Annotated in this window: 58 protein-coding genes (1 of these 58 running past the window's edge); 20 read left to right on the top strand and 38 right to left on the bottom strand. The window is 37.8% G+C overall.

Annotated elements, in window-relative coordinates:
- Positions 1 to 659, bottom strand: the 5' portion of a protein-coding gene (locus AB1444_02225; protein ID MEW6525470.1) for a 2-hydroxyacyl-CoA dehydratase family protein. The gene continues 409 nt to the left of window position 1, outside the view; only the first 659 of its 1,068 coding nucleotides appear in the window; the start codon lies at positions 657 to 659; the stop codon falls past the left edge of the window.
- Between the two features lie 132 nt (positions 660 to 791).
- On the opposite strand from AB1444_02225, the gene AB1444_02220 reads away from it, so the two are divergent.
- Positions 792 to 1,751 (top strand): glycosyltransferase family 2 protein, encoded by a 960-nt coding sequence (locus tag AB1444_02220; protein MEW6525469.1) that lies wholly within the window; start codon positions 792 to 794, stop codon positions 1,749 to 1,751.
- 37 nt (positions 1,752 to 1,788) lie between these two features.
- Here AB1444_02220 and groL read toward each other — a convergent pair whose 3' ends face one another.
- From groL to AB1444_02155, 13 genes are all read right to left on the bottom strand, one after another.
- Positions 1,789 to 3,417, bottom strand: coding sequence for a chaperonin GroEL (groL, locus tag AB1444_02215; protein ID MEW6525468.1), 1,629 nt, complete (start codon positions 3,415 to 3,417; stop codon positions 1,789 to 1,791).
- 32 nt (positions 3,418 to 3,449) lie between these two features.
- Positions 3,450 to 3,734 carry a co-chaperone GroES gene (gene groES / locus AB1444_02210; GenBank protein MEW6525467.1) on the bottom strand — a complete coding sequence of 95 codons (285 nt, stop codon included), beginning with the start codon at positions 3,732 to 3,734 and terminating at the stop codon, positions 3,450 to 3,452.
- A 568-nt stretch (positions 3,735 to 4,302) separates the two neighbouring features.
- Positions 4,303 to 4,773 (bottom strand): cyclic pyranopterin monophosphate synthase MoaC, encoded by a 471-nt coding sequence (moaC, locus tag AB1444_02205; protein ID MEW6525466.1) that lies wholly within the window; start codon positions 4,771 to 4,773, stop codon positions 4,303 to 4,305.
- Between the two features lie 7 nt (positions 4,774 to 4,780).
- Positions 4,781 to 5,494: a CDP-diacylglycerol--serine O-phosphatidyltransferase gene (gene pssA, locus AB1444_02200; GenBank protein ID MEW6525465.1), complete on the bottom strand. Its 714-nt coding sequence runs from the start codon at positions 5,492 to 5,494 to the stop codon at positions 4,781 to 4,783.
- A gap of 89 nt (positions 5,495 to 5,583) precedes the next feature.
- Complete coding sequence (locus AB1444_02195) at positions 5,584 to 6,264, bottom strand: HAD family phosphatase (GenBank protein MEW6525464.1); 681 nt, start codon at positions 6,262 to 6,264, stop codon at positions 5,584 to 5,586.
- Positions 6,265 to 6,283: 19 nt separating this feature from the next.
- Positions 6,284 to 7,441 carry a D-alanine--D-alanine ligase family protein gene (locus tag AB1444_02190; protein ID MEW6525463.1) on the bottom strand — a complete coding sequence of 386 codons (1,158 nt, stop codon included), beginning with the start codon at positions 7,439 to 7,441 and terminating at the stop codon, positions 6,284 to 6,286.
- Complete coding sequence (locus tag AB1444_02185) at positions 7,434 to 8,657, bottom strand: aspartate kinase (protein MEW6525462.1); 1,224 nt, start codon at positions 8,655 to 8,657, stop codon at positions 7,434 to 7,436. The genes AB1444_02190 and AB1444_02185 overlap by 8 nt, the downstream gene beginning before the upstream one ends.
- A gap of 516 nt (positions 8,658 to 9,173) precedes the next feature.
- Positions 9,174 to 9,983: a methyltransferase domain-containing protein gene (locus tag AB1444_02180; GenBank protein ID MEW6525461.1), complete on the bottom strand. Its 810-nt coding sequence runs from the start codon at positions 9,981 to 9,983 to the stop codon at positions 9,174 to 9,176.
- A 132-nt stretch (positions 9,984 to 10,115) separates the two neighbouring features.
- Positions 10,116 to 10,322 (bottom strand): hypothetical protein, encoded by a 207-nt coding sequence (locus AB1444_02175; protein ID MEW6525460.1) that lies wholly within the window; start codon positions 10,320 to 10,322, stop codon positions 10,116 to 10,118.
- A 161-nt stretch (positions 10,323 to 10,483) separates the two neighbouring features.
- Entirely contained in the window at positions 10,484 to 10,855 is a 372-nt protein-coding gene (locus AB1444_02170) for a hypothetical protein (GenBank protein ID MEW6525459.1), read from the bottom strand.
- A complete protein-coding gene (locus AB1444_02165) occupies positions 10,852 to 11,565 on the bottom strand; it encodes a uracil-DNA glycosylase family protein (GenBank protein MEW6525458.1) in 714 nt (237 codons plus the stop codon). The genes AB1444_02170 and AB1444_02165 overlap by 4 nt, the downstream gene beginning before the upstream one ends.
- A gap of 162 nt (positions 11,566 to 11,727) precedes the next feature.
- The gene (locus AB1444_02160) at positions 11,728 to 12,318 is read right to left on the bottom strand and encodes a plasmid pRiA4b ORF-3 family protein (GenBank protein MEW6525457.1); all 591 of its coding nucleotides are present in this window, start codon (positions 12,316 to 12,318) and stop codon (positions 11,728 to 11,730) included.
- Between the two features lie 22 nt (positions 12,319 to 12,340).
- On the bottom strand, positions 12,341 to 12,649 hold the full coding sequence (locus AB1444_02155) for a hypothetical protein (protein ID MEW6525456.1): 309 nt from the start codon (positions 12,647 to 12,649) through the stop codon (positions 12,341 to 12,343).
- Positions 12,650 to 13,179: 530 nt separating this feature from the next.
- On the opposite strand from AB1444_02155, the gene AB1444_02150 reads away from it, so the two are divergent.
- Entirely contained in the window at positions 13,180 to 14,055 is an 876-nt protein-coding gene (locus AB1444_02150) for a MaoC family dehydratase N-terminal domain-containing protein (GenBank protein MEW6525455.1), read from the top strand.
- 222 nt (positions 14,056 to 14,277) lie between these two features.
- The gene (locus tag AB1444_02145; protein MEW6525454.1) at positions 14,278 to 15,246 is read left to right on the top strand and encodes a hypothetical protein; all 969 of its coding nucleotides are present in this window, start codon (positions 14,278 to 14,280) and stop codon (positions 15,244 to 15,246) included.
- 37 nt (positions 15,247 to 15,283) lie between these two features.
- Here AB1444_02145 and AB1444_02140 read toward each other — a convergent pair whose 3' ends face one another.
- On the bottom strand, positions 15,284 to 15,886 hold the full coding sequence (locus tag AB1444_02140; GenBank protein ID MEW6525453.1) for a TetR/AcrR family transcriptional regulator: 603 nt from the start codon (positions 15,884 to 15,886) through the stop codon (positions 15,284 to 15,286).
- Positions 15,887 to 16,053: 167 nt separating this feature from the next.
- Here AB1444_02140 and AB1444_02135 point away from each other — a divergent pair, with 167 nt between their 5' ends.
- The 6 genes from AB1444_02135 (at position 16,054) to AB1444_02110 (ending at position 24,219) form a co-directional block, all read left to right on the top strand.
- Positions 16,054 to 17,466 carry an aminotransferase class III-fold pyridoxal phosphate-dependent enzyme gene (locus AB1444_02135; GenBank protein ID MEW6525452.1) on the top strand — a complete coding sequence of 471 codons (1,413 nt, stop codon included), beginning with the start codon at positions 16,054 to 16,056 and terminating at the stop codon, positions 17,464 to 17,466.
- Position 17,467: 1 nt separating this feature from the next.
- Complete coding sequence (locus AB1444_02130) at positions 17,468 to 18,622, top strand: aspartate aminotransferase family protein (protein MEW6525451.1); 1,155 nt, start codon at positions 17,468 to 17,470, stop codon at positions 18,620 to 18,622.
- Positions 18,623 to 19,173: 551 nt separating this feature from the next.
- The gene (gene rho, locus AB1444_02125) at positions 19,174 to 20,535 is read left to right on the top strand and encodes a transcription termination factor Rho (protein MEW6525450.1); all 1,362 of its coding nucleotides are present in this window, start codon (positions 19,174 to 19,176) and stop codon (positions 20,533 to 20,535) included.
- A gap of 39 nt (positions 20,536 to 20,574) precedes the next feature.
- A complete protein-coding gene (gene rpmE, locus AB1444_02120; GenBank protein ID MEW6525449.1) occupies positions 20,575 to 20,775 on the top strand; it encodes a 50S ribosomal protein L31 in 201 nt (66 codons plus the stop codon).
- Positions 20,776 to 21,295: 520 nt separating this feature from the next.
- The gene (locus AB1444_02115) at positions 21,296 to 22,132 is read left to right on the top strand and encodes an RNA polymerase sigma factor RpoD/SigA (protein MEW6525448.1); all 837 of its coding nucleotides are present in this window, start codon (positions 21,296 to 21,298) and stop codon (positions 22,130 to 22,132) included.
- A 392-nt stretch (positions 22,133 to 22,524) separates the two neighbouring features.
- Positions 22,525 to 24,219, top strand: coding sequence for an amidohydrolase (locus tag AB1444_02110; protein MEW6525447.1), 1,695 nt, complete (start codon positions 22,525 to 22,527; stop codon positions 24,217 to 24,219).
- A gap of 56 nt (positions 24,220 to 24,275) precedes the next feature.
- Here AB1444_02110 and AB1444_02105 read toward each other — a convergent pair whose 3' ends face one another.
- From AB1444_02105 to AB1444_02090, 4 genes are all read right to left on the bottom strand, one after another.
- Positions 24,276 to 24,455 carry a hypothetical protein gene (locus AB1444_02105; protein ID MEW6525446.1) on the bottom strand — a complete coding sequence of 60 codons (180 nt, stop codon included), beginning with the start codon at positions 24,453 to 24,455 and terminating at the stop codon, positions 24,276 to 24,278.
- 309 nt (positions 24,456 to 24,764) lie between these two features.
- Entirely contained in the window at positions 24,765 to 26,135 is a 1,371-nt protein-coding gene (flgE, locus tag AB1444_02100) for a flagellar hook protein FlgE (protein ID MEW6525445.1), read from the bottom strand.
- A gap of 20 nt (positions 26,136 to 26,155) precedes the next feature.
- Entirely contained in the window at positions 26,156 to 26,770 is a 615-nt protein-coding gene (locus AB1444_02095) for a flagellar hook capping FlgD N-terminal domain-containing protein (GenBank protein ID MEW6525444.1), read from the bottom strand.
- Positions 26,771 to 26,780: 10 nt separating this feature from the next.
- Positions 26,781 to 28,100, bottom strand: coding sequence for a flagellar hook-length control protein FliK (locus tag AB1444_02090; protein ID MEW6525443.1), 1,320 nt, complete (start codon positions 28,098 to 28,100; stop codon positions 26,781 to 26,783).
- Positions 28,101 to 28,776: 676 nt separating this feature from the next.
- On the opposite strand from AB1444_02090, the gene AB1444_02085 reads away from it, so the two are divergent.
- The 8 genes from AB1444_02085 (at position 28,777) to AB1444_02050 (ending at position 36,318) form a co-directional block, all read left to right on the top strand.
- Positions 28,777 to 30,045 carry a KamA family radical SAM protein gene (locus AB1444_02085; GenBank protein ID MEW6525442.1) on the top strand — a complete coding sequence of 423 codons (1,269 nt, stop codon included), beginning with the start codon at positions 28,777 to 28,779 and terminating at the stop codon, positions 30,043 to 30,045.
- The gene (locus AB1444_02080) at positions 30,042 to 31,076 is read left to right on the top strand and encodes a D-alanine--D-alanine ligase (GenBank protein MEW6525441.1); all 1,035 of its coding nucleotides are present in this window, start codon (positions 30,042 to 30,044) and stop codon (positions 31,074 to 31,076) included. The genes AB1444_02085 and AB1444_02080 overlap by 4 nt, the downstream gene beginning before the upstream one ends.
- A gap of 108 nt (positions 31,077 to 31,184) precedes the next feature.
- The gene (locus AB1444_02075) at positions 31,185 to 32,192 is read left to right on the top strand and encodes an ATP-grasp domain-containing protein (protein ID MEW6525440.1); all 1,008 of its coding nucleotides are present in this window, start codon (positions 31,185 to 31,187) and stop codon (positions 32,190 to 32,192) included.
- Positions 32,176 to 32,688: a GNAT family N-acetyltransferase gene (locus tag AB1444_02070; protein ID MEW6525439.1), complete on the top strand. Its 513-nt coding sequence runs from the start codon at positions 32,176 to 32,178 to the stop codon at positions 32,686 to 32,688. Before AB1444_02075 ends, AB1444_02070 begins: the two co-directional genes overlap by 17 nt.
- Before the next feature lie 283 nt (positions 32,689 to 32,971).
- On the top strand, positions 32,972 to 33,205 hold the full coding sequence (locus tag AB1444_02065; protein ID MEW6525438.1) for a YgiT-type zinc finger protein: 234 nt from the start codon (positions 32,972 to 32,974) through the stop codon (positions 33,203 to 33,205).
- Between the two features lie 28 nt (positions 33,206 to 33,233).
- Positions 33,234 to 34,670: a glutamate--tRNA ligase gene (gene gltX, locus AB1444_02060; GenBank protein MEW6525437.1), complete on the top strand. Its 1,437-nt coding sequence runs from the start codon at positions 33,234 to 33,236 to the stop codon at positions 34,668 to 34,670.
- Positions 34,671 to 34,846: 176 nt separating this feature from the next.
- Positions 34,847 to 35,536: a hypothetical protein gene (locus AB1444_02055; protein ID MEW6525436.1), complete on the top strand. Its 690-nt coding sequence runs from the start codon at positions 34,847 to 34,849 to the stop codon at positions 35,534 to 35,536.
- 2 nt (positions 35,537 to 35,538) lie between these two features.
- Positions 35,539 to 36,318 (top strand): transglutaminase domain-containing protein, encoded by a 780-nt coding sequence (locus tag AB1444_02050; GenBank protein MEW6525435.1) that lies wholly within the window; start codon positions 35,539 to 35,541, stop codon positions 36,316 to 36,318.
- Here AB1444_02050 and murJ read toward each other — a convergent pair.
- Positions 36,299 to 37,807, bottom strand: coding sequence for a murein biosynthesis integral membrane protein MurJ (gene murJ / locus AB1444_02045; protein MEW6525434.1), 1,509 nt, complete (start codon positions 37,805 to 37,807; stop codon positions 36,299 to 36,301). The two genes, AB1444_02050 and murJ, sit on opposite strands and share 20 nt — an antisense overlap.
- Positions 37,808 to 37,974: 167 nt before the next feature.
- On the opposite strand from murJ, the gene AB1444_02040 reads away from it, so the two are divergent.
- Genes AB1444_02040 through AB1444_02030 form a run of 3 tightly spaced genes read left to right on the top strand, consistent with a single transcriptional unit; the run spans position 37,975 to position 41,085 of the window.
- Positions 37,975 to 39,513 carry a tetratricopeptide repeat protein gene (locus AB1444_02040; GenBank protein MEW6525433.1) on the top strand — a complete coding sequence of 513 codons (1,539 nt, stop codon included), beginning with the start codon at positions 37,975 to 37,977 and terminating at the stop codon, positions 39,511 to 39,513.
- The gene (locus AB1444_02035; protein MEW6525432.1) at positions 39,479 to 40,324 is read left to right on the top strand and encodes a hypothetical protein; all 846 of its coding nucleotides are present in this window, start codon (positions 39,479 to 39,481) and stop codon (positions 40,322 to 40,324) included. Before AB1444_02040 ends, AB1444_02035 begins: the two co-directional genes overlap by 35 nt.
- Positions 40,312 to 41,085, top strand: coding sequence for an ABC transporter ATP-binding protein (locus tag AB1444_02030; protein ID MEW6525431.1), 774 nt, complete (start codon positions 40,312 to 40,314; stop codon positions 41,083 to 41,085). The genes AB1444_02035 and AB1444_02030 overlap by 13 nt, the downstream gene beginning before the upstream one ends.
- Before the next feature lie 45 nt (positions 41,086 to 41,130).
- On the opposite strand, the gene AB1444_02025 is transcribed toward AB1444_02030, so the two are convergent.
- The 18 genes from AB1444_02025 to AB1444_01940 all read right to left on the bottom strand — a co-directional run bounded on the left by AB1444_02025 (position 41,131) and on the right by AB1444_01940 (position 57,401).
- Positions 41,131 to 41,478 (bottom strand): STAS domain-containing protein, encoded by a 348-nt coding sequence (locus AB1444_02025; protein MEW6525430.1) that lies wholly within the window; start codon positions 41,476 to 41,478, stop codon positions 41,131 to 41,133.
- Positions 41,478 to 42,572: a 3-dehydroquinate synthase gene (gene aroB / locus AB1444_02020; GenBank protein MEW6525429.1), complete on the bottom strand. Its 1,095-nt coding sequence runs from the start codon at positions 42,570 to 42,572 to the stop codon at positions 41,478 to 41,480. The genes AB1444_02025 and aroB overlap by 1 nt, the downstream gene beginning before the upstream one ends.
- Complete coding sequence (locus AB1444_02015) at positions 42,560 to 43,015, bottom strand: NUDIX hydrolase (GenBank protein MEW6525428.1); 456 nt, start codon at positions 43,013 to 43,015, stop codon at positions 42,560 to 42,562. The genes aroB and AB1444_02015 overlap by 13 nt, the downstream gene beginning before the upstream one ends.
- Positions 43,012 to 43,755: a ribonuclease III gene (rnc, locus tag AB1444_02010; GenBank protein ID MEW6525427.1), complete on the bottom strand. Its 744-nt coding sequence runs from the start codon at positions 43,753 to 43,755 to the stop codon at positions 43,012 to 43,014. The genes AB1444_02015 and rnc overlap by 4 nt, the downstream gene beginning before the upstream one ends.
- Before the next feature lie 28 nt (positions 43,756 to 43,783).
- A complete protein-coding gene (locus AB1444_02005; GenBank protein MEW6525426.1) occupies positions 43,784 to 44,020 on the bottom strand; it encodes an acyl carrier protein in 237 nt (78 codons plus the stop codon).
- Positions 44,021 to 44,166: 146 nt separating this feature from the next.
- Positions 44,167 to 44,361, bottom strand: a complete 195-nt coding sequence (rpmF, locus tag AB1444_02000) for a 50S ribosomal protein L32 (protein ID MEW6525425.1) — start codon at positions 44,359 to 44,361, stop codon at positions 44,167 to 44,169.
- 92 nt (positions 44,362 to 44,453) lie between these two features.
- Entirely contained in the window at positions 44,454 to 45,158 is a 705-nt protein-coding gene (locus tag AB1444_01995; protein ID MEW6525424.1) for a tetratricopeptide repeat protein, read from the bottom strand.
- Between the two features lie 3 nt (positions 45,159 to 45,161).
- A complete protein-coding gene (locus AB1444_01990; protein ID MEW6525423.1) occupies positions 45,162 to 46,829 on the bottom strand; it encodes a S1 RNA-binding domain-containing protein in 1,668 nt (555 codons plus the stop codon).
- A gap of 131 nt (positions 46,830 to 46,960) precedes the next feature.
- Positions 46,961 to 47,638, bottom strand: a complete 678-nt coding sequence (gene cmk, locus AB1444_01985; GenBank protein ID MEW6525422.1) for a (d)CMP kinase — start codon at positions 47,636 to 47,638, stop codon at positions 46,961 to 46,963.
- The gene (locus tag AB1444_01980) at positions 47,631 to 48,509 is read right to left on the bottom strand and encodes a prephenate dehydrogenase (protein MEW6525421.1); all 879 of its coding nucleotides are present in this window, start codon (positions 48,507 to 48,509) and stop codon (positions 47,631 to 47,633) included. Before AB1444_01980 ends, cmk begins: the two co-directional genes overlap by 8 nt.
- The gene (aroF, locus tag AB1444_01975) at positions 48,509 to 49,525 is read right to left on the bottom strand and encodes a 3-deoxy-7-phosphoheptulonate synthase (GenBank protein MEW6525420.1); all 1,017 of its coding nucleotides are present in this window, start codon (positions 49,523 to 49,525) and stop codon (positions 48,509 to 48,511) included. The genes AB1444_01980 and aroF overlap by 1 nt, the downstream gene beginning before the upstream one ends.
- 31 nt (positions 49,526 to 49,556) lie before the next feature.
- Positions 49,557 to 50,603, bottom strand: a complete 1,047-nt coding sequence (gene pheA / locus AB1444_01970) for a prephenate dehydratase (protein MEW6525419.1) — start codon at positions 50,601 to 50,603, stop codon at positions 49,557 to 49,559.
- A 1-nt stretch (position 50,604) separates the two neighbouring features.
- On the bottom strand, positions 50,605 to 51,144 hold the full coding sequence (gene scpB, locus AB1444_01965) for an SMC-Scp complex subunit ScpB (GenBank protein MEW6525418.1): 540 nt from the start codon (positions 51,142 to 51,144) through the stop codon (positions 50,605 to 50,607).
- A gap of 117 nt (positions 51,145 to 51,261) precedes the next feature.
- Positions 51,262 to 52,011 carry a segregation/condensation protein A gene (locus AB1444_01960; protein MEW6525417.1) on the bottom strand — a complete coding sequence of 250 codons (750 nt, stop codon included), beginning with the start codon at positions 52,009 to 52,011 and terminating at the stop codon, positions 51,262 to 51,264.
- A 156-nt stretch (positions 52,012 to 52,167) separates the two neighbouring features.
- Entirely contained in the window at positions 52,168 to 52,527 is a 360-nt protein-coding gene (locus AB1444_01955) for a response regulator (GenBank protein MEW6525416.1), read from the bottom strand.
- Between the two features lie 234 nt (positions 52,528 to 52,761).
- Positions 52,762 to 53,808 (bottom strand): chemotaxis response regulator protein-glutamate methylesterase, encoded by a 1,047-nt coding sequence (locus AB1444_01950; GenBank protein MEW6525415.1) that lies wholly within the window; start codon positions 53,806 to 53,808, stop codon positions 52,762 to 52,764.
- 5 nt (positions 53,809 to 53,813) lie between these two features.
- A complete protein-coding gene (locus AB1444_01945) occupies positions 53,814 to 56,879 on the bottom strand; it encodes a chemotaxis protein CheW (GenBank protein MEW6525414.1) in 3,066 nt (1,021 codons plus the stop codon).
- Between the two features lie 24 nt (positions 56,880 to 56,903).
- On the bottom strand, positions 56,904 to 57,401 hold the full coding sequence (locus tag AB1444_01940) for a chemotaxis protein CheW (GenBank protein ID MEW6525413.1): 498 nt from the start codon (positions 57,399 to 57,401) through the stop codon (positions 56,904 to 56,906).
- Positions 57,402 to 57,671: the final 270 nt, after the last annotated feature.

Raw genomic sequence — 57,671 nt, 5'->3', positions numbered from 1 at the left:
TTGCCAAAGTCACTGTACACAAGGGTTTTTGGGGCTTGTTCATTGTTACTATGGGTTGATGACTCAACAGCGTGGTACAACTGCTGTAATAGCTCTAAGCTCCGTGTTGGCATAAGGGAAAATGCTGCATCACACAGTAACTGTAACTGACTCAGGGTGAATGCACCTGCATACATAGTGGTCAGCGCCCGCATTATTTTCCGTATTTCCTCATACATCAAAACTGCCTGCTGAAGACTGTCATCATTGGGGTATTCCTGCTCTACTCCCAAAGACTGCAACAGTGAATACAGTATTGTGTGAAGGTTAATCACTGCATCTTCAGCAAAGCCTTCATATTGCAAGATGGCATGTACAGTCAATTGCTGTAACACCTCATGGGGTATAATATTACAATACTGTGGCACAATGAGCGCATTGGCAAGACAGCAATACTCCTCTGCCTTTTTATACATCAAGCTTTGGGGATCACGTAATGCTGTCATTACCCATCGTGGTAATTTACTCACGACAAATCCATGTGCAGCAAACACTTCATATGGCACAATGTCGCACTGGGTAAAAATAATCTTTTTGCCACTTTGCTTTAATTCCACAATATGGGCAAAAAGGTTATCAAGCTCATGTTGTATTGTTTCAATCACGGTTGACTTATCCATAGTTACTATCGCCCCTTAAAAACCACAGTATTTTTATAATAATTTTCTTGTCAAAAGAATAATTTTGTTGCGATAGTTCATTATAATGGTATTCAGGTTAAAAATTACACTTTACATTTTGGAGAAACAAATATGAAAGCGCGCCGTTCAAATAATCCATATCTTTCTATTATATTGCCTGTTTACAATGAAGAAGAAAATATTGTTCCACAGTATCAGCATATTGTTGAAGCTATGAAAAAAACATCATACACCTATGAGATAATTTTTGTTGATGATGGCAGCACTGATAATTCCTTCAAGCTTCTTGAATCCATTGCCAAAAAAGACAAACGTGTGCATGTGGTACAGTTCAGGCGAAATTTTGGCCAGACAGCAGCCATGGCAGCAGGTATTGATTATTCAAAAGGTGATATTATCATCTTTATGGATTCTGATTTGCAGAATGATGCCAGTGACATTCCCTTACTGGTAGAGAAGATTGAAGAAGGCTATGATGTGGTCAGCGGCTGGCGCAAAAACCGTCAGGACAAACTTTTATCACGGAAAATCCCTTCACGTATTGCCAACTGGCTTATAGCAAAAGTAACCGGGGTGTATCTGCATGATTTAGGATGTTCACTCAAAGCATACCGTGGTGAGATAATACGGCAGGTCAATTTGTATGGTGAGATGCATCGGTTTATTCCGGTTCATGCATCATGGATTGGCGCAACTATTGTTGAGGTGCCCGTACATCACCATCCACGTAAATTTGGAAAATCAAAATATGGCATAAAGCGTACGTTTAAGGTATTAATAGACCTGGCCACTGTTAAGTTCATGGGTTCATATTCCACCAAACCTAACTATATATTTGGTGGTATTGGTTTGATACTGCTTTTTATAAGTTTCTTAAGCGGGATAACCGTCATTGGTATGAAATTATTTTTACATCATTCTATGATACGCAATCCCTTATTACTCTTAACGGTTATGCTCATTATACTGGGAATAATGTTTATATTGCTGGGTATATTAGCAGAAATTATGATTAGAATTTATCATGAATCACAGAAATTGCCACCATACCGGGTAAAACGATACTTATAAAAAAACGGCGGGATTAAACCCGCCGTTTTTTAATCTATTAGTACATTCCTCCGGGTGGCATGCCACCTGGCATTGCTGCTTTTTCTTCTTCCTTCTTTTCGGTGATAAGCACTTCAGTTGTTGCCAGCATGCCAGCTACCGATGCTGCATTCTGTAATGCTGAACGCACAACCTTTGCCGGGTCAATAATACCGGCTTTCATAAGGTCTTCCCATTCCATTGTTGCAGCATTGAATCCAACACCCTGTTTTTCCTGTTTTGCCTTTTCAACAATAACCGATCCTTCCACACCGGCATTGAATGCAATCATCTTCATGGGCTCTTCCATAGCTTTTGCAACAATTCGTGCACCTATCTTTTCATCGCCTTCCAGTTTCTTTTCTAATTCAGCAACGGCTTTCTGAGCATACAGCAATGTCAAACCACCACCAGGCACTATACCTTCTTCAACAGCTGCACGAGTTGCTGACAATGCATCCTCAACGCGGGCTTTCTTTTCTTTCAATTCAACTTCGGTTGCTGCACCAACATTGATAACTGCAACACCGCCAGCCAATTTAGCCAATCGCTCCTGTAATTTTTCACGGTCATAGTCTGATGTGGTTTCTTCAATTTGCTTCTTGATAACTTTGATACGTGCCTGCACATCAGCCTGGCTGCCAGCACCTTCAATTATTGTGGTATTTTCTTTGTCAACAATAACCTTTTTTGCACGACCAAGCATGTCAAGTGTTGCATTTTCAAGCTTGAGCCCAAGATCTTCTGAGATCACCTGACCCTTGGTTAAGATGGCAATGTCTTCAAGCATTGCTTTTCTTCTATCGCCAAAACCTGGGGCTTTCACTGCAACACACTGGATAACCTTCCGTAATGTGTTAACAACGATTGTAGCCAGTGCTTCGCCTTCAACATCTTCTGCAATGATGAGCAATGGTCTTCCTGCCTGAGCAACTTTCTCAAGGATTGGAAGCAGGTCTTTCATGGTTGAGATTTTCTTTTCGTTGATGAGGATAAATGCATCCTCAAGTACTGCTTCCATATTTTCTGGATCGGTTACCATGTAGGGAGAAATGTAACCGCGGTCAAACTGCATACCTTCAACAACTTCCAGGTGAGTTTCAATGGACTTGGCTTCTTCAACCGTGATAACACCGTCTTTGCCAACCTTATCCATTGCCTCAGCAATCAGTTCCCCAATTTCCATATCATTGTTAGCCGAAATAGCTGCTACCTGAGCTATCTCTTTTTTGTCTTTTATTTCACGTGCTGTATCACCAATAAACTTTACTGCTGCTTCAACTGCTTTGTCAATGCCACGTTTGAGGCTCATTGGATTTGCGCCAGCAGTTACATTCTTTAATGATTCATGATAGATAGCAGCAGCTAAAATGGTTGCAGTGGTTGTTCCATCACCGGCAACATCATTGGTCTTGGTGGCAACTTCCTTAACAAGCTGAGCACCCATATTTTCAAATGGGTCTTCAAGCTCAATTTCTTTTGCTACTGTAACACCGTCTTTAGTAATAGTTGGCGAGCCAAACTTCTTGTCTATAACAACATTTCTACCACGGGGACCAAGTGTTACCTTCACTGCATCTGATAACTTAATCACACCCTGATAGATTGATCGCCGTGCTTCATCATTATACTGTAAAATCTTTGCCATGTTCTTCACCTTCCTTTTCTACAATGTAATTTTTACTCAAAAATAGCCAGAATATCATTTTCGCGAACAATCAAGTACTCCTTGCCACCATACTTAACTTCTGTTCCGGCATATTTGCCAAACAGTACAGTATCACCAACCTTAACATCTAATGGAATCCATTTGCCATCCTCATAGCGGCCCTTACCAACAGCAAGTACCTTACCTTGCTGAGGTTTTTCTTTTGCCGTATCGGGGATGTAAAGGCTTCCCTGCTTTGGAAGTTCTTCTTCCATCACTTCAATCAGAACTCGATCTCCTAATGGTTTTATTCCCACGGTACTCCTCCTTAACCTTGATTTTAATTTTAATATGATAATTGTAATCAAAAAAAACTGAATTATGATTCTTTTTTAAGACAATTGTACTGAGAAAATAAGAAGTGTTGATAATAATTGTTAGCACTCTTTTTGGTGAGTGCTAACAATTATTAATATAGCAAAAAAAATTTTTATAACAATTTTAATTATAAGGAATTATTATGGATTATTGATTTTTATAAACTTTTATTTAAAAATATGATACTAAACCATCAGAAACAAAAAAATATTAGTTTAAATAAAAAAATTTTATAATAAATAAAGTATTCAGGGGTTGTCTCAAAAGACATCTTCTGCAATGACTTTTGCCTTCCTGTCATTGCGAGGAACGAAGTGACGAAGCAATCTTGCTTTTGAGGGGCATTGAGATTGCTTCACTTCGTTCGCAATGACATTGCGCTCACGCCATTGCATGCCCTACCGTTTCTTTTGGGACACCCCCGTGTATACTATTTTATATTTTGTCCAAATTTCCGCATTTTAGCAATAATTAATGCATTAGTAACTATTTCTGAAAACGGACTATTTATTTGCCTACATAATCGCTTTTACCGCCATGCTTTTCAACAAGCCGTATATCGCCAATAACCATCTGTTTATCCACAGCTTTACACATGTCATAGATAGTGAGGCACGCAACACTGACTGCAGTTAAGGCTTCCATCTCCACACCGGTTTTGCCATCACATCGTACCGTTGCTTCTATACTGACCCGTGAATTACTGTTATCACATACTATGGCAATATCCACATGGGTTATCATAAGTGGATGACACATGGGGATAAGTTCATGGGTCTTTTTTGCGGCCAGTATACCTGCTACTCTGGCCACATCAAAAGGATTGCCTTTGGGAATAAGGTTTTTCTGGATTTTTTCAATGGTTTCTTTTTGCATGAACACGCAACCGGCTGCGCGGGCAACGCGAGTCGTAACCTCCTTGCCCCCAACATCAACCATTACCGGTTTTCCATCTGTATAGTGGGAAAATTCAGACACGGTGTATTTAATACCTGTAATCCTGAATTACCTGTATAATAAAACTCAATATCCCCGAAAGTATGTACAGGGCAATAATTGCCAGTATAACCCATTGTTTAAATAGTACTATGAGGGCAATAAAAACAATAATGAATAGAAATAACTTAATGCCAGTAATTTTTTCAAGAAGGTATGACTGTGGTTTGGAATACCTCACTGTTGAAACCATAAGTAGCGCAACAACTACAAAGCTAATAATAAATACTATTTTGGGAATATGTATATTCAAAAAGCATAACGGAACTAGTGCAACAATAATACCCGCAATTGGCGACGGTAAACCATCAAATGCATTAGGAACATGCGTAACATTAAACCGTGCCAGGCGATATGCAGCACATACAGGGAATATTGCTGCAATAAAAACGCCAGCATCAATTGATTGCCCAAAAGCCTGTACCCATGTACCCTGTAAATAACCCTTATATGCTAAAAAGCCAGGCGCTACACCAAAGGTTACACAATCTGCCAGTGAATCCAGTTCCTTCCCCAGCTCACTTGCCACTCCCAGCATACGCGCAACCTGACCATCCAGGCCATCCAGAAGCGCAGCAGCTAAAATCAAAATGCCAGCTATTGTCAGATGATGCGGAATATTCATACTTGCAAAAATTATTGAAATAAAACCCAAAGTAAGATTACCTAATGTTAATGTGTTTGGAATCCATGCAACACTCATATCACACCTGTGCATTATAGTAGTTTTCAAAACCAGACAATGTTGCTATTATATGGTAATTTGCCTGCCTGTCAATGAAAAAACAGCTTTCATGACAGACAATGCTTGAAGTATGCAGCTAATTCATTATGATCCTGCATTATGACATCAGCTTCTGTAAGAAACCCCGCGTCCAGTGTAGTACGTATAGCAATACAGAACAAGCCCGCAGCTTTTGCAGCTTTTATGCCCATAGGTGCATTTTCCACCACAATGACATGTTCGGGATTTACCTGTAACTTTTTAACTGCCTCTATATATGGGTCAGGGTTGGGTTTTCCTTTTTTGACATCATCAACACTGATGACCACATCAACATAGTGCATTAGTTCCTGAGGAATAAGCTCAAAAACAAGATAGCGGAATGACCCGGTCACTATCCCAATCTTTTTCCCTTTTGACTTTACCAGGGGAAAAATAGAAAACATTTGCGGATACACTTCAATCTGATAGTTTGAAAACAATTGTAATTTTTTCTTTTGTAAATCTTTCAGTATATGTTCAGGTGGCATGACAAACCCTTTATCAAGGAAAATATCAGCTATTGATTCCAGCCCGGTCATGCCTTCACGCTTAAAAATATCTGTTTTATCCAGATGAACACCATGTTCTTTAAATACATCAATCCAGCACTGTGCATGTGCATGCATGGAATCAGCAACTACACCATCCATATCAAAAAGAATTGCCTCACAGCTTTTTACTGTTGTATTTTCCTGGCGATAGTTCATGGTATTAAATCACAGGCAATTATTTCTTCAATGCAAGGAAGGCCTTCACCATCTTCTTCTTTTCACGATGGCGCCTGAGTGCATACGAAATGAGTGTATCTATAAGTTTGGGGTATGATACTCCAGAATATTCCCATAGCTTTGGATACATGCTTATGCTGGTAAACCCGGGCAATGTATTGACTTCATTAAAGTAGATTGTCCCATCATGCTTATCGACAAAAAAATCCACGCGCGCCATTCCCTGGCATTCAAGCATTGTATACACAGAACATGCTGCCTGTCGTAACTTCAGTGCCAGTGCATCAGGAATGTTTGCTGGTATGGCAAGCTTTGCACCATCTTTGTCAACATATTTGGCCTCATACGAATAGTACTCATGCTGCGGGATAACCTCACCCACTGCTGAAGCAAGCGGTTTTTCATTACCCATAACTGCAACCTCAAATTCACGGCAGTCAACAGCTTTTTCCACTATTACCTTTGAGTCAAAGGCAAAAGCTTTCTGTAAGGCTTTTTGCAGGCCAGGTACAGTTGTCACCTTAGATATACCAACAGATGAACCAGCATTGGCAGGTTTTACAAACACAGGTGCCATGGCAGCAATCTTTTGCAGCAGTGTATCAGATGATTTTATATCATCGGTTCTAACTGTTTCAAAAGGAACTATCGCCACCAAACCTGAATTTTGTACCACCCGCTTGGCAATATCCTTATCCATACCCACAGCTGAGCCCAACACACCCGGGCCAACGTATGGCACATCAACCATGTCAAGCAACCCCTGCAAGGTGCCATCCTCGCCGTACGTGCCATGTACCAGTGGGAAGACAACATCAATGTTTACAGTTTTTCCGGTTTTTTTATTATAGAGTTGTAACGTATCAGTGGCACTGTGCATATTAATAAGCCACGTGCCTGTTTCTTTGAGCGATAGTACCTGACCAAATGCTGGATGTGTTTGTATATTAATGCCATCCTGAACATACCACTGACCCTGGCGCGTAATACCAATGCATACCACAGTGTATTTTTTTGATGCAACCAGTGCCACCGAAGCTGCTGAACAGCGCGAAACGTCATGCTCGCCGCTTTTGCCACCATAGATAATGCCTAAGCAAAGTTTTCTGCGTGCGGCTTTTTTTACGGAACTATCGCCACCACTCTTTTTATTCATTGCTTTCAATAAATTCCTTGTGAATGGCCTTAACTGCTAATTCAGTGTACATTGCATCAATAACACATGAGATACCTATTTCAGATGTTGAAATCATCTCTATGTTTATGTTATGCTTAGACAGTACGTCAAACATGCGGCCTGCAACACCCCATGAAGATAGCATACCAACGCCAACTGCCGAAACTATGGCAATATTTTCTTTATAATCAATGCCTGATGCACCTAACGTTTCTTTCAGTGATTCGCAAATTTTTAATGCTTTATCCAGATCATTCTTTAACACCGTAAAGGATATGGATGCTTTACCATCCTTCCCTGTTGACTGAACAATCATATTAACATAGACTTTCTGCTTCCCCAACTCACCAAACAGCAGCGAAGCAACACCCGGCCTGTCGGGTATATCACGTATGGTTATCTTAGCTTCATCATCTTTTGATGTTACGCCGCTTATTACAAATTTTTCCATCATCTCCTCCCGTGGCATTACTATTGTTCCTTCATTATCGTTAAAACTTGACCTAACATGCAATCTGATAGTATACTTTTTAGCAAACTCAACCGATCGTGAGTGCAATACACCCGCACCTAACCGTGCAAGCTCTAACATTTCTTCATAGCTAATTTCTTTAAGCTTTTTGGTATCAGGTACAATACGCGGATCTGCAGTAAAAACACCATCAACATCAGTATAGATTTCACAATCGCGGGTACCTAACACCGTTGCAAGTGCAACTGCGGAAGTATCCGAACCACCTCTTCCCAGTGTGGTAATATTCTCATCCTCATCAATACCTTGAAATCCAGCAACAATTACCACTTTGTTTTCTTCTAAGGACTTCTGTATCCTGTCAGTAGCTATGCTCTGAATACGGGCATTTGAAAAGTTGCCATCAGTAATTACTTTGACCTGTGAACCTGTGTATGAAATGGCATTGATACCAATTTCATGCAGTGCCATGGCAAGCAGGGCAATGGAAACCTGTTCACCGGTGGAAAGGAGCATATCCATTTCACGCTTGTCGGGATTTTTGGTAATCTGTTTAGCCAGATCAATAAGCTGGTCAGTGGTTTTTCCCATAGCCGAAACAACCACAACAACAGAATAACCATTTTCAACATACCGTTTTATACGTGCAGCTACGGCCTTAATACGTTCAACAGTACCAACCGATGTTCCGCCATATTTCTGAACAATGAGTTTCATGGGCATTTAACCTTTCTATCAAGGATTTACATACTCAGTGCGCTATATAAAGAGTGCCAGTACAATTGCAACTAAAATTATATCAATTATTTAAAAATAATGTAAAATTTTTATGGGCGATAGTTACCAGGAAAAATTGAATTGTACCCTTATTACTAAAAACAAGGGAACTTCTTAAAAACTACCTTTCCCAACCTTCCTTTGTGAGCACACTATAGTAGGATAAACTGTTTTCTTTATTGCATTTATAATGATGGAAGCCCTTTTAGAGGTGCCCCTAATGATGAGAAATATTCTTCAATATTAAATTGCAATAAATATTTCTAAAAAAAAGCTGGCACCGATGCCCGCCCTCGATTGTGGCTGTTACACATAACGTTCCCGGGGTAGGCAACGTTTTTGCCGTAGCTGTTCCTTGAGCTTGTCGAAAGGTAGCGGAGGTGAAAATGTGGCGTAGCCCGAAGCGACCATCGGGAGCGGAGTATATATGCGCTGTTGTACGAAGTTTTCGATCTTTAAAAATTAAATTTTATATCCAATTCCTTTAAAAAAAGTATAACAAAAAACGCCATCTGCTTGAGATGTTCTATATAAATCTTTAATTCCTTGGTCAAAAGATACTTCATCAATTAAAAAACTATTTATTGCTTTTTCCTTAATACCTTCAATCATTGATATAAAAGTATTTCTTATGAAACCTTCTACTAAAACAGGTTTACTTGAGTCGACATAAACCATTCTTGGTGATACAATGCAATTTTTAAAATTCAATTCAATCAGAAGAGGATAGAGTTGTCTTCCTATTAAAGCATTGCCTCCACTTCTTGATTGTAATTCAACCTGTATATTTATTACTTTTTGAGCGAAAGAACTATTTGGATAGAAATATGCAGAACCGTGATCACCTTCGATTAATGTAATGGTACCACCCTTTTTCAAAACTCTTTTTAAAGATTTTAATGCCTCAATAGGATTTGGAAGATGTTCAAGAACAAAGCATACGAAAATATGATCAAAATATTCATCCGGAAAATGTAGATTAAATATATTTCCCATTTGAAATTCTACATTATTTATTTTTCGTTGTTTCATAAGCTCTTTGGCTTTTCTTATAGAATCTTCAGATATATCTATTGAAATAAATTTTGAATCCGGATTCATCGGTGCAACAATTTGCGTTTGAGCTCCCACACCACAACCAGCTTCAAGGATTATTGAGTTTTTTGGAAAAATTGTATCATGGTGAATGATTTCCTTTAAACAATTTGCTTGATCTTCCAGGCGATTTGATTCTCTTTCTGTATATCCATGTACATAATCAGTATTATTCACATAAATCTCCTTTTTTTGGAATAGACTTCATGCAAACAAGTCAAGTTCGAAAATTTCACATAACGTTTCCAGCATAAAAGAAGTTTTTTCGAAGCAAAAATTTGGGTGAGCCCGAAGGGCGAACCTTTTATGCTAATTCTGTGCTCGGTTAGAATCGGGGCCAGTATAACCCATTCCTCCAAAGTAGCTTAGAATTAATTCTATTCCATGAAAATCACGATTATTGATCATTCGTAATGATTCTTTGAAACAAGCGGACCAAAAATCTATGTGAAATTTATCAAGCAAATCAATTAATTTTTCAATTTTTAATATTAGTTCATCCACATTATCTTTCATTGTCTCCTCATGAATAGAACAATTTTCTTTAAAATAAATTTTTCCCGGCTTTTGCCTAACAACTTGGACATGCGAAGCGCAAGGCGCAGTTGAGCATTTGGGCGGAGCTAAACGTTGCCGTATGTCTGCTGTTAGGCGAAGGGTTTGAATTAATTCTCGTATTATTCATTTTTCTTCAACCCCAATAAATTGGCCAGCATTTTCCCGCGTTTAGAAATTTTCTTTGTTAAGAAGTTCCGTGGTTTTCCTATAGCGTAATCTATTGGCTCGTCAAATTGGTCTGCGGTCAGATCGATGATTCTACCCTCGGGATCCTTAATGAACCAATGTGTTTCATTTTCGCCAGTTTTCATGACATATGGGCGGCTTCCTTTTGGTGCCATATAGTGATAAACTACTTCAGCCACTACATAGCAGTAGCCTGTAGTAGGTCGCTCCTGTGTCCATTTGTCTCTGAACTGGGGCTTCAGGTATTTTCTACCCATCTGACGTAAAGCATCATTCAGTTTTTGTCTATCAATCAAATCAGTCATTCCAATACCTCTTTGATGAGTTTTATTAGCCCATCGTCCTCCATCATACTGCGGAAACGTGGATTAACCCCAGACGCATGCTGAATAGGTAACACACGTAGATTCAAATTGCCTACAGAAAATACAGGAATCTCCCCAGCCAGAATAATCTCTGAAATGTGTTCTGAGAGCGAAGGAGGATACTTAGCCTTCAAGACATAATCGAAGAAGCTATCACGGCTTGCTTTTCCCATAAGCAACAGTAATTTCGGTTTAATCATCGTGATTTCTTTAATTAGAAATCCTTTATCAATACAGTTACGTATTTCAATGCTGGTTGGTTTTCTATCGCCTTTGCCTCCTTTATTCTTGCCGGGAAAGCATTGCGCAATTTCTGTGTTGTATACTACTTTATACTTAGGGTTACAATTTGGAATTGTTACATTACCAGTAATTGTCACTTTTTGTTGGGGATAAACAGTCCGGTGGAATTTGTTGAGGAACGGTTCTAGAATAGTACCAGTTTTGCCCAGACGTCCATCTGCCTGAAAGAAATTCACTCCGCTTTTCCTGAGCTGGTTTGCCGCCAACGTCTGGGAAATAATAAAAACATCGGCTTCAGAATTTACACCACACACCAGACGTAATGATTTCTCTTTGTCCATTTGGGGACATATATGGCAGTTCTGAATATCCTTGTATAGTTCATCAAGTTCTTCTTGGTTGAACACTTAAATCACCACTACAATTTTCCCTATTCGCTCAAACCTTTCCGCTAACGTTCCCGGCGTATGCGACATTTTACCGTAGCGCAGCGGAGGTGAAAATGTGGCGTAGCCCGAGGAGCATAGCAACGATCGCTTACCCCGTGTTATCGGCTGTTGCAGGCGGTCTCAGTCAAAGGTGATTAAACCATAATTTTTTCTTTTCAACCGCTCATTTATTAGCTCTATGTCAAAGTGTTCAGGATCAAAATCGTTACCAAGCCATTCCATCATTTCATCATATTCGTCATTATTTGGATTAGAAATAATTTTAAGTAAATCTTGGTAGCCATACGGACCACCACAATCTTCAGGTGGACAACTCCTTTGACCATCTATGCATAATGGATGCTTATAAATGTTACCCTTAATAATTTTTTCTAAAACAATTTTATGTTCCCAACCATCTCCAAAATCATATTCGTATATAAATGATTGTTTTTCTTTTTGTAGTATTTGATTTAATTTTATTTTTCTATAATCAATACATTCAATGAATGATTCTTCGTCGGGTTCAGAATAAAATTTACCATCTTTAATAAATTGATGTAAATGAGAATTCGTCCAACCCATTACAGTTTGAATCACTTTATGTAAATCAGGAAGTTTAATTTGTGAATCAACAATGAATCTCCTCCATATTAAAGGTTTAATATCATTAAGACTAATTTTTAGTTGATACCACTCATTGTTTTTAAGCTTTGTTATTTTTGTTGTCATAATGGATGTTCCTTATATCAATTTAGCCTGCAATTGCATATAACGTGTTCATATACGACATTACTGTCGTGTATCCTACCATTTTGTCATTATATCTTACATTTACGTCGTCTATACCTTCTTTTGCCTGAACCTCATTTATCTTTACGTCTGGATTTAATATCGTATCCAACGGATTTTTTATTTTACCTAAAACACTATTGCTAACAAGAGTATATATCTCTGCTGTCTTAGTACTTTTATGACCCAACAACTTTTGTATGTATCTCAGATCTATTCCACTTTCTACATGTGTTGAATTATAATGAAAAGAAACACTAATCTCGTTCAAATTGGCCTTTGTAATACTGATTTGGTACATTAGTTCTCAATTCATTATCTTATTGAATTATATTATTTATAAAGAAAGCATTAAAAACGTCAATAACCTTTTTGTAACCAGTCAGCATTTTTTAAAAACAAAAAAAATGGTATTAATTTTTATAGACATGGTATATAGTATGTCCCATAAAACTCGATGAATTATGAAAACTCCACTAAGAGATTTCTGGTGCAGTATTGGATTTACTATAAGCACTATTTGCCTGCATTGAGGAACGTGAGCAACGGTTATACAAAAAATTTCGGTTGCTTCAGGAGTATGGATGGCAGCATATTCCATACCTCCCTGATGTCATTGCGAACGAAGTGCTTGCACTGAGTGCTTCGACGAGCTCAGCAACCACTTGTCGAAGTGAAGCAATCCCAAATAATGAAAGACGCGATTGCTTCGTAGCCAAAGAGGCTCCTCGCAATGACAGGAGGGAAAAAATCATTGCAAAGAGATACCTTTTAAGACACCTCACACAAGGGAGAATGAATATGAAAATTGATTCATCGTTTGTGGGAACACCGCTTAAGGATTACACCACAACCGTTACCTGGCGTGCAACAATGAATTATGCTGCAGCAGTCAATGATGCCAATCCTGTATATTTTGATGATGATGGGGGGAAAACTGTTATTGCGCCGCCCATGTTTGCAGTAGCGCTAACATGGCCAATCTCCGAGCGTATATGGGAGTACATTGAAGACAAAAACTTTCCTGTTGATATCATCAAGACCCAGGTTCATTATACCGAGCACCTTATCTTCCACAGGCCAATACGTGCCGGTGATAGACTTACCATAAAGGGGCGCATTGCAGCCATAATGCCGCATCGAGCGGGTACTGTAGTGGTTATCCGCTTTGATGCCATAGATCAGGATGGTAAGGCTGTCTTCACCGAGCATATTGGTGGCATGATGCGCGGTGTGGAGTGTATAGGCAATTCCCGTGGAAAAGAAGATTTACCCCTGGTGCCACCATTTAGTGGTGTAGCAAGTGCACAATGGGAGAAAGTTATACACATTGACCGTATGCAACCATTCATCTATGATGGGTGCACCAACATCCACTTCCCAATCCACACGTCTGTTGGCTTTGCTCGAATGGTTGGGCTGCCAGATATCATCCTCCAGGGCACAGCTACGCTTGCATTTGCTGCACGTGAACTTACCAATAATGAAGCTGCGGGCAATCCACAACTCTTGAAGGAACTTTCCTGTAGATTTACTGGCATGGTGATTCCACCAGCAGACATCCGTGTACTGCTTTTACACCGGGAAGATTATGGAAGTGGTGCTAACCTCTTTTTTGAGGTCCACGGCAACCAGGGGCGCGTTTTATCAAACGGCTATGCAAAAATATTCAATTGAATTTTTAAAAAATCTGACTATGAATGAAAAAATATTGAGATTTTTTTAGGAGCAAAAAGTGAGCACCTGTGAAAAGAGTTTTAAAAAATTATTTAATTGACTTTTACACAGGTTTTGGCCATTCACTTCCTTTCATAGAAAGAAGTTTGATTTTGGTAACTATCGCACATACTGTAAGGTTTTGCAATGAAACAATGGCTTTATAAACATAGCATGTATTGTATGCTGGCAATAATTATCTTTCCGGTAACTATCGAACAATCATATCCCAAAATTAGTGCATATATGCCGTATTATGCTCTCTATACTGAATTGCAAAACAAAACTACCCGTTATATAATTATACGAAGATTTAAATATAATTCCATACAGGCTTACCTGTATATACATCCATATACATTGCGCACGGGCATACTTAAAAACCCTAAAGGCATCATACAGCAAAATTCTTTTCACACTATTATTCAACAATGTGCTGATACACCATATGCACAATTGTATCAAAAAGCATTGCAAAAATCTAAACGTATGTTTAACGCAGGCATAACCCATGTTGATACACAGGGGATGATTTTAAGCTTTGACCTGTGTCCATCAAAACGCTCCATTGATGCTGAGTTCATTGAACAGCTGATTGCTCTGAACAAAATTTCCCCTTTACCCGTTACAATATGTATCAGCGGAAAATGGATACTCACCCATCCAGAAGATCTTAGGTGGTTACAAAGTTTAGCTTCAGATCATAAGCTTGACATCACCTGGGCAAATCACAGCTTTACTCATTTTTATTCGCGAAAACTTCCGCTGCGGAAAAACTTTATGCTGAAAGAAGATACCAGTGTGGCACGCGAAGTTTTCCAGAACGAGATCTGCATGCTGGAACACGATATTATCCCTTCTGTATTTTTTAGATTTCCGGGACTTATCTCCAACCAAACAATATATGAAAAGGTAATGGGATACGGGCTTATTCCGTTAGGTTCAGATGCATGGCTTGCAAAGGGCAAAAAGCCTGTGGCTGGCAGTATTATGTTAGTACATCTCAATGGCAATGAAAAGAAAGGTACTCAAATTTTATTACAACTTGCCCGAAGAGGGGCAATCAATATAACGAATATTGTATCATTGACGGCTGCATATGCAAATAGCTTGCAAACAGCTTCGGTACACAAAAAACAGGTTAAGCTTTAACACTACAAAACTTTGTGGCAAGAAACATTTGCCACCACTACTGTATGTTTCTGTTGTTTATTACCCCTTCAATCTTCTTTTCAAATGAGTTCAGTATATCCTTAACGGGATATATATCGGACAGCATTATATGAAACAAAGAAATGCCTTCAAGAAAAGCTATGGTTGCAACTGAGAGCGTTGTTGCATTTTTTTTAGTTGTTTCTTTCCCTATGATAGCAACAAGTTGCTCAATCCACTCTTTATATACATACTGTAGTTTGATACGCACTTTTTTATGATACAGGGCTATTTCCCACACTTCAATGAATATTTTTGCCAATTCTTCATTCAATGTAATTTTATTCTTTGCATAATCAAGCGCCAGTGACAGCGCTTCATTGAAATTTCGTGCTCCAAGTTTTTGCTTTTGTGCCCATTTTTTGAAATCATCTAAATGCAAGGCAACAATCCAATCTAAAAAATACAGCAATATCTCTTCTTTATTTTTAAAATAGTAATGCAGCATCCCGTGGTTAAGTTTGGCTTCGTGTGCTATATCCTTTATTGTTGTTCGTGCAAACGGCTTTTTAAGCAGGCAGCGATATAACGCCTGTGCTATCTCTTCTCTGCGTGTGTCTTTTAAAATGCGTCTGCCCATTATACCATGATTCCCATGTCATATTTTTTAGTTACTATCATAGAGTGTACACGTTTTTATCAGTATACTATTGTTTTAGAAATTTTCAGTGAGTCAATATTAATTTATTGACAAAATAAATATTTTATGTTAGTCAACCAACTAATATATATTACAAGGAGGTTCGTATGGCTTTATGGAAAGATACTCTCACCGATAATGATAAAAAACTCATCTTTTCCCTATTTTCACGGCACATTTCTAAAGGGCAAACCAAAACAATGCGTGCGGCACATTTAGATTTTATTGAAACTCGCCGTAAAGGTATTGGTTTTACTGACGGACTATTTGGGCGAAAGATCATTGACTGCTTCACATCAGCCGGCTGCTTCAATGTGGGAAGAGGAAATCCTGAGATTATCAAAGCATTACGGGAAGCACTCCAAATATATGATATTGGCACAAACCTTTTACCATCAAACGTTAAAAAAGAATTTATAAAAAAATTAGCTTCAATTGCTCCAGGCGATTGCAATCAGGTTATTTTTGCTTCTGGTGGAGGTGATGCAATCGATTGTGCAATAAAGTTAGCTCGTGGTGCAACGGGAAGAAAGAAAATCATTGCAATGAAAAAAGCATATCATGGCCATACCGGATATTCACTGTCAGCCAATGGTAAAGATTACTATCGCCACCTTTTTGAACCATTAGAGCCCAATTTTGTCTTTGTCCAGTTTGGTGACTTAGAGCAGGTCAAACAGGTTGCTGGTATTGATACTGCTGCTATTATCCTTGAACCCGTTCAGGGTGAAGGTGGTATCTTTGTGGGTGATGATTATTATTTGAAAGGCTTACGAACTATATGCAACCATTTTGGCATCATGCTCATCTTTGATGAAATTCAAACAGGTTTTGGGCGTACCGGCAGGATGTTTGCAAGCCAGCATAGTGGCGTGGTACCCGATATCATGACGCTTGCCAAATCAATTAGCGGCGGGCTTTTTCCTAATGCTGTGGTAATGTATCGCAACATTCCGCTTCTTACACAGTATGTCAAAAGCAATCCGGAATTTCACCAGTCAATAACCGGCGGAAGTGATATTGGGTGTGCTGTTGGTATTGCAGTGATTGACTATGTTGTTAAAAACCGCCTGTGGGAAAACGCAGCATCAATGGGTAAAATTATTATGGAAGGACTGCTTTCCATTCAGCATGAAAATCCTGACATCATAAAAGAAATTCGTGGCAGGGGCCTTATGATTGGCGTTGAATATACTCATGAATACATGGGGGCACTTATGGCCGATTCACTGGCACGGCATGGCATCTTTGCCGTATACTCAGGCAATCAACCGCAGGTAATGCGCTTCATGGTTCCCATCACCATAAATGAAGAGGAAGTAAAAAAGATGTTACATATTATACGCAAAGCGATAGTTACCATGAGAATGTACATGCCACTTACCAAACCATTATCAAAGATTCCTTTGCTTAAAAAACTGTTAGATGATATCCATGTGCAGATAGCTGTGTTTGATAGTATACGCTACTTTGAGGATATCTTAGGTATAACAAAAAGAAATTACAGTAAGGAGGCATAACATGGATTTGCAATCATTATATACAATTGTTGAAGGAAAACGCAATAATGACTTTTTCTATGATATAAAAGGCAAGCGTTATATTGACTGCTACTGTGGTGCGGGTATGTTCAACCTGGGTCGACATGTTCGGGAACTATCGAACACATTACAGGAGCAGGCAGATAAAAGCGATCAGGGCAATTTTGTGTTAATATCACAGGAAAAGGCGCTTTTAGCTGCAAAGCTTATTTCATTTATTCCAGCCAAACTCAACGGTGTATTCTTTTCAGCAGGCCGTGGTGAGGCCATGGATTTTGCCTGTAAACTGGCTCGTGGGTTTACTGGACGTACACAGCTTGTAACTGTGGATGGTGCCTATTACGGTGAAACTGGTTTTTCTGTTTCACTGTCGGATGGCGATAAAAAGAAAACCTTTGGACAGATACCTGATATTGCCACTATCCCGTTTGGCAACATACAGGCACTGGAAGAAAGAATAACAACAAAAACCGCCGCCGTTATCACCGAGACAATACAGGTAGAAAATGCATGCCGCAGTGCCAGTGAAGGCTTTTTTAAGATTATGCGTACCGTGTGCAACAAAACAGGCGCACTCATGATACTTGATGAAACACAAACCGGTATGGGCCGCACCGGTAAAAAATTTGCCTTTGAACATTATGGTGTTGAACCTGATATTCTGGTTATTGGTGAAGCACTGGGTGCTGGCATATTCCCCATTGCAGCAACAGCATTTACAAAGAAAGTTCAGAAGTTTATGAATCAGCATCCACTTATCCATCTTTCAACGTTTGGCGGACATGATTTAGGATGCAGGGTTGCCTATGAAGCACTTGAGTTATACGAAAAAACAAAACCATGGGAAAATGCTGGCAATATTGGTCAAAAGCTTCTGGTAGAACTTACTGCCTTGCAAAAACAATATCCGGGAAAAATCCTATCGGTTCACGGAATGGGACTTGCTATTGCTGTTACATTGCGCAGTAGCCAGGTGGCACAGAAAGCTGTTACAAAACTTATGAAAGAAGGAATTTTTACAACAACCGGAAAAGTAGCCCGCGATACAATCATTATACGACCGGCATTAACAATAACCGAATCAATAGCGTTGCAAATTGTAAAAGGGATAGTGAAAGTTATAAAAACTCTATAACAGTACAATCTGATAATGTACAGCAATCATCTTTGGAAGATGATGTAATTGTATATTGTTTTATATTTACACATTTTTAATAGTGTTGCAGTCACGCCACGAAAGTATATGTTGAATTATATTATTTTTACATTTTTTCTTGACGAAATATGAGTATGATGTACTCTTGTAAAAAATAAAGAAAAGATAGTATTTTTTTGTGACATACATGATTTTTTATAGTATATTTTATGAAAAGAACATATGTTAAACGAGTTGCCTTCCTGCTGAAAGAGTTTGTTAAATAACATTTTTTAGATTATGATATATGTATTAAATAATTACAGCAAAAACAAATCATCATGGAAAAATCCTCTTAATAAAGTAATAAGGAACTGTACAATATCGTTAACATAAAGTTATTTGTTATTTTAAACCATTGATATTCATTTTCGTGTAAATTTTACACAATCCATACGATTTAATCAATTATTGTATAGCAAAGACAATTCTTGTTTTTAAAGAAGCTTTTTTAAAATAAATTCCAAACTTAAATATTCTAAAGGTGTGTTATGACAAAAGTATCAAATGAAACCGTTGAAAAGAACAACAATAATAACAGAAAAAACGGGAACGGAAATGGAGATTATGCAAAAAAAGGCAACGGGACCATTCAGGAAGGCCGTTTGGATTTAGCTGAACTTAAATCAAAAACTATCAGCTCCCTTATGGAAATTGCCCGTTCCATGGGAATTGAGGGAGTTTCAGGACTAAAAAAACAAGACCTTATATTTGAAATATTAAAAGCTCAAACTGAACGCAGCGGTTTAATCTTCTCAAGCGGTGTACTGGAAGTACTTAACGATGGATACGGTTTCCTGCGTTCACCTAACTACAGCTACCTGCCCGGCCCTGACGATATCTATGTATCACCTTCACAGATACGGCTTTTTGGCTTACGAACAGGAGATACTGTTGCAGGTCAAATTAGGCCACCCAAGGATAATGAACGCTTTTTTGCTCTGCTCCGTATTGAAGCAGTCAATTACGAAAACCCTGAAAAGTTGCAAAACCGTGTATTATTTGATAACCTCACACCACTGTATCCTGAAACACGCATAAACTTAGAAACATCACCTGATGAAATAGATATGCGCATTCTTAATATTATTGCTCCCATTGGTATGGGACAGCGTGCATTGATTGTTGCTCCTCCCCGTACCGGTAAAACCATAATCTTACAGAAGATAGCAAATGCTATCACCACAAATCATCCTGATATTATACTGATAGTATTGCTCATTGATGAGCGGCCTGAAGAAGTAACCGACATGGAGCGTTCGGTTAAGGGTGAGGTTATTTCATCAACATTTGATGAACCTGCTTCTCGCCACGTTCAGGTAAGTGAGATGGTACTTGAAAAAGCAAAAAGGCTTGTTGAGCATAAAAAAGATGTGGTTATACTTCTTGATTCAATCACCCGTCTGGCACGCGCATATAACCAGGTGGTGCCAACAAGCGGTAAGATTTTATCTGGTGGTGTTGACTCAAACGCATTGCATAAACCAAAACGTTTCTTTGGGGCAGCCCGTAACATTGAAGGTGGTGGCAGCCTGACCATTATAGCAACCGCTCTCATTGAAACAGGAAGCCGCATGGATGAGGTTATCTTTGAAGAGTTCAAAGGCACTGGAAATTGTGAAATCGTACTTGACAGAAAATTAGCCGATAGAAGAATATTCCCCGCAATTGATATCAACAAGTCCGGCACCCGAAAAGAAGAGCTTCTGGTTGATGCCGAAGAACTCAACAAGATATGGATTTTGCGAAAAGTCCTTTCCTCAATGAGTTCAACTGAGGCAATGGAATTTTTAATTGAAAAAATGCGCGGCACAAAGAATAACAGGGCATTTTTCAAAGCAATGCAGGGATAATTGTGATATATTTATTTCTATAAGGATAAGGAGATAGTTATGAAAAAGGGAATACATCCTGAATATTACGATACTGTGATAAAGTGCGCATGCGGTAATGAAATACCAACACGTTCAACGGTAAAAGATCTTCATGTTGAAATATGTTCAAACTGTCATCCGTTTTATACCAAAAAGCAGAAGATTGTAGACACAACTGGACGTGTAGAAAAATTTAAGAAGAAATACAATATCAAATAATTTTTAGTAACATTTAGTACTGATTATTTACGATATAGTATGAGTACGTAAACATGCGTCACCTTGAAAAAGGTGGCGAAGTTTTTTATACAGTTTGCCGTATTTCTTCATAAATACGATATACTAACGTGCTTTTAATGCATTATATTCTTTTTATCTAACCCATAAAAAGCAAGTTTAATTGTATAAAATTTACACACTCATATGTTGTGCTGTATAAATTTTATACAACTGTTACTTTTTTTAAAAATTTGATGGGTAAAATATTGACGATTTGAGATAATATCTGTATATTTGGCTAAGTATTTTAGCAACTAATTATTTTATTTTTTACTATTTTAGCCATACATTCTGATTTTTCAAATTATTTTAATAAATATTTTAAAAAAATTACTCAGGAATAGCTGTTTTTATAGTATTTATAACGAATTATCTCGCATAATTATAACTTTATGAAAATTTTGGCACATATATTGCTAACTACTATAGGTAAAGCGAAATTCATGGAGAGGAGGCAGCCATGAAAAAATACAATGACTTTGAAGATTTGTCAATCAATCAGTACTTTAATGCAATCAATCAGGTAGAACTTCTTACACCTGAAGAAGAGATTGAACTTGCAAAGAAAAAATGCAAAGGTGATGAAAAGGCAAAAGAAGCCCTGATTAATGCCAATTTGCGACTTGTGGTAAAGATTGCAAAAAATTATACTAATTTGGAATCTTCATTGATTGACCTTATCCAGGAAGGTAATCTGGGATTAATCAGAGCAGCAGAGAAGTTTGATTACAAGATGGGCTGCCGATTCTCAACGTATGCTTCATACTGGATTAAACACTATATTACACGATTTATTGCAAAGCGAAGCCGTACCATTCGTGTTCCTATACGGAAAGGTGACCTTTTCAAGAAGATTAAAAGGGCTCAGGATGAGCTTACCAACGAATTAGGTAAAGAACCTTCGTATAAAGATATTGCAGATATGTTAGGTATTGATGAGCGTAGCGTAAGCGATATATTAGAGGTATTCCAACCAACAGTGTCATTAGAGTATCCACTTAATGACGAAGAGTTCAACCTTTACGAAGTGGTAAGCGATGAAAAGTTTTTATCACCTGATACCAGCATTTCACGCCGCGATCTCAAGAAAGAGTTAGAGATAGCAATGGAATCGCTGATGGAAAACGAACGGCTGATATTAACAAAACGGTTTGGCCTTGATGGCAATGAACCCGTGACATTGAAAGACGTTGGTAACGAGTTTGGCATCTCTGCTGAAACTGTACGCCAGATAGAAGCCCGTGCAATGCAGAAGATAAAGCAGCGATTTGCATATTTAGCAGATTACATTGAATAGAATATATATTGCATCGCAAAAGGGGTGTCCCAAAAGACACCTCTTTTGGAATGAATTTTGCCTTCCTGTCATTACGAGGAACGAAGTGACGAAGCAATCCTTTCTTTCGTGGTATTGAGACTGCCACCCTTCGACAAACTCAGGGCAGGTGCTACGCTCACAGAAACGTACACTGTGGTCATTGCCCCCCACGGTTTCTTTTTAAGACGACCCCTTTTTTATTTTTTTATCCTTCTGTAATATAATATGGTTACGCAATCAGATAAATCATAAATGACAATACCTACGTTATTAGGTAAAATCCCTGGTTTTATCTAAATTTTTATTTACAAAATACCTGTTTTATTATATTAACATCCATAGTAGTATTATCATCCATTTTTGGGGGCTTTATGAAAAATCACAAAAAGCTGATTATACTTTTTATACTTATGGTAGTGTGCATTGCCATTATAGTGTATTTAACTGATGGGTATCAAGAAAAAGATAATACCAGCATGTTGTTCTTCAATGGCAATATCATAACCGTTGACAATACCACACTCAAACCTGAAGCGGTTTTTATAAAGGGAGGCAGAATCTATTTTACTGGTACAATACAGGATGCACTCACACTAACCGATGTCCATACCATAAAAATAAATCTTAAAGGACGCACGCTTATTCCTGGTTTTAACGATAATCATACACATACACTTGCTGCTGGTTCATTCTATTCTGAAGCAATATTATGGAACAAAACCTGTGAAGAGATAGTAGCTATTATAGAACAAGAAGCTAAAACAAAAAAACCCGGGGAACTTATTTCAGGTAACTCATGGGACTATACCACATGCCCCAAACCTCATAAATCACTACTTGATAAAGCAGCCCCCAATAATCCGGTATTTTTAACACAATATTCCGGGCATGCCGCATGGGTTAATTCACGGATGCTTGAAGAAATGGGAATAGATAAAAATACACCTGACCCTAAAGGTGGTCAGATTGTACGTGATGAAAAGGGAGAACCAACAGGGATACTGCGAGATACTGCTATGGGAACATCTGAATACGGCAAATTCATAAAACAGATACTATCGCCAAGCTTACATAAAAAACTCATTACTAAGGCTCTGACCCTTTACAAAGAGGCTGGCATCACATCAGTTCAGGACAACACGTGGGAACCATTCACGGTAAGGCTATTAAAAAAATATCGTAATTCACAGGAACTATCGACCAGATTCACGTGCTGGCCCATGGGCAACTCACCATTGTACTATGCCTTCAACTGGTTTACATCATTTGACAAAAACGATCACTGGGTTAGGAAAGGATTGGTTAAATACTTTGCAGATGGTGCATTTTCAACACGGACTGCATGGCTTTCACAGGAATATGCTGACGAACCGGGGAACTTTGGCTCACCACGGTATACAACCCAGGAATTAGAAACAATTGTTATGGAAGCTGCTAAAGAAAAACAACAGATCACCTTTCACGCCATTGGTGACAGAGCGGTAACTGAAGTGCTCAATGCCGTTGAAAAAGCACAGGCTGTATACCCATGGACAAAAACATTGCGATTTAGAATTGAACATATTCAAATTATCAATCCCAACGACATTAAGCGAATGAAAAACTTAGGTATTGTTGCCAGTGTTCAACCATTTACACTATGCAATCCCAAAAAAGATGAAACGCTATTAGGGAAAGCACGAGCAAAAAAAGCATACATGTTTTATTCAATATATAAAGCGGGAGTCCCTGTTTCATTTGGCTCAGATATACCCGCCGAAGTGGATTATCAGCCTCTTTTGGGCATCTATTACGCTGTAACACGTAAAAGTAAAGACGGCACTATGGGGCCTCTCAACAAAAATGAATGTTTTTCTCCATATGAAGCGCTGTATTGTTACACAATGGGTTCGGCGTATGCAGAATTTATGGAAAACGAGAAAGGCTCCATTACAAAAGGGAAACTGGCTGATTTTGTGGTTCTTTCGGATAATCTTTTGAATGTTCCAGTACACACTATCAAAGATATTAAAGTATTAATGACAGTAACCGGGGGAAGGATAGTGTATAAACATAATGATTTTTAAGTATTTGATAACAAGAAGGGGCATTGTTAAAAAAGCCCCTTCCCTTGCTATTTATATTACCATTTTAGATTGTCTAACTCCTGAAGCATCTTATAACAAGAAGGTTGTGTCCTCAAAAGACATCTCTTTGCAATGACTTTTGCCCTCCTGTCATTGTGAGGAACGAAGTGACGAAGCAATCCAATACAACCTGACTGCGCGTGCAATATGCACGTGGCAGCATCACTTTTTGTCATTGCCAGGATCCTCCTTGGGCAACGAAGCAATCACGTCTTTCATTATTAGGGATTGCTTCACTTCGACAAGTGGTTGCTGAGCTCGTCGAAGCACTCAGTGCAAGCACTTCGTTCGCAATGACATCAGGAAGGTATGGAATTGATTTGCTACGCTCGCAATGACTTTGCAACCGCGTCATTAAGATCCCCACTGTTTGTTTAGGGATACCCTCGTATTTCAATTTATATTACCGCTTCAGATTAATTAACTCCTGAAGCATCTGAACATAACAATGGGGTTTATAAAAACCCCATTTATTTTAATCTATATTACCGCTTCAGGTTTATCAATTCCTGAAGCATCTGGTCCGATGTGGTGATGGTTCGTGAATTTGCCTGAAATCCTCTCTGAGTTATAATCATATCGGTAAACTGCTCGGACAGGTCAACATTTGACATCTCAAGCGTACCGGCCACAATCTTTCCTCTGCCTGCCTCACCTGCTGGCCCTATTAACGGGAGTCCAGAGTTATTGGATACCTCAAACATATTATCGCCCGTTGCAATTAACCCCTGCGGATTGGTAAACACTGCAGTGGCCACCTGCCCTATCATCTGCTTGGTGCCATTAGAATATACAGCAGTGATGATGCCTGAGTTATCCACTGTAAAAGATTCCATATACCCCATTGCATAGCCATCCTGTTCAACAGCCTTGGTGGTAGATGGCGAAGAAAATTGCGTGATACCTTCAACAAGCCCTGAACTACCAAAATCAAGCCGTATATTGCGCAGTGTGGGATCACCAGCCACACGATAGCTTAAATTGACTTCAAGCTTACCCTGATTTATCTCATCGGGGCTGTTTGCATCAGCAACCGACACAATACGCCCTTCAGGGGAAAATTTTAGTACAACCCTGGTTGACCCATTTATCTGGTTTGGCTGATTGCCACCATTGGGCACGTCAAGAGTCACAAGCTCAGTATCGGTTATGGCGGCAGAAGCAGTCCATTCATTTACCCCACTTTTCCAGAAATTGAGAGTCAATCTATGGGGGTTACCCAACTTATCATATATATCAATGTTGGTAGTCACTCCAGCAGATGTTCTCATAATTGCGTTGGCATCATTGGGAACTATAGGCAGCTTTGAGTCTAAATTACATTTATATTTTACATAGTTGGTTTCTTTAGCAGGCACCTTTCCATAAATAGGAACAATAATATCCTCAACAGTACCGGATGTATTGATAACCTTTTCCCCGGCAGCATTTGTTGTAGCCATCCATCCCTGCACTTTAAGCCCATTTGCAGGATTTACCAGCGTCCCATCCTTATCAAGTGCAAATGTGCCGGCACGTGTATACAGGTGCTTTTGCCCATCAGCAACAATAAAGAATCCATCGCCGGATATTGCCATATCAGTATTAACACCGGTTGTCTGTAAGCTACCCTGAGTAAATATCTTGTCAATGGCTGCAATATTCATACCCAGGCCAACCTGTCGCGGATTAATACCACCACGGTTTTCCTCAGGCTTTGCAGCGCCTGAAATAGTTTGCGAGAGCATATCCTGGAAGGTAACTCTGCTGTACTTAAATCCATAGGTATTGACATTTGAAATATTGTTGCCAATGACATCCATCCGTGTCTGATGGTTTTTAAGTCCTGAAACACCTGCAAAAAGTGATCGCATCATATCGCAAAACTCCTGTTAATCTAATTTCTCACTGGTTCTATGTGTGATGAACTGCCTTTACTGAAGGCGTTCATTGAATATGCTTCTACAGCGTTTTGTTTTTCCGGTACCACGTTTTCCTTTATTTCCTGTTTTACTGTAACATCAGTGTTTGTGGCAGCGGTATTTTTTTCTGGGCGATAGTTACTGGGTAAATAGACCGCATGTATATCATTGAGTGAAACCTCAGCAGAACCAATAATCACCTTAACACCATCCTGCCTGTACACAACACCACTTACCAATCCTCGTACAATCTGCTGGCTTGCAAAATCAACCGCTTCAACCTCTTTGCCAATAAGTGAAAATGCATCACTGGATTGGGAACGTAACACCAGCTTTTCAATTGATTGATTCATATTACTCATCTGTTCAAGGGAAGAGAATTGTGCCATCTGGCTTATGAATTCGCGGTCATTCATGGGCTGTGTGGGGTCCTGATGCCGCAGTTCAGCCACCAGCAATTTAAGAAATGAGTCCTTATCAAGCTCTGATGGCAATTTACCCTTCTTGGCTTTAAGCTTTGCATTAACTTCATTTGCTTGAAACTGTGCTTTTGCTACATCTTCGCCTGACATTCGTAATGCATCGGGCATTGTTTTCTCCTTATATTATAACGTCCAGTAATCCATCATGGTATATATATCGGTTGCTTGTCACTTCATATTCAGCATTTTCAATAGTTTGTTTATGTGATAATCCTTGCATTTCAGTAAATTCACGCTGACGATGCTCTTTAACATTTACTTCAAACTCACCTACCTGCACACCATTGTGTTCTAGCTCCCAGCGAATTGATTCCAGTTGCTGTAATAGCAGCTCTTTTGCCTCATGGCTTTCAACAACAAAGCGGCCACTTAAAATACCATGTTCAAGCCCTAAGTTTACAGAAAGTTTACCTAAACTTTCAGGATACAATTTTAATGAAAGACTAGTTTTATCACCTTCCTGCATTACTTTAGCTTTGTTTAAAAGCTGCATCAGCTGTTCCTGCACCACAGGTTTGGCAAAAGTAGCGGTATTGGAATTGTGCTTTGCATTTACCTGAATAAATGAGTCATGGCGCTCAGTTGCCTGTCCTTTTTTGTCAAGTTTTGGGCTATCTTCTATCTTCCCTTTCTGCTTCACTGCATCAAGAAGAGCGGTTTCACTATTTTTTACTGTTTTTGTAGTTTTGTGGTCAGCATAGTGCAGCTGCATATCATTACCGCTTTTACGTACCATTTTTTTATTTTTATTGTCCGATAGTTCATTATAGTGAATCACTGGATTCAGTACCAGTTTGTGTAAATCTTTCTTATCCATTTGTTGCATTGTAGTAAGCTGAGCTATCAGCTGTTTGAGGTCACTCTTTCGCACATCCCGTGCATGATTTTGCCCATCGACAATCTTTTGTAATTGATTAATGGTATCATGAAGCGTCTCTTTCTCTGACTTCTTCGCAATAATTGCGTTTGCAAAAAGTTTTTGATCTTTATTATTGTTTACTGTAGGGAGTTTAAAAGCATAGAATGCGTCTTTTTTGTAAATTCTTTGTTTTACAGTAAGGGCATTTTTATCAGTAACTATCGCCTTATTATTTGAATGGAATGAAGAACCTGCTAATGATTGCATTACATCTTTTTCCACATACACGTCATTATTTTGTTCATTCCGCCTGTGAGCAGGTGTTCTTTCTATATGTTTTGATTCATCCTGTGCTCTATCATATTTCTTTTCTTTATTTTCTTTTACCTGCATGGTTGCACCATCGGTAACATAGTGCATTGAATCAACTGTCTGGTTGTATGTAATATCCGCAGCCTCACTCCCTTTTTGCATTGTGTCCTTCAATAGAGAACTAAATGATAGCTCTGGCTCATTATTTTTCATATGGTGCGTATTTTGTACTTTATACTCAAAATCCAGCACAACAGGTTTTATCATATCAATATCCTGTAATAAGATAAAGTCTTACCATTAATATCGAATGACCTGTTTTTTTTAATGAATTAATTCAGCAATTATTCAAAAAAAATATTCCATAATGGTAAAGAGCAGCACTTCTCCATTATGTCATATTAGTTTGCATTTTTGCCCTTAATAAAAGATATGGATACCAAATCCCCAAAATTGGCCTAAATAAAAATATAAAAATTTTAATATAAAAATATAAAATTTTTTGTTGCATTAAAATACTTGTGATATATATGGTACTGTAACTTCTGCGCTATTACCTGCAATGTTTAAAGCAGGTGTATAGCGGCGTTATTTGGAATGTAATACTTCCATAATTGCCGATCCTCCATTTTTTATGGATCCCAGACTCACGTCCCCAAAATGGGAGACCTCTTGGACACTCATCCCTGTCAAAAGCAGGGATGCTTTTTTTTGTATTTTTTTTATTTTTTTTCTTTACATGCTATATATTTGTTTTTAATTGCATTTTAATTTTTAGTATATGTGCCGATTCAAATACTATAAATTTTATAGTAGAAAAATCTAATTTTTTTGCGACATAATACGGTATTTTTCTTGACAAAATATATTTTTTATATTTGGAAGAAATAGATTATTAATTGTGATTAAAAAACTTTTATTATAAAGTGAGGTACACAAATAAATGGAAGCAATTGAATCACTGCAAAATACAGAAACACAGGAGCCTCCGGATTTTTCCACCTCAAATACTGATGAGCCTCCCTCGGCGTGTAATGCACAATCAAATGTGATAACAATCCTGCCTTCACGGCATGTTGTTCATAAACCTACCACCAGCAATAAAACAAAGATTTTCAGAAAACTTTTTTATCCCGATATTATTGATTCGCAATGGAATGACTGGCGGTGGCAGATTGCTCACAGAATACGTACCTATGAAGAATTATCTGCAATTCTTGAACTTACTGAAAGTGAAAAGAATGCATTAATCAGTCATACGCAGTTGCCCATGTCAATAACACCATATTATGCCAGCCTCATTGACCGCAATAACCCCAATGACCCAATTCGCCGCTGTGTAGTTCCAACAATACATGAACTGGAACATAATCATGGCGAATCTGAAGACCCCCTTTCAGAAGATGACGACAGTCCGGTCCCGGGATTGGTGCATCGCTATCCCGATAGAGTTTTGTTTTTAGCAACCGATTTTTGCTCAACGTATTGTCGGTACTGCACACGCTCACGCATCGTTGGACGATCAAATTGTACACTACCAGGTAAAAACTGGGATACAGCATTACGCTATATTGCTGAACATACCCAAATCAGGGATGTTCTTATTTCTGGCGGTGACCCACTGACAATGAATGAATCCATGGTAGAGTACCTTCTTAGCCGTCTTAGAGCAATCCCACATGTTGAGATTATCCGTATTGGCACTAAAGTTCCAGCGGTATTGCCACAGCGCATCACCCATTCACTGGTAAGCATGTTACGAAAATATCATCCATTATGGATAAACATCCATTTCACCCATCCCGATGAGATAACACCTGAAACCATGAAAGCATGTAACAGGCTTGCAAATGCAGGTATACCACTGGGCAGCCAGACAGTGCTCCTTAAAGGCATTAATGATAATGTTGAAACACTGAAAAAACTTTACCATCTGCTTTTGCAATGCAGGGTACGCCCCTATTATCTGTATCAATGTGACCCCATAGTAGGTTCGCAGCATTTTCGCACTTCAGTTGCTAAAGGTCTTGAAATGATTGAAGGGCTGCGTGGTCATACAACAGGGCTTGCAGTTCCTCACTATGTCATAGATGCACCGGGAGGCGGAGGCAAGGTACCATTGTTACCCACCTACTATCAGGGTATGGACGGGAATAGTGTTATTCTTAAAAACTACGAACATAAATATTTCTACTATCCTGAAACAACATGATCAGCAAAGCCATGCGTGTTGGCATTACCTATGACTTACGCGACGATTACCGGGCAATGGGTTATGATGATGAAACTATTGCGGAATTTGATAGTATAGAAACTATTAATGCTATTGATACCACGCTGCAGCAATTAGGTTTTACCACTGAAAGAATTGGCCACATCAAACATCTTGTTTCACGCCTTGCCAGTGGTCAACGCTGGGATATAGTATTCAATATAGCTGAAGGAATGCACGGTATTGGCCGTGAAGCCCAGATCCCCGCACTGCTGGATGCATACGCCATACCCTACACCTTTTCCGATCCACTGGTGCTGGCACTTACCTTGAACAAAGCCATGACAAAACAGATAGTACGCGACAGTAATATCCCCACACCCCCATTTGTGCTTGTTACCGGTATTGAAGACATAAAACGCTGTTCCCTTACCTACCCATTATTTGCAAAACCATACGCTGAGGGAACCGGAAAAGGCATTACTGCTGCTTCAGTTATCCGTGATGCCGGTGAGCTTGAATCAACCTGTATACTATTGCTTGAAAAGTATAAACAGCCAGTTCTGGTAGAAGAATACCTCCCCGGAAGAGAATTTACTGTGGGGATAGTTGGTAGCGGCAATACTGCTAAAGCTATCGGAACTATAGAAATCATTTTACTGGATAATGCCGAAAAGGATGTGTATTCCTTCATCAATAAGGAACGATGTGAAGAACGTGTGGAATACAGGCTTGTAGATGATACCGCAGCACAAAAGTCAGCCCATGTTGCACTTGAGGCATGGAAAGCATTAGGCTGCCGTGATGCAGGGCGGGTGGACATTAAGTGCGATAGTTCCGGCAATCCACATTTTCTTGAAGTAAACCCCCTTGCTGGGCTTCACCCCACACACTCCGACCTCCCAATAATATGCTCTAAAGTTAACATATCATATCAGCAGTTAATTGCAACCATCATGCATAATGCATTAACACGCTACTATCTGATAGGTAATGCTCCCAAAAAATTATCTTCATTTATCATAAAATAATAGTTGCACAAATACAATAACATAAAAAATTTGTATCAGACAGTGTAACACACCCACCCTGAGTCACTGGTGTGTAATTATACATTAAACTTTAATAAAGTTGGCATCATGGAGATAATCTTTATTCACCAGTATGTACCTGATAATGCTCCGTTGGATGAAAAGGATGTACTGGAGCAGCGAGATGAACTTGCTGAAATTTTTATCCAGATGGGTTACACAGTAGGTTCCCGTGCAATACAATCACATTTAGACCTTTTGTCATTGCAGGAGCTTTTACAAAGCAGGTGCATTGTATTTAATCTGTGTGAAAGTTTGTTTGGGCGTGACGACCTGATGTTTTTAGCCCCTTTTATGCTTGAGCAGTATGGCATTCCGTTTACCGGTTCAGGTTCACATGCCATTGCACTAAGTTGCCACAAGCTTGAAAGTAAAAAACTCATGATGCAACATGGTATTCCAACCCCTTCATATATTACCGGTGACAGTGAGTATCATGAAACCCTGAATGGCATTTATATTATCAAACCATATAATACGCATGCATCCATTAATATTACCCAGGATTCAATTGTTCAGGTACAATCCCGCAGTGATTTCAATACTCTAAAAGAAAAGCTTGTTTCTTCACCCAATCTATTTGCCGAGGAATATATTGATGGAAGGGAGTTTAATATTTCACTTCTTTTAACCGATGATGGAGTGCAGATACTTCCTCATGCCGAAATTCATTTTGATAATTATCCCCCTGATAAGTATAAAATTGTAGATTATGAAGCAAAATGGGTTCATGACTCATTTGCCTACGAAAATACAAACCGAAGCTTTTCATTTACCCAGGAAGACAGGCCAATACTGGATGAAATTGACAGAATATCATTACAATTATGGGATATCTTCAAATTAAATGGCTATGCACGCATTGATTTCAGGGTCAAAAACAATGAAGTCTTTGTGCTTGAAGTTAACGCTAACCCCTGCATATCAATTTACAGCGGATTTATGGCCGCAGTCAGGGAATACGGTTTAAGCTTTTCTCAGGCACTTGATATTATTATTAAACATCCTGTTATTTCAAAAAAATATATATGTGAAGCAGATGAAGCATTTAATTAAAAACCAAATTCAGTACAGGGATTACCCAATTCATACCGATTGTGAGGCAATAGTATCAATTCTTGACGCAACCGGTTTTTTTTATCCCGAAGAGGTGGATATTGCGCTAGAACTCATTAACGAAAAAATAAACTATCCTGATAGCTCAAGTTATGAATTTATTTTTGCTGAATACCAAACTACTGTCGTTGGATATATATGCTACGGTAAAATACCATTGACCAAAGCCTCATGGGATGTGTACTGGATTGCGGTGCATCCTGATTTCCAGGGTAACGGTATTGGATATTCATTGCTGTCAAAAGCAGAAGAAAAAACAGTAAGGCATGATGGTAAACATTTTTATATAGAAACCTCTGGCAGAAAACAGTATGAACCCACACATTCATTCTATCTGAAAGCTGGATACACTATTAGCGCAGTATTTAAGGATTTTTATGCTGATGGTGATGATAAACTTGTGTTTTATAAAAAATTAACAACAATAATTCCTTAAAAAATTTCATAATGAATATAGTGTACACCCCCGCAGCCTTCGGCGGCGGGGGTGTACACTACTTTATATTTTATTCAAATTTCCTCATTTAGGAATAATTAGTGAAAAATTAATATAAAACCAATTGTTGTTTAATTCCTGAAGGGATTAAGTCATTGTAGTATCAACACTATCCTTAACAGTAACTATCGCCCCAATTAATATTTTCTTTGCTTTTTTATAATTTCCATTAGAATCTTGACAAATAGAGTGTTACATTGATGTATATTACTGTGAGGTACCTATGGAATGCTCATGCGGTGGTATATTAACAGAAGGACGAAGCTCGTATAGTGTCAGTGGACAGCATTTTTATTTAGTCATAGAAGATATCCCGGCCTATAAATGCAACCGGTGCGGTAAAATATTGTTTGAAGATGATGTTGTGGATAAAATAAAAGCATTACTGAAACGGGTTGAACGGGACACAAAAGAAATTGTTACCGGAACACCTTCGGTACATACATACGACTATTAATTTTTTACCCATACAGGAGAACATAATCATGCGCGTACGATTTGCACCCAGCCCAACAGGATTTTTACATGTAGGCAATGCCAGAACTGCAGTACTAAACTTTCTATTCAAGAAAAAATATAATGCCACCTATATTCTTAGAATTGAAGATACTGATATGGAACGCAGCACCAGGGAATCTGAAGAGTCTATTCTCAATGACCTTACGTGGCTTGGCATGCAGTGGGACGAAGGTCCTGATTGTGGAGGGAAGTATGGCCCTTATAGGCAATCCGAACGTTTTGATATTTACCGCGAATATACTGAGAAGCTACTGAAAGGTGGCCATGCATATCATTGCTATTGTACCCAGGAAGAACTGGACGCACAGCGCCAGAAAGCTGCACAAGAAAATAAACCATTTGTATATCCTGGAACATGTAGAAACCTGACCCTTGAACAAAAAAAGGCTTTTGAAAATCAGGGAAGAAAACCCACTGTGCGTTTCAAGGTTAAGGAGGGAATTACTCTTTCAATAGATGACCAGATAAAAGGCAATGTTATTTTCAACAGTGAAAATATTGGCGGTGATTTTATCATAGTTCGTTCAGATGGTGTTCCTGTGTACAATTATATCGTCATAATTGATGATACCTTAATGAATGTGACCCATGTTATTCGCGGCGAAGACCACCTACCCAATACACCAAAGCAGATGCTCATTGCCATGGCGTTAGGACTACCGGTACCTATCTATGCACACATGCCACTGCTACTGGGGCCAGATCGCACTAAACTATCAAAGCGCCATGGTATTACGTCCGTTGCAGTGTACCGTGAACAGGGTTATTTACCCCAGGCCTTATTCAATTACTTAGCTTTACTGGGCTGGACGTTAGAATCAGGTGATGAGATAGTACCTGTAGAAAAGCTTATTGCCGAATTTGAGCTTTCTAAAATTGGAAAGAGTTCTGCTATCTTTGATTTTCAGAAACTGAAATGGATGAATTCGGTATATTTGCGTAATCTTCCTTTTGATACAGCATTTGAGCTGTTTTATCCTTATATTGAAAAAGCATATCCTGCTGTAAGCAAAAACGAATGGCTTACTCATGTTGTTGATACGGTTAGAGGCAATTGTGAGATAGCTTCAGATATTGTTAAGGAGATTTCAATCTTCTTTGGTGATAAAGCTGAATTTGAGGAAGATGCTGAAAATATGTTAGCAACACCGGAAGCTAAGACAGTTATCCAGACTGCATATGAACTTATTCACTCAACTATCAATGAACACAATTACAGTACGGAAACACTCAACACAATAAAGCAGAAAACAGGACTAAAAGGAAAGATGCTTTTTATGCCGTTCAGAGCCATGGTAACCGGCAGATTACATGGCCCTGAGCTTGATAAAATACTTCCATTGCTGGGCTACCAGCGTTTTATAAAGCGTATTGAATATTGTTATCAACACTTTGTGAGATAGTATATTTTTAAGTATAGGAGTTGCTGCTAATAACATTATCATTGCCATAATGTATGAAAATGATGTAGTATTGTCATTATTAAAGCTACAAGATCCTTCGTTATCCACACTGGTTAGGATTTTTGAGGATGGTTTATGGTTTCTAACTTCTATTTTCGCAGGAGTACAGTAAGGTTATGAAAAAGTTAACACCAGCAATACTCATTACCATGTTTATTTCAGTTTGTGCGTGTTCTGCACATGCACCCGGTACAATTCCAGTAGGCACATGGCAGTATGATCTTCTTGTCAACGGTGTTGAAATGGGGAAAGCCACTATCCAGAACACCATTGAAGACAACCAGTATATATATCGCTTTGATTTGACAATGGGAAATGGCACCACCCAGTCACAGGATACCATTGTTGAAACCTTAGACTGTAAACCAGTAAAACTTGAAAAACACACCTATATAAAACAAACAAACACCGAACAAAAATTGGATATCATTGCACAGTGCAATGGCCGCACCATTACCTTAACTGAAAATACCATGAAAAGTATCATAACACTGGACCAGGACTATGTTCTTGATGGAAATTATTTTCTGTATATGCTGATACAGAATAAATTCAAAAAAGGTTTACAGATCACCCATAACGTTTATGATCCTTCAATAGAACGAGAAGCTGTGATTCCGGTAACCATAAAACTTACAGGCACTGAAACAATTTCAGTTAACAGTGTACTGTATAAAGCATGGAAAATTGAGCAGAGCATTGGCAAAATTAAAAATATTATTGTGTATCTTGATGAAAACGGTGTTGTGTTAAAAAGTTCTATAAAAATGTTAAATATGCAGCTTGAAATTATTCGTAAGGACTGATCATGAAAAAAATATATGCCATTGGTATTGCTGGTATTGTATGTGGATACTTACTATACCTGTATTCGCAACCAATGCCCGCTAGCCTTTCAACAGTTCCCATTACCAATATAACCAGTAAATTATGGGAGGAGAACATATCCCTTTTCATGGTGTCATCCGATGAAGCCTTTACCATAACCCAGACACCATTTCAAAAAATTCTTTCTTCAAGAAATAAGAATACCTCATATGCATACATCATTGCATCTGGCAGAAATAAAGATTTTAAGCAAAAGCCTATAGAAAATGATTTAAAAGACACGCGATTATTGCAACTAAGTAACCCTGTCGTTGTACAGCATGCAAAAGCAATTGCCACAAGCCACAATCCCATAACAGAAGCTGAAGAGCTAGTTTATAATGCAATAGAAACCAAAACTGAAGGGATCCCTATTATACCTGCTCCTGCAATCTTTGAATTAAAAAAAGGCGATTGCACCGAACATGCAATTGCTACAATTGCACTACTAAGAGCACTACACATTCCAGCACGGGCAGTGGTTGGCATGATAGCAGTAAAAGAATATGCAGGCAAAAAAGATGTATGTGTATTTCACATGTGGGCTGAAGCCTTTTATAACAACACATGGTTTCTTGTGGATGCCACCCGTCCGGGGAATAAGAAAACAAACATCTATATAGCTCTGGCATATCATTCGCTTGAAACGGAAATGCCTCTTGAATTTTTAGAAGCCATGGCTAACATCCAGAATCTAAAAGTTACCTATCTTTCCGAATAGCATCTATCACTGTACGTAATGTCATATCAGGATTTAAAATTTTACATAGTAGAGCATACAGCACAATCCCCAGTGTAACAAGCACAAATGTATATACAACACCTTTCTCATACGGGAAAAATGATTGTAGTACATACAGTAAAAACCCCATTATTCCAGAAGCAATGCAATACTGCAGCAAAGTAACAGTAAGCTTTTTATCCACTTTTACCTTCATTGAATGCAAAAGTCTTATCACAAGAGCTATCGCCACACCATATAATGAAATGCTGTTAGCAAGTGCCAGTCCTCCATGCAAAAGGCGTGTGTGCATAAGTACAAAGCCAAGCACCCCATTCAGAACAATTGCAACTGTTGAAATTGCATTAATAAATGCAGATGCCCTCATACTAATAAAAAGTGGCATAAGAATACGAACCACCGCAAACGCAGGGATACCAACAGCCGCACATGCAAGCGCCTGATTCGTCATGACTGTTTCAAAACTATAGAAATTTCCATGCTCAAAGAATGTTGCCAGTATAACCTTCCCCGTTGCAATAAGACCAACACTGGCAGGAAGTGCAATAAACAGTGATGCCTGTAGCATTGATGTAATTGTTGCCTGCAGGCGTGCAGCATCCCTGATAGCCCACAACCGTGAAACCTCAGGATGAAACGCATTGCTCATTGAAATGATAAACACACCACTCACTATCTCAATGAACCTGTCAGCATAATACAGGTAGCTAACACTACCCTGCTTGAGCGTTGATGCCATCATGGTGTTAACCAGCACATTAATATGATATACAGCAACGCCCATCACTGAGGTTACAATCATACGCAGCACTTTTGCGTGTACTGTCTGTATATGACCAAAAGTCAGGCGCACACCAGTTTTATATAATGGAATAAGAACAACCATGCATTGCATAATGCCACCTGCCACAACACCTGCTGCCAGCCACATGACACTGGAATACTGATATGCAATAAAACAAAAAAGAATAATACCCACATTAAGCAATAGTGGCGATAATGCAGGCATGAAGAAAACCCCTTCAGTGTTTAGCACACCCATGGCATATGCAACAAAGCTTGCACACAGGCAATAGATGAACATGATGCGTAGCAGCACTACAGAAAGACTATACACTTTTGCAGTAAATCCAAAACCAAGAATTTTTGCAATGGCAGGCGCTGCAACAATACCTGTAACAGATACAAGAAACCCTGCCACAATGTATAATGAAGATAGTTCCTTAGCTATTTTTTTTCTTTCTTCTTTGTGGCGATAGTTCATAATAACGGACACCAGGGGCAATGATAATGTCCCTTCAGCAACCAGTCTTCGTACCAGATTAGGAATCCTGAATGCAACAAAGAATGCATCAATCTGCCAGGACGCACCAAACATCCATGCGATAACCATATCCCGTACAAAGCCTAATATTCTGCTTAACGCCGTTGCTATTGCAATATGTGTGGTTGATCTGACTGAGTTCATATAAATTAATGTATTGACATATTTTATAACTATCAGCAGTAATTATACGTATAAACCATTCAAGAAATGAATAAACGTCTTATTTGTTGCAACCAGATGCACAAAAGTAAACACAGTATATAGTTTACATTATTGCTAGTATACAAGCTATTTCAAGGATACTTACTATGAAACATCCTTTTGTATATGCCATATTTTTCTGCATTTTGTTACCCGTAATGATTGCATTTGCTACACCTGCATACGCTAACAGCTACTATGAAGCTGGATGTCGCTATTATGTCCATAAAAATTGGGAAAAAGCAAAAGAAAATTTTTTAAAGGATATTGAAGCAACTGACCGAGGCGATTCCTATTACTTTGTTGGTGAAATTGAGAAAAACAATGGAAATCTTACAACTGCTCTTGAATATTTTGAAAAGGCAGTTGAACGCAAGATGACGCCAAAATACCGAAATTTAGCATACTGGAACCTTATTGTCATCTATGAATCCAGATCCGATTTTCCAAAAACCATTAAAACCTGCAAATATTTTTATGAGGTGTTGGGGGAAGCATCAGCAAAAACCAAAGCGGAAAATTTGATTAACAAACTCATGTGGACCGAAAATGAAGAAGCAAAAAAAGAATATGAGGAAGGGCTTAATAGCAAATCAAAGGATTATTCGTTAGCATTACAGCATTTCAGACAGGCAATTATACTTGATAGCTCCTTTCTTTCCCCGGTATTTGAAATAGGCATGTATTATTACACGCAAAACCAGTACCGTGATGCCCTGTCTAATTTTAATCAGATTTTATACCGCATACCTTTTTACGGTGAACTCCAGTTGCTTGTTGGTGACATATATTTTCAGGAAAAACGCTATAGTGAAGCTGCAACAGCATTTGAGGCGGCATTGGAATATGCGTTTATTGATAAGGATATAAAATATTCCAGCCAGCTTAAAGTTGCTACTGCATATTATAATATTGGCCAGTATACTAAAGCTGAAACTTTTTTACAGCAGGCTATATCTACAAAAAAAGGCAACCTTTCACCGTATTTATTGCTATCAGCCATTCAGATGCAAAAGAATGATTATGATGGTGCCCTGCAAACGTTGCAGTCAGCATATAAAATTGATTCCAACAACCCGGAAATACTGTATCAGTTAGGTCTTGTCTTTTACAACAAAAATGACAACAAAGCATATGAATATTTTGAAAAAGTATACATGCAATACCGACAAAAGCAGAAGGAAATCCCCGCCAAATATATTAAAGCCTTCATTATAACAGCTCAGCATTATTACTCAACAAAGCAATATTCCAAGGTAGTAGAACTTACCACCATTGTTCCTGAAAACCTCCGCGATGAATCTTTATCGTTAAATTATGCACGCTCCCTCTATATGCTTGCTCAATACAATGAGGCGATAGTTCATTTTAATAAATTCAGGCTACAAGATAGTGATTTGCTTATTCTTTGCAAATGCTACGCTTTTATCAATGATACCTCAAAAGTTAAAGAGATAGTGTCCAGCAACTATTACAATACAAATTTCATTAATAAAGTTAAGGAAGACAAATTGCTAAAACCCATCTACATAGAAGTTCAAAAGCAACGCGAAACTCCTGTAACCGTTCAACCACAACCCAAGGAAGAACAAAAGGACGTACCAGCAACCCATGAAAATACTACAGAACCAATATATCCGCAATAATAGTATTACTATAGTACAGGCGTTGCTTATTGCTGCCAGTGTAATTGTGCTATTGCATGTATTTAATTTCCCTAAAATCATTATTATTGCATTCATTGCATCACTTGGATTACAATCGTGGTGCCAGCTCAATCCCTGCTATGCTGATTATATTACCAGTGCCGAAGCACCTCTTGCTTCAATAGCTTTACTCATTACTATGCTACTTTCACATTCACTACCTGTATCAATTGTTGTTACTTTCTTCGTTCTTTTTATATATCACTATTTTTTTTCATCATACGAATTATACCACGACATATATTTTACTGCATTACTTTTCTCTATAATCCTAACTTTTATCATCATATATCTTAATACAATCCAGATTTTTAATGATTATACTATCAAAATTTTCACAGGTCTCTACAGCAATACTTCATGGATAGTTATCATTTCTATTTTTATAAGTATACTATACCTGTATATTACAAAATTAATTCACGAATTTAGAATTATAAGTTTAGGACAAAACTATATTAATCTACTGGGAATTAACGAAAACATTATTCACTGTATTTCAAGCATAGCAAAGGCTCTTATCTCTACTATAATATTCATACTAATAGGGTGGATGGGTTCTTTGCTAACAACTATAGCACTTATACGAAAATCCAGTCAACTTTTGTCTATTATGACTTTTACAGTAATGTTGTCATTACTGTTATATGCCTTACATTTCATACACCCATTTTATATCATCATTCCTGTTGTAATAATTGACTTTGTGTATGTTTTTTTTCTTGGCAAGAGGTTACCATGCTCACGTTAAACAATCTTTCGTTAACCATTAGCGATAATCATATTCTTAAAAACATTTCCGTAGAATTTTTTGAAGGTGAAATCATTGGTATAATTGGCAAACCGGCAAGTGGAAAATCCATACTGCTGCAAACAATAGCTCAGTACTACACTCACTACAATGGTGAAATTTTTTTTAATACAAAACCAATACATTCCATCAAAAAAAGGGATTTAGCTCAAAATATTGCATTTCAACCGGCAGGTTATTGTTATAACCATTACATCACCCTTCATGATTACCTTTTATCAAGCAGAATACCTTACAAAACTTTTCTTTCACCATTCCAATCTTTTGATTATGAGATAGTCAATAAATACATAGACCATTTTGAATTAAAACAATTTACATCAAAACCATTGATGCTACTTTCATCTGATGTTCAAGCACGTGCCCTTTTAGCATTTCATTTTATACGAGATGCGCAGATAGTGATGCTGGATAATCCAACACAAAATCTTTCTTTACCATCATATAATCAGCTTCATGATGCAATTATACGGTATTGTTCAACTGGAAAAAACTGCTGTATAATAGCTTCCCATGATATTAATTTCCTTGCTCAAACAGTAGATAAATTTTACATAATGGATAATGGTTCAATAGTAGATTCCTGTGTGCCTGCTGATTTAACTGAAGATTCAATAAAAAAAATATTTGGAGTGGATGTTTTTATCACACGAAACATTTATAATGGCAAACCAAATGTCCATCTATATTTTGAATATTAACAAATTACAAAGGTTCCAGACTAAAATAGATATGGTAAAGGAATATTAAATGTAATATTCTAATTTTCTTATTCCTTCCTCTACGCTATTGATTAAGAGCAGATCATACGATTCAGTTGCATTAATTAAACTTTGCAGGTTATCTGAGGCTCCCAAAATCATAACCCTGCGTTTTTTTTGTCTTGCTAATTGTGACAGATCAATTAATGCCTTTAGCCCTGATGAAGTTACCATCGATACACCTGAAATATTAATAATAACATTATTTGTAGCAACTAAACTTTCTATCAAACTAATAAATTCTCTTTCGGTGGCTGAACACAGAACACCAGCTAAGTTAACTATTTTTGCCCCTTCACGTTCCTCTATTGAATAATTTATTTCAGCTGCCATTATTTACTAACCATTTTTAAATAAAAGTTTAATGCTTCCATAACCAGTGCATCATTTACTTCACAACCAATCCGCGGTTTCCCAATTGATTCCAGAAGAACAAAGCGTGTTTTGCCTTTTACATTTTTTTTGTCATACATCATGTGATTAACTATCTTGGAAGGGTCAAATGAAAAATTGGGCAACAGGTTATATGCAGATATAATATCTCTGATACAATCAAAATCAGCTTTTGGCATGCCCTCTTTCATGGATATATACGATTCAATCAACATACCAGCAGCAACGGCATCACCATGGCTTACTGTATATTCAAGCAGAGATTCTATAGCATGCCCAACGGTATGTCCAAAATTTAAAATTGCTCTTATGTTTTTTTCAAATTCATCCTTCTCAACTATAGAAGCTTTGAATCGCACTGAACTATAAATACAGGTATATAATGAATCGTCAATATGACCATATTGTATTTCTTTATTCAGCAATAATGGTAATGATGAACTATCGCCAATTAATGCATGCTTTACAACCTCTGACATACCACAACGCCATTCATTTTTGGGCAAAGTATGTAAAAAATTTATATCAATAAGAATATAATCAGGCTGATGGAAATGACCAACGATGTTTTTGCCTGCTCTAATATTCACTGCCACTTTGCCGCCAATACTAGCATCTACCATCGCCAGAAGTGTTGTGGGAATATACACTACATCTATACCGCGCATATATGCCGACGCAAGGTAACCTGTGAAATCAGTAGTAACACCACCACCTATTCCTAGAAGCATAGAATTTCGAGTGCACTGGTTCTCAAGCAATTGGTTGAAATATCTTTCGGCGTATGCGTATGATTTATTTTGTTCGCTGTCATTATACTGTATTGAAATAGCATCAATTAATGCCAGGCTGTTATCCATAACATCTTTATGTAATGTATATACCGTATCACTTATGATTGCAACAATGACATCCCACTTTTTATAGGGTATCAGCAAAGATAATGAAGCCAGTATTCCCCGGCCAATTATTATTGTGGATTTCTTTGATTCTAACTGTAAAACGATAGCATTACTATTTGTTATGGGATCCACAGTGAACCTTTATATATTCGTTCGTTTTTATTCTTTAACAATTGAATAATATACTCATTAAGTGGCGGGTACATAACTACATCAGTTAATTCACTGACAGGCTTGAAACTGAAATCATATAAAATTTTTTCATCACCCAAACGTATTGACTTATTCATCAGATAACACCAGAATACAATATTAATAATATGACGTTTCCCGTTAGGTTCTATTGAATCTGCTATCAATGCAATATCACCAACTTCTACTGTAAGTCCCAATTCTTCAAGAAACTCCCTTTTGAGTGCCTCATCAAGTGATTCCTGATACTCAACACCTCCGCCAGGCAACAACCAGTAGACTTCACTTCCTTTTTTATGAGCTATCATCAATATTTTGTTATCTTCAACAACCAGGCCAGCTACACGGATCCTGATCTTTTTATGTGATAGCTCAAATCTCATATACTTATCCTGTTGGAGTAAATAAGTTCAAGTGCTTTTTTTGCAGCATCAGACTCTGCTTTTTGCTTACTGCTTCCTGTTCCAATTGTTATATCACGATCGTTTATTGTTAACTTAATGGTATACATTTTACTGTGATCGGGGCCAGATTCATGGATCACTGTATATAAGGGCCTGCTTTTATATTTCTTCTGAACTATCTCCTGTAATGTTGTTTTTGGATCGCGTAAATATGAAAGTTTATCAATACGCTGAATATCTTTTTTTAATAACCTCAGCACCAACTTTTTTGATTTTGTTAATCCTGCATCAAGGTATACTGCGCCAATAATTGCTTCCAGTGCATCTGCCAGTATTGATTGACGATATCTGCCACCAGTAAGCTCTTCACCCCTTCCCATAATTAAATAATCACCTAAGTTCATCTGATTGGCAACTTTTGCCAGGGTTTCTTCTGAAACTACAGCAGATTTTATTTTTGCCAGATCGCCTTCAGGGTAATTTTCAAACGATTTAAACAGATATTCATTGACCACTAAACCCAATACCGAATCACCCAAATACTCTAACCGCTCATTATCTTTTACAGGAATTGAGGATTCATTAACATAGGAACGGTGGGTTAAAGCACGTTTCAATAATGATTTATTTGAAAAAGTAAAGTGTAAACGTTTTTCAAGCTGTTGCAATTTACGGTTTTGCCTTTTTTTATCTATGCCCTTCTTATTTTCATCATCCATTGCTCATCACAAAAAAAACAAAATTCAATCACTGTAATTTTGCTTCAATATATTTAACAACATCTTCAACGGTTAATAATTTTTCGGCATCTTCATCAGGTATCTCTATTCCAAACTCTTCTTCTAACGCCATAACCAGTTCTACAGTATCAAGCGAATCAGCTCCTAAGTCATCAACAAATGATGCCTGTAGTGTAACTTCCGATTCATCGACCCCTAACTGATCCACAATTATTTTTTTTATTTTTTCAAAATCAACTGTCATTACTTCTGGCCCTCCTTACCTAACTTGCCTTGCAAATTAAACCCCGGACTACAAAAACATATATATGATAGTAGTAAAAATATTGATATTTTGTCAAGATTAATATAAAAGGAGCGTCTGAAGCGCTCCCTATTCATACACAATCATTAACCTTTGTTAACTTTTACAACCGGTTCCACTATAAGTTTTCCCTTATAATGGCCACATTCAGGGCATACTCTATGAGGCAAAACGTACGCACCACAGGTTGGGCATGGTCTTAAGTTTGGTGCCCCAATCGCATCATGCGAACGGCGCATCCTTGATTTTGCTTTTGATTTTCGCCTTTTTGGTACTGCCACTTTTTTTCTCCTTATTTACTATTATCAAAAATTTCATTATAACTTCAAAAATAGCACGTTGCTGTGTCAATGCTTTTTTAATGTGTAGTATATTAATTTTTCTTTTCGCTTTCAATAGCCCCTAAAAAAATACTGTGCTGGGCTGCCTTTTTTGCAAAAAATGATTGCGGGAACTCAGTAGATACCCTGTTAAAATATTCCTGAGCTTTATAATATTCACCTTTAAGAGCATACATCCTTCCAATACTGTATAATATCTGGTCAATATTATAGCCATCTTTATACTTTGATTCACATAGGAGATAATACCGTAAAGCTTCATCAACATTATTGAGGTATTCTGATGCCATGCCTGCCTGCTGTAATGCCAGTGCAGCAAATAACGGTGATGCATACTGTGAAGCTTTTTCATAATATTTTGCAGCATTAGCATAATCTTTTTCATTGAAATAAAGGCTTGCAATAATATAATACCCATTGCGATGCACATACCCAAAATAAGAGCTATCAGCAATTGTCTGTAATCTTTTAACAGTACGCAAAAACTTTTCATTATGTTCTTGTATATCGGTTGTGTATGTTGTTCTATATTCATCAAGAATTGCTTCAAAATCAGCTGTATCTTTTTTTATTTTATAATCAGCATACACAATGGCAATAATCCCAAGAACCACAATCACTGATACACCAATAGCCACTTTAATTGCCACAGAACGATGAGCACGAATATAATCGCGCACATTCATCAGCGTTTGCTCAACAATGTTTCGGTGAACAGTAACTTCCCTATCTATCATGTGCTATTCCTTATCCAGCTTATTTTTTAAAAGTTCACCCAATGTAACTGTACCAGACGTTGATGTGTTTAAAATCTTTTTGATTTCTTCCTTTTCGGTCATAATTTCATAATGCTTTATACTGAGTGACAGGCGTTTCTTATCAACATCAACACCCAATACAACAGCATTAACCTTATCACCTATCTTGTAGATAGTATCAACTGATTCAATCTTTTTTCTTGATACCTCTGATATATGAACAAGCCCTTCAACGGTATCGCCATCAATCTTTACAAACATACCAAAAGGAACAATCCCGGTTACAATCCCACTAACAATTGTCCTGGGGGGATATTTTTCGGCAATTACTTCCCATGGTGATTTGGTGAGTTGCTTGATACCACAGGCAATCTTTTGCTCATCTTTATTAATATCAAGTATAACAAATTGAACTTCCTGGCCTTCATTATACTGTGATTGAATATCTTTAAAATTTTCATCCCATGATATATCCGATATATGGATCAAACCGTCGATATCAGGCTCAAGTTCCACAAACATGCCAAAGTTAACAATCTTTTTGATTGGACGCGTATGAATACTTTTTACAGGGAAACGCTCTTCAATAGTATCCCAGGGATTTTGCTGTAACTGCTTTATACCCAGTAACAACTTTCTGTTCTCAGAATCTACATTTAAAACAACTGATTGTATCCTATCGCCTTTTTTATACAGTTCCTTTGGATTTACTGTTCGCTTTGCCCATGAAATGTCCGATGCTGAGCAATACCCTTCAACACCAGGCTCAACTTCCACAAACATTCCAAAATTAGTAAGTGTTACTATTTTCCCTTCAACTGTATTGCCAACTATATATCTTTCAGGAACCGACAACCACGGATCAGGAACAAGCTGCTTTAAACCCAAAGCAATTTTTCCTTCTGCTCTGTTAATAGCAAGAAGTACAAAATCACGTTCTTCGCCAATCTTTAATATTTTCTTTTTCTTAAATACTTTACGCCATGAAATATCGTTACGGTGAAGAAGAGCTTCAATACCGCCAATATCAACAAAAGCTCCAAAGTCCACAAATTTTGTTACCTTACCGCGGATTACATCCCCTGGCTTGTAATTTGCTTCTAAATTATCCCATATCTTTTTCTGTTCTTCATCAAGAAAATCTTTCCGCGACAAAAGCACTGAACGCTTCTTTCTATCAATATTTTTAATCTTAAAATAAACAGTAGAATGCCCATTCTGAGATTTTCCTTTAACATCGGCAGCCAGCGTCAGAGGCAGGAAAGCCTGCACACCATGACAATCAACAACAAACCCATTCTTTGATTTCTGCTTTACAGTCCCCTGTATGATACTTGACCCTTCAATAGCTTTTAAGAATTTCTGCCAGCTTTTTTCTTTCTTTGCTGCTTTAATGGAAAATACATACATCCCATCAAGAAGGCGTTTATTCATAAGCATTACTTCAACCACATCGCCCACTTTGGGAGCAGTTTCAAACTCTTCCAGGCTGACCCTGCCATCAGTTTTTGTGCCAATATTAACATAGGCAAAATCATTATCAACAGTAACTATCTCACCGGTATAGATAGTTTTGGGCTGAATGGAATCATTTGAAAGGTTTGAAACATGATCCATATATAGCTGGCTATCATTTCTATCTACTTCCATACCACTTCACCTTGTTGTCATAACGTTAATACAATAAAAAGAAAAACCGTGTATAAGTCAATTTTATTTTAGCAATTATTCACAGGTATATCTAAAAATAAAAATTTTTATATGCGATAGTTACTATGTATTCACCCCATTGCCTTACAAACCAGCAAATAGATGTAATCAATCACTTCCTGCTGTGTCATTGCGCTGGTATCGACATAGATAGCATCATGCGCTTTTTTCAGCGCACCAAAGGGACGATTCATATCCTCACTGTCACGTCGAGCAATGTGCACCTTTAACTCATTTACGTCAATATTTTTTCCTTTTTGCGCATATTCTTTAGCACGCCGCAATGCCCGTTCTTCAACCGTTGCATCTAAATATATCTTTATATCTGCATCAGGAAACACAACGGTACCAATATCCCTCCCATCTACAATGATTGAATGGTCTTTGGCCCAGTTGTGCATAAGCGAATTGACATATTCCCTAACTGCAACAATATCCGAAATTTTGCCAATATGTGTGGCTACTGTTTCATTGCGTATTTTTTCACTGACATCGACACCATTACAATATGTGCTGCAGCTTCCATCTTCATTAAAGATTTGTTTAAGCTGGATATCTTCAAGGAGCCTGCACACATCATCCTGTGTAAAATGTTCACCACAATGTTCCAGTACATACAGTGTAATTGCCCGGTACAATGCCCCTGAATCAATATATTGCAAACCTGCCCGTTTAGCCACCTCTTTTGATACAGAACTTTTCCCTGAACCTGCAGGTCCATCAATAGCCACAACAATATTCTTACGCATGGTACTTATTCCATTTATTCTGAACTTCTTCAAAATACCGGCACAGCACATCCCGGTCATTATGTAGTGATGCCTGCTGTATACTATGTTTAACCTTAGTCAATGATTGTATATAGTTTTCAAGCACTGCAATAATATTGGTATTGTTTAACAGCACAATATCAGCCCACATATCAGGACTGCCACCAGCAAGCCGCGTCATATCTTTAAACCCTTTTCCTATGAAAGGCTGCATATCTGATGGGTTATTTCCTTTATTAATAGCAAAAAAGCTATCCATTAACACCGATGATACTATATGGGGAAGGTGGCTGGTACTGGCAACCATACGGTCATGCGTTGCAGCATCGGTAATATGAATTTTGCATTCCAGCAATTCCCAGAATTTTTTTATTGCTATAATATTATCATTGTTATTTTTCTTATGCGGTGTAATAATTACCCATGCACCAGGAAGGATGGAGTGGGTACTGAATGTATATCCGGATTTTTCAGAACCTGCCATTGGATGGCATCCAACAAACTGATGCGCCTTTTCATGATCAACTATTGAATCAATGACCATCTGCTTTACACTACCAGCATCTATAACTAATGCAGTGGATTTAAGGTGCGGATCATCTAACAAGGATGTAATAATAGTGATGGATGATAGCACCGGCGTTGCTACTATGAAAAGATCAACATCATTGCAATCAATTGCATCAATAGAGGCAACATCATCAATAAATCCTTCTTCAATAGCATTGTGGAGGTTTTCTGGTTTACGGCCGTAAGCGGTAATATGCACAGATTGATGCTTTTTTTTAAGCATGCGGGCAATTGATCCACCAATGAGCCCCAAACCTATGATAGCAACCTTATTGAACATTAATAAATTCCCCTACCCAGTGCCAGTGCCACGCTGGCAAGTTTCTTTTTAAGTTCAACTAACTGCTCAAAATTTATTGTCTGCTGCCCATCAGACATTGCTTCTTCGGGATTTGGATGTGCTTCAACCATAATACCATCAGCTCCTGCTGCCACATAGGCAAGTGCTGCAGAAACCACATAATCTTTCAATCCCATTGCGTGGCTTGGGTCACACACTACTGGCAAGTGTGAAAAATCCTTTAGCACCGGTACGGCACCAACATCAAGGGTATTACGGGTTACATCCTCAAACGTGCGTATACCACGCGGGCATAGTATCACCTGTTTATTGCCCTGTGAAAGGATATACTCTGCTGACATCAGGAATTCATTGATGGTTGCACTCATTCCTCGCTTCAATAACACCGGTTTGTCTATCTTCCCTAACTCTTTTAACAAATTAAAATTTTGCATATTGCGAGTACCTACCTGCAATACATCAGCATACTGGGCAACAAGTTCTACATCACGGGGGTCCATTACCTCAGTAATTATCGGTAACCCTGTTTCCTCTTTTGCCTTTGCTAAATATTTTAATCCCAATGCACCATACCCCTGAAACGTGTACGGCGATGAGCGGGGCTTATATGCTCCTGCCCGAAGCATGGATGCGCCAGCCTGTTTAACCATTTTTGCATGCTCAATTATTTCCTTTTCGCCCTCTACGGCACATGGGCCAGCCACCAGTACAATCTTATCGCCGCCAATCTCAATATCACCCACTTGCACTATAGTCCTATCAGGATGAGTTTCTTTACTTGCTAACTTGTACGGTTTTAATATTGGTTTGACCGATTCAACGCCTGATATTGCCTCAAGCGGCTGTTCGCGGATGATATCCTCATCGCCTATAACGGTGATAATTGTCCTGTACTGTCCCTTTGAGACATGTGGCTGCAAATTAAGTGACTTTATTTTACCAACTATATGATCAATTTCATCCTGTGTAACATTGGGTTTTAGTACTATAATCATACTTACTGTGCTCCTTTTTTATGTTAAATCTTTAATCATGTTTTTCAGCCTGATATGATCCCAGAACCTTTAAGAATATGGTTTCCTGTTTCATGGCCTCCAGCGCCTTCTGGACAACAGGGTCAGTTCTATGCCCATTAAAATCAATAAAAAAGTTATATGCCCACATCTTCTTCTTATCGGGGCGTGACTCAATCATGGTCATATTAATACCATGTTCACTAAACGGTTTTAAAAGCTTGTACAGCGCACCAGGCTGATCTTTCACAGCACACACTATTGATGTTTTGTCATTACCTGTGGGAGGATTATCATGCTTCCCTAAAACTAAAAACCGTGTATAATTTTGACGTGAATCTTCAATACCATCAGCAATGATGTTAAGATTATATATTTTAGCTGAAATATTTGAAGCGATAGCGGCTGAGTATTTATCCCATGATGCAGTTTCAGCAGCTTTAGCAGTTGAATTAACCTGATTTATTTCAACATTGGGTAAATTTGCTTTAAGCCAGTTTTTACATTGAGCAAGCGATTGCGGATGTGAATATATTTTTTTAATCTTTTCAATACTGTCACATACTGATAGCAGGCTATAGGTAATCCTGAGCGACTTTTCAGATACAATTTTTAAATCAGTATCAAGAAATTCATCCATAGTATAGGTTACCGCACCTTCGGTACTGTTTTCAATTGGGACTACACCAAATGTTGCTCTCCCTGTCTCAACTTCATCAAATACATCCGAAATAGTCCTATGCGGTAGAGCCTCTATAACATCACCAAAAATTTCCAGCAGAGCAATATGGGTAAACGTCCCCACCGGACCTAAATATGCAACCTTAAGAGGGCGCGCCGCTGAAAGAGCCACAGAAAATATTTCTGTTGCAATTTTTTCTATTAACTCAGGGGTAAGTGGTGGTCGAGCATATTGCTGCAGATGCGATATTATTTTTGCTTTAACTGGAAAAATTCCCTGCTCACCTTCTTTTATAATGTTCTGTAACTCTTTGCTGTATAGTTCCGTTAACTGAGATAACGATTCAATTATGTTTTTTTCAAAATTGGCAGTATCCATATTATTCCTCTTCAAAGTTAAATTCTTTTATTTCTGATAGCTTGGGCAGGTCAGATAGTTTGTTTAATCCAAAATAGCGTAAAAACTCATCGGTTGTACCATATAATAATGGCCTTCCGGGAACATCTTTTCTGCCAACAGGCTTTATAAGATTTTTACGCATAAGTGCTGCAACCATCATTCGTGATGATACACCCCTAAGTTCTTCAATCTCTGCAAGCATTATTGGCTGTTTGTAGGCAATGATAGCTAATGTTTCCAGCATCCCTTTAGACAATGTTTCTTTTTTCTTATATCCCATTGCCTGACGCAACTGGTTTGCAAATTTTGGATTGGTAACAAACTGATACCCGCCAGATATCTCAATAATTTTTATTCCTTTATCACGGTCTTCATATTCATCTATAAGAGAATCAATGATAATTTTTGCCTGGGTAGCATCTATACCTAACTGTTTGGTAAAAAACTGCAATGGGACAGGTTCAGCTGATACGAAAAGTATAGCCTCTACTATACCAAAGAGATCGTCACTATCGCCCATTTCAAATAGCTCTTCATTGCCCGCTTCATCATCAAGGCTGTCCTTGCGATTAGATTCCAATTCAATATCTTCGTTTATAATGTCGTCGCTCATACGTTTTCCCTGATTGCGGATATTTTAATGCAATGTATCCACTTTTTCTAAATCCTTTTTAAATATATAAATGTTCCCAAACTGCGCATGTTGCAATACAGTAATAGCTCCTATACGGGTCATTTCAAGCAAAGCCAGTAATGTCACAACGACCTCCATTCTTCCCGGATCCCGGGTAAACATCTCATGAAATTCTATTTTATCTTTATTTTGTAACATACTAACCAGTAACATTATACGGTCACTCACAAGAATTTCATCAAATACTATTCGTTGCTGCTCAATTTCCTTATCTGCTTCAAGCACATCAACAAACGCATTCAAAAGGTCAAAAAGATTAACTTCAATATATACTTCTTCGTCAACAGATAAAGGTGAAATCTGCCTGGTAAACACATCCGATTGCATTTCATGCAATTTCAATAAGTTTTTAGATGCTATCTGGTATTTTTTATATTCCAGAAGCTTCTGTATAAGTTCCGGGGGAAGTGGTGGAACAAAAAATTCATCTCCTATATCAGCACCTGGCAATAATGCTTTTGATTTATAATATAATAATTCACTGGCCATTACGATAAATTCCATGGCAACAGGAATGTTAATGCTTTCCATGAGCTTTAAATACTCCAGGTACTGCTCTGTAATATCAGCTATAGAAACCTGAGTTATTTCTATCTTTGACTTCTTTATAAGATCCCACAATAAATCAAGCGGTCCATCAAAATTTTCAATGTGTAAAATACACTGAACATTATTGTTGTCGGGTGTTATCATAATTCAAATAGTGTTACCGATTATTGTTATACTTCGCTCTATAAATGTATAAAAACAGACAATTAATGATAATTGGTATATTTATGCAACGATAATTAATATTTTTGTATTAGTAATAAAGCAAAAAAATATTAAAATTAAAACATAATGGTTATTTTATGCTAATGCTTTTTCAGCAGCTTTCTGAAGTCTTTCCGGAGGGAATGGTTTAACGACAAAATCCTTCACACCAATTTTTATAGCTCGAGTCAGCAAATTTTCCTGACCTAATGCAGTTACCATAATGATTCTTGCATTGGGATCAAACTGTAAAATTTCTTCTGCTGCTTCAATGCCATCTTTCTCGCGCATGGTAATATCCATTGTCACAAGGTCAGGCCGCAATTTTTTATAAAGCTGTACTGCTTCCACTCCATTTTCAGCTTCTCCTATTATCTCATGGCCTTTGGGTACCAGTGCATCCTTCACAAGGGTCCGCATAAACTTAGCATCATCAACTATCAGTATTTTAGCCATAGAATTACCCCGCTGTTTAAAATATCCCTATTCCATAATCCAGTACATAATCTTAAATACATAATACCGATATCCCTTTATCATTCAAGAAAAAATTTTTATAAATTACAAAATTTTGCAAATTAATTCAATAGATAATTATTCACTTTATGAACACCTTTATCATTGTATGAATACTTCATTGTATATACCCCACATTATTTGCGGAGGTATACATTATTCAATTTTTATACACTAAATATGAGAAATTATTTCCTGGGGTATTGAATCTACAGCCACAACAGCATCCACTGCCCCCATCTCAACTGCAACACGGTTCATCCCATACACAACAGATGTAGATTCATCCTGAGCAATGGTATAACCTCCCCTATCATGGATTTCTTTTATACCATTGGCACCATCACGTCCCATACCTGTCATGATGACACCAATAACATTATCTGTATCTTCTTTTGCAAGAGAATGAAACAGCACATCTGCTGAAGGTCTATGCCCGGAAACCTTCTCGGCCTGTGACAGACGAATAACACGGATATCACCTGTCTTCTCAACCACGATATGAGAATCGCCCGGGGCTATATACACACAACCATTCAATATTTTTTCGCCATCCTCCGCTTCTTTTACAGATACATTGCATAAACTATCTAATCGTTCGGCAAACGCTTTGGTAAAACCCGGGGGCATATGCTGTACCACCAGTATTGGTGAGGGGAAATTTTTAGGCAACTTTTGTAATACTCTCTGCAAGGCTGAAGGACCACCGGTTGAGGTACCAATACCAACAATCTTTTTTTTGTCTTCATGCTTTGCAACTATAGATACTTTATTAGTTTCTGAAACATCTTCACTCTTTCTTACATGTAAATTAAGCGAAGCTTTTGCTACTGCTTTAACTTTAGTAATAAGAAGTTCTGCTATGTCATCCATGCTCATAGCCAGAACAGTTGAAGGTTTAGGGATAAAATCAACTGCGCCATATTCTAATGCCTTGAATGTTGCTTCAGCACCGTATTGTGTCAATACACTCATCATGATAACAGGCTTGGGATTTGTTTTGATAATTTCCTGTAAAGCCTCCAGCCCGTTCATTATGGGCATTTCAATATCCATAGTTATGACATCAGGATTTAAAGTAAGATTTTTAAATACCGCTGATTTGCCGTTATTTGCAGTGCCAATGACTTCTATTTCTTTATCACTTTCAAGAATATCAGAAATTACTTTTCTGACCAGAGCAGAATCATCAACAACCAGAACCTTTATTTTTTCTGACATACAATTTAATTTCGCAACCTTTCCACTATGGTAGCTAACGAAGACGTCGTTGGCATAATCAATAGCTTCCCTATTACCCTGTCATCCTGATGGAAAAATTCAGTATCCATCACCAGTGCATATTCATTTTCTGCCGTATGGAAAGCCAGTATAGAATCTAAAATTGATTGCATATAATCGTGCACCACTGACGGCACGGTGGGTTTTATAGCCATTTCAATCTTATCTGCAAAGGCATTGACCACTGCTGATCCTACAATGTTGGTTACTTCCTTTAATACAGATTCACCATCTTCGGTTAAGGATTGTGTACTGCCCTGAGATAAACCCAAAAGCATATCCACCAGTTCATACCCCGAGTCTTCCCGTAAACTGAATAAAATTGTTCCATTGATCTGCCCTACTATGGGCATATATACCCCTAAATACACACTGTCAACATCACCAAATGATTGTGGTATAGACTCAATAGGAAGAACCGAAACATCAGGTATTGACAAATCCACTCTTCTGTTAATTATTTTTGATAGCGATTCGGCAGCATCTGTAATTCCCACATTTGCAAGGACCTGGACTTTTGCCAGATCATCATCTGATATGCCCAATTTCTGATATATTTCATCTTTCTTATCCAGTGTAGTCTTAATTTTTTCCTTTAATTCTGTTTTGAATTCTTCTAGAACACTATGTACTTTTTCTTCAATTACAATATCTTTCCCACTTTTCGATAAGGCGTTTTTTTCTAAATCTTTATATTCTTCAACTTCAACTAACTCTTCAGATTCTTTTTTAAATACAATATCTTCTTTGATAGGCATTTCTTTTTCAAGAAGCGTTTCTTTTATTTCCTTTTTTGATTGTGTATCGATAGTTTCTTTTGCAGGCTGTTCCTTTGTGGCAACTTCAGTTTTTACAACTTCCACTGATGCCTGTTTTGCTCCCAATACACGCTGTTTTTCTTTGAATGAAAAAGTATCCTGTTGCATGATAACTTTATTAATCATTGAAGAAATATCAAGTATCAAGCATATACTTCCATCACCCAATATTGAAGCACCAGCTAACCCTGCAACTGTCCGATAATTTTGTTCCAATGATTTAATAACTATTTCCTGCTTCCCTTCTAATAGATCGACAACTATTCCAATTTTCCTGTTCCCATAACCAACAACAACCACTGGCATACGTTCATTGTCTTTCAAACCGCTTTCAATGCCAACAAAATTGCTCAAGCGTATAAGTGACAAGATTTCACCTCTAAGATTAATTACTTCATGGCCTTCAATAGTTGTAATCTCTTCAGGTAAAATTTTGATTGTTTCTATAACATCTGAAAGTGGTATAGCATATAATTCCCTTTGCACTCTGACCATTATGGCGGGTATGATTGCCAACGTTAATGGAAAACTCAAAATAAACCTTGTACCCATACCAGGTTCACTTTCAATAGATACGCTGCCATTGAGCTCATTAACAGTTTCCTGAACAACATTCATCCCAACACCTCTCCCGGAGATATCAGTAACAACATCAGAAGTAGAAAATCCGGGAGTAAATATAAAATTATATATTTCGTCTTTATCCATATTAGCTATCATCTCAGGTGATGCCAATCCTCTTTCTATGGCTTTTGTCTTAATTTTCTTTAGATCCAACCCTCTTCCATCATCACTTACTTCAACGAATATTTGATTGCCACCCTGATAGGCATTCAGTGTTATAGTTGCAATTTCAGGCTTCTTTTGCTGCCGCCGTTCTTCAATAGATTCAACCCCATGGTCAACGGCATTCCTGATTAAATGCATCAGCGGTTCACCAATAACATCAATTACCTTCTTATCCAGTTCTGTTTCTTCACCCTTAATTTCCAGAACAACTTTTTTATCAAATTCTTTTGCCAGATCACGAACCAGTCGGTTAAACCTTGAAAAAACCTGTCCAATAGGGACCATCCTGGTTTTCATTATGCCACTCTGTAAATCCTTGGCAATACGTGACATCTGCTCCATGCGGTTTTTAAATTCATTTATTATACTCTTTTCAATGTTCAAACGCCGCATTTCCTCGTATAATTTATAAAAGCCTGAATTAGCTATAACAAGTTCTCCAACATTGTTTAATAGCTGATCAAGCTTTTCTACCGAAACCTTTACCGTCCTCAGTTGCAACGTCTTCTTATCATCTTTTGACCTGATTACTATTTCATCTTTTTCTTCTTCATCAGGTATTACATCTTCCTCAACATCCCTTACCTTTATTTCTTCCTCAGGTTTTTCCTCAAAAAGCGTTTCCTGCTCATGATATTTAAGAGCAACCTTATTATCCTTTTTTACCAGTTCAATTTTCCTTAAGTCTATTCTTGTAACCTGATCAACCTCACATGCTTTCTTTAATTCCTCAACGGTAGCACTTGTTAATAAAATAATCTGCACCCTGTTATCAAATTCCGGCATGGAAACTTCTTCAATTGTGGGGATAGTAACCAGGATATCAGCAATCTTTTCCAGATTGGTTAATACCAGCTGTACTTTTAGTGATTTCATGGCAGCATTGGGATCAATGGTTATGGCAATTTCGCAACACGACAAACCATTGTTAATCCCGTTTCGTATATCTTTAATAATGTTAGTTGATAATTGTATCTTTTTGGGAGCTGGTGTTTCTTTCTTTTCTTCCTTTATGTTTCCCTGCTGGCCAACTGATTCAATTTTTTTTACTAAAGATGAAAAATCTTTTGAAGGTGGATTCCCTGAGGACACTTCCCGTATCACATCATTAATAACATCAAAACACTGGAACAATACATCCACAATAGCAGGTGTTACTTTCATAACCTTGTCACGAATGCCCTGAAGGAGATTTTCCATCTTATGAGCTAAATCCCCCAGATCAGTTAAGCCCACAAAGGCTGCAGAGCTTTTTAGTGAATGTGCGGCCCTGAAAATATTATTTATAATCTCATCATCAGAAGGATTTTTTTCAAGTTTGAGTAAATTCTGATTGAGTTCCTGTAAAAGTTCATCAGCTTCTTCCAGAAACATATCCTGATATTCACCTAAGGAAAAGCCCATTTTATCACCTCAAATATAAAAAAATCATTGCTCATCGCTGAAAAGAATATTATCAAGTCGAAGGATCACAATAAGCCTATCCTGCAATCGGCCAATACCACTTATAAATTCTGTTGAAATGCCTTCAATCAGATCATGAGGCTCATCAATTCTTGAGCGTGACAATCGTATTACCTGATGTACGTTATCTACTAAAAGACCTACTAATTTTTCGCCAATCTCCACAACAATAATCCTGCTTAGTTCAGTTAATGTAACCTGTTGCATACCAAACCGTAAGCGTATATCAACCACAGGAATAACATTACCACGCAGATTAATAACGCCTTTAATATATTCAGGTGTATTGGGAAGACGCGTAATTTCCGGTATACGCAGTATTTCATGCACTGATAATATATCAATACCGTATTCAATTTCATCAAGCTTAAAACTTACCAGTTGAAGTATATCAAGGGAATCAGCCTCATCTATTACAGATTCTGCGGTTTTTGCTGCAATGTTCAATAATTCATTATTCATAATCCACCCTTATAATATACCTAATTATATACAATTGTATATACTATGCTATATATTCAATATAATTTCAACACAAAATTATTCAACTTTAAAAAAAGTTGCACTAATTATTCCTAAATGTGAAAATTTGAATAAAATATATAATAGGGGGTGTCCCAAAAGACACCTCTTTTTTTTAAAAAAATTAATTTACAAGCAATTAATGCGACATAAAATTGTCGCATGAAAAAACAACGAAAACCAACAATACCAGTATTTAAGGGATACCAT

The sequence above is a fragment of the Spirochaetota bacterium genome (assembly GCA_040756435.1).
GTDB lineage: Bacteria > Spirochaetota > UBA4802 > UBA4802 > UB4802 > UBA4802.
Note: the sequence above shows the minus strand (reverse complement) of the source record. Positions and strands in the feature narration are given on the sequence as shown.

Bases quoted from the DNA above. Each gene is read 5' to 3' on its own strand.
- AB1444_02220 (MEW6525469.1), top strand. From the start codon at position 792: ATGAAAGCGCGCCGTTCAAATAATCCATATCTTTCTATTATATTGCCT.
- groL (MEW6525468.1), bottom strand. From the start codon at position 3,417: ATGGCAAAGATTTTACAGTATAATGATGAAGCACGGCGATCAATCTAT.
- pssA (MEW6525465.1), bottom strand. From the start codon at position 5,494: ATGAGTGTTGCATGGATTCCAAACACATTAACATTAGGTAATCTTACT.
- AB1444_02195 (MEW6525464.1), bottom strand. From the start codon at position 6,264: ATGAACTATCGCCAGGAAAATACAACAGTAAAAAGCTGTGAGGCAATT.
- AB1444_02190 (MEW6525463.1), bottom strand. From the start codon at position 7,441: ATGAATAAAAAGAGTGGTGGCGATAGTTCCGTAAAAAAAGCCGCACGC.
- AB1444_02185 (MEW6525462.1), bottom strand. From the start codon at position 8,657: ATGCCCATGAAACTCATTGTTCAGAAATATGGCGGAACATCGGTTGGT.
- AB1444_02175 (MEW6525460.1), bottom strand. From the start codon at position 10,322: ATGAAAGATAATGTGGATGAACTAATATTAAAAATTGAAAAATTAATT.
- AB1444_02170 (MEW6525459.1), bottom strand. From the start codon at position 10,855: ATGACTGATTTGATTGATAGACAAAAACTGAATGATGCTTTACGTCAG.
- AB1444_02160 (MEW6525457.1), bottom strand. From the start codon at position 12,318: ATGACAACAAAAATAACAAAGCTTAAAAACAATGAGTGGTATCAACTA.
- AB1444_02150 (MEW6525455.1), top strand. From the start codon at position 13,180: ATGAAAATTGATTCATCGTTTGTGGGAACACCGCTTAAGGATTACACC.
- AB1444_02145 (MEW6525454.1), top strand. From the start codon at position 14,278: ATGCTGGCAATAATTATCTTTCCGGTAACTATCGAACAATCATATCCC.
- AB1444_02140 (MEW6525453.1), bottom strand. From the start codon at position 15,886: ATGGGCAGACGCATTTTAAAAGACACACGCAGAGAAGAGATAGCACAG.
- AB1444_02135 (MEW6525452.1), top strand. From the start codon at position 16,054: ATGGCTTTATGGAAAGATACTCTCACCGATAATGATAAAAAACTCATC.
- AB1444_02130 (MEW6525451.1), top strand. From the start codon at position 17,468: ATGGATTTGCAATCATTATATACAATTGTTGAAGGAAAACGCAATAAT.
- rho (MEW6525450.1), top strand. From the start codon at position 19,174: ATGACAAAAGTATCAAATGAAACCGTTGAAAAGAACAACAATAATAAC.
- rpmE (MEW6525449.1), top strand. From the start codon at position 20,575: ATGAAAAAGGGAATACATCCTGAATATTACGATACTGTGATAAAGTGC.
- AB1444_02115 (MEW6525448.1), top strand. From the start codon at position 21,296: ATGAAAAAATACAATGACTTTGAAGATTTGTCAATCAATCAGTACTTT.
- AB1444_02110 (MEW6525447.1), top strand. From the start codon at position 22,525: ATGAAAAATCACAAAAAGCTGATTATACTTTTTATACTTATGGTAGTG.
- AB1444_02105 (MEW6525446.1), bottom strand. From the start codon at position 24,455: ATGACAAAAAGTGATGCTGCCACGTGCATATTGCACGCGCAGTCAGGT.
- flgE (MEW6525445.1), bottom strand. From the start codon at position 26,135: ATGATGCGATCACTTTTTGCAGGTGTTTCAGGACTTAAAAACCATCAG.
- AB1444_02095 (MEW6525444.1), bottom strand. From the start codon at position 26,770: ATGCCCGATGCATTACGAATGTCAGGCGAAGATGTAGCAAAAGCACAG.
- AB1444_02090 (MEW6525443.1), bottom strand. From the start codon at position 28,100: ATGATAAAACCTGTTGTGCTGGATTTTGAGTATAAAGTACAAAATACG.
- AB1444_02085 (MEW6525442.1), top strand. From the start codon at position 28,777: ATGGAAGCAATTGAATCACTGCAAAATACAGAAACACAGGAGCCTCCG.
- AB1444_02080 (MEW6525441.1), top strand. From the start codon at position 30,042: ATGATCAGCAAAGCCATGCGTGTTGGCATTACCTATGACTTACGCGAC.
- AB1444_02075 (MEW6525440.1), top strand. From the start codon at position 31,185: ATGGAGATAATCTTTATTCACCAGTATGTACCTGATAATGCTCCGTTG.
- AB1444_02070 (MEW6525439.1), top strand. From the start codon at position 32,176: ATGAAGCATTTAATTAAAAACCAAATTCAGTACAGGGATTACCCAATT.
- AB1444_02065 (MEW6525438.1), top strand. From the start codon at position 32,972: ATGGAATGCTCATGCGGTGGTATATTAACAGAAGGACGAAGCTCGTAT.
- gltX (MEW6525437.1), top strand. From the start codon at position 33,234: ATGCGCGTACGATTTGCACCCAGCCCAACAGGATTTTTACATGTAGGC.
- AB1444_02055 (MEW6525436.1), top strand. From the start codon at position 34,847: ATGAAAAAGTTAACACCAGCAATACTCATTACCATGTTTATTTCAGTT.
- AB1444_02050 (MEW6525435.1), top strand. From the start codon at position 35,539: ATGAAAAAAATATATGCCATTGGTATTGCTGGTATTGTATGTGGATAC.
- murJ (MEW6525434.1), bottom strand. From the start codon at position 37,807: ATGAACTCAGTCAGATCAACCACACATATTGCAATAGCAACGGCGTTA.
- AB1444_02040 (MEW6525433.1), top strand. From the start codon at position 37,975: ATGAAACATCCTTTTGTATATGCCATATTTTTCTGCATTTTGTTACCC.
- AB1444_02035 (MEW6525432.1), top strand. From the start codon at position 39,479: ATGAAAATACTACAGAACCAATATATCCGCAATAATAGTATTACTATA.
- AB1444_02030 (MEW6525431.1), top strand. From the start codon at position 40,312: ATGCTCACGTTAAACAATCTTTCGTTAACCATTAGCGATAATCATATT.
- AB1444_02025 (MEW6525430.1), bottom strand. From the start codon at position 41,478: ATGGCAGCTGAAATAAATTATTCAATAGAGGAACGTGAAGGGGCAAAA.
- AB1444_02015 (MEW6525428.1), bottom strand. From the start codon at position 43,015: ATGAGATTTGAGCTATCACATAAAAAGATCAGGATCCGTGTAGCTGGC.
- rnc (MEW6525427.1), bottom strand. From the start codon at position 43,755: ATGGATGATGAAAATAAGAAGGGCATAGATAAAAAAAGGCAAAACCGT.
- AB1444_02005 (MEW6525426.1), bottom strand. From the start codon at position 44,020: ATGACAGTTGATTTTGAAAAAATAAAAAAAATAATTGTGGATCAGTTA.
- AB1444_01995 (MEW6525424.1), bottom strand. From the start codon at position 45,158: ATGATAGATAGGGAAGTTACTGTTCACCGAAACATTGTTGAGCAAACG.
- AB1444_01990 (MEW6525423.1), bottom strand. From the start codon at position 46,829: ATGGAAGTAGATAGAAATGATAGCCAGCTATATATGGATCATGTTTCA.
- cmk (MEW6525422.1), bottom strand. From the start codon at position 47,638: ATGCGTAAGAATATTGTTGTGGCTATTGATGGACCTGCAGGTTCAGGG.
- AB1444_01980 (MEW6525421.1), bottom strand. From the start codon at position 48,509: ATGTTCAATAAGGTTGCTATCATAGGTTTGGGGCTCATTGGTGGATCA.
- aroF (MEW6525420.1), bottom strand. From the start codon at position 49,525: ATGATTATAGTACTAAAACCCAATGTTACACAGGATGAAATTGATCAT.
- pheA (MEW6525419.1), bottom strand. From the start codon at position 50,603: ATGGATACTGCCAATTTTGAAAAAAACATAATTGAATCGTTATCTCAG.
- scpB (MEW6525418.1), bottom strand. From the start codon at position 51,144: ATGGGCGATAGTGACGATCTCTTTGGTATAGTAGAGGCTATACTTTTC.
- AB1444_01960 (MEW6525417.1), bottom strand. From the start codon at position 52,011: ATGATAACACCCGACAACAATAATGTTCAGTGTATTTTACACATTGAA.
- AB1444_01955 (MEW6525416.1), bottom strand. From the start codon at position 52,527: ATGGCTAAAATACTGATAGTTGATGATGCTAAGTTTATGCGGACCCTT.
- AB1444_01950 (MEW6525415.1), bottom strand. From the start codon at position 53,808: ATGTCAGAAAAAATAAAGGTTCTGGTTGTTGATGATTCTGCTCTGGTC.
- AB1444_01945 (MEW6525414.1), bottom strand. From the start codon at position 56,879: ATGGGCTTTTCCTTAGGTGAATATCAGGATATGTTTCTGGAAGAAGCT.
- AB1444_01940 (MEW6525413.1), bottom strand. From the start codon at position 57,401: ATGAATAATGAATTATTGAACATTGCAGCAAAAACCGCAGAATCTGTA.